This window comes from Streptomyces hyaluromycini (assembly GCF_002217755.1).
GTDB classification, from domain to species: Bacteria; Actinomycetota; Actinomycetes; order Streptomycetales; family Streptomycetaceae; genus Streptomyces; species Streptomyces hyaluromycini.
Window position 1 is genome coordinate 510,756 of record NZ_BCFL01000020.1, and the last position, 45,018, is coordinate 555,773.

Below are 45,018 nucleotides of genomic sequence, written 5' to 3' on the forward strand. Positions count from 1 at the left end.
GCTACCGCAAATGCGGACGCATCTGGAGCGGTCAGCCGAACGAGTTGCTGGTCCGCGAAGCGGCCAATCTGGCACCGGGAAGTGCACTGGAGCTGGGCTGCGGCGAGGGCGCGGACGCCTTGTGGCTGGCGTCCTGGGGCTGGCAGGTGACCGCTGTCGACATCTCCACCACAGCCTTGCGACGGGCCGCCGCCCAGGCGATGGAGCTGGGCCTGTCCGGGCAGGTCACCTTTCAGCACCACGACCTCGGGCAGACGTTTCCCGGCGGCAGCTTCGACCTCGTCGCCGCACAGTACCTGCAGTCACCGGTCGCCTTGGACCAGACGGCCATCCTGCGGCTGGCGGCACGGGCCGTCGCACCAGGCGGCACATTGATCATCGTCATGCACGCCGGATGGCCGACCTGGAGCACAGCCGCGCAGCAGCCCGCCCATGTCGTCTTCCCCACCCTGGAGGGCCTGCTGACCACCCTTGCCCTGCCTCCCACCTGGAAGGTGAACACCCTCACCAGCATCCAGCGGCCCGCCCCCTCACCCGACGGACGCCCCGGCACCCGCACCGACCATGTGTGGCGCCTGACCCGCACCGCCTGAACCGCCCCGCCCCCCTGCACCCGCAGCCCCTGCCGCCCGACCCAACGAAGAAGAGAGCCATGCCCACCACGCCGACCAACGACCAGTTCATACACGACACAGAAGCCGTGCTCGGCTCGGTCGGACCCCGTCTGCGCGACGCCCGCCAAACGCGCCGCATGACGCTCTCGGAGGTCGCCGAACGTACCGGCATATCCATCAGCACCCTCTCCCGCCTGGAGAGCGGTCAGCGCCGCCCCAACCTGGACCTCCTGCTGCCACTGGCCCACGTGTACCAGGTCGCCCTGGACGACCTGATCGGCGCCCCGCCCACCGGTGACCCCCGCGTCCACGTCAAGCCGATCCGTAACAACGGCACCACCTTCGTCCCCCTCACCCGCGGCGGAGCGCCCGTGGAGGCGTTCAAGATGGTCCTCCCGCCCCAGCGCATCGCCCCCAAGCCCTCGCTGCGCAGGCACGGCGGCTACGAATGGCTGTACGTCCTGACCGGTGCCATCGACCTCACCCTCGGCATCGGCACCGCTACCACCCGCGTGCGTGCCGGCGAAGCCGCCGAATTCGACACCCGCACACCACACGCCCTGACCAGCGCCGACCAGGACAAAGCAGCCGAAGTCCTGGCCCTCTTCTCCCCCAGCGGCACACACCTCCACGTCCGCCAATGCTGATCAGGGACACGTCCTGTGTAGGGGGCAGAGGCAGCGCCCCGGCTGCGCCAGTGGTGGCCGCCCGTCGACCTCCGCCCGTCGACCTCCCGCCTCGGGCTATCGCTGCAGTCCGTTTTGCGGATACGGCAACGTCATTTGTTCGTTGACTGGGTTGGCGCTGACCATGGACGGGCGATTGACGCACTTTGCACCCGGAAAGGAAAAACCACATGGCGATCCAGCGTCACACCGAAACCCCTGACTGCATCAGCATGGGCGGCACGGCCAACCTCTTCACCCTGACCGAAAAGTCTGGCATCGGCGCCATGACAGGCACGATCGACGGTGCAGCCTACGGAGAGACCACCAGCGACCTGAACAGCGTCGGCAATGGCAGGTTCGAGTACACGATGTGCCACGTCTTTCTCGACAAGACCGGCTCCAGGCTGCGCACGCAAGACCAGGCCGTCCTGCAGACGTCCACGAAGGACGGAGTCAGCATCTTGGAGGTGGAGTACACCGTGGTGGAGGCCACGGGGAGGTTCGCGGGTTACGGCGGTACCTTTCGGAGTCGCGGCTGGCTCAGCACGCCGGAAGCCGAAGACGGGATAGACCAGCAAGCTGCCGGCGTCGTCCGCTTCGAGGGCAAGATTTGCCGCAATTAGCCTCGCGCTTTCACGAGGCGGGGCGTCCGAGGCTTGATCAAATATACGGAGAGTGCTCCTGAACTGCAACGATGGGAGTTGTCTAGGGTTCTGTCGGCTGCAGGGGAAGAAGCACTCTCCCCCCGTCGGGTCCTGTTGCCCTGGGTCTGAGGCGTCTTGCTGCTCGCTGCGCAGCTCACGCAGACGGGCGAGCAGGTCTTGCAGGGTGGGAAGTGGCAGCATTTGAACGTAAGCAGAAAGATCGCGGTCGCCGATGTAGGTCGGTACCTCGAATGCGGCCAATTCCCGCACGATGCGGATCATCGCAACGTTGTCCTGCCCCAGCAGTTCCACTTCATGGCTGAGCTCAAGGCTGACTTGTCGTGCCTGAGTCGAGGCAAGGTACGCCTCAACCTGGTCGTGCAACGTGGCAGGGTGCTCGGGTGCCCCCTCGCCGTGGTTCGTCTGGGATTCGTGGGTCGCCGGTTGGAGGGGCCGCGACGAACCGTCTGGTGTTAGGAAGCTGCACGGTCGCGTGTCTCTGCGCGACTGGCGGCGAGTGAGAACCCGGGTCAGACCGCCTCGTGGTTCGTCGGGCAGAGGCTGGAAGACACGGGCTCGGCGAGAGATTACGGCGATGACCTGCCCGAGCAGGATGTCGGCGCGCACGATTCAGAGCCCTCCCTGCTCTTCGCGTGATGGTGCGGTTGGGGGCGATTCCGCTGCGGGGCCTGCCTGCAGGAGTTCCGTCTGTGGGTCTGGTTCGACCATTGGCATTCCGGTCAGGCTGATTGCCGGTCCTGGACCGGTCAACGGCTGGCCGGGAGAACCGGTCGCTGTTCGCGGGCTTGTTTCCAGGAGTGCGCGCGCGGTGAGCGGTACGAGGATGAGCAGTTTCTCCAAAATGGTGGGGCGGCTGCCCCTAGCCCCAGGGCCCACCAAGGCGACATCGGAGTGGCCCCGGTGCGGGCAGCGGCGCAGGCAAGGCCAGCACCGATGGCGATGCGGAGGACAACGGCGATGGGTGCGGTTCCTTTCAAGTGACGGCCGCGATCAAGTTGTGGGGTCATAGTTCCGCTGGTGAGTGAGGTTTTCTCCATGGATAGCCCGGTGATCAGCACTGCCACAGGAATGAGCCCTCGCCGCATGGCGAGCATGCGAAGGCGTATCCGCAGCCGCCTCCGCCGAAGTTCATCGTCGTCTGGTGGTCTCGTCCCTCTTCGAGCTGGGCCACGAAGTTCATCGGCTGCCCGCACGCCGGGCACGTCGGAGTCTCGTCATGCTGCAGCCACGACGGAACGCCGCCCAGCTGGCCGAGGACGTCCCGCACGGGACTTCCATGAGCCTGAGCCCAGAGGATGCGCGCCTCGGAGTAGGCGGCCGCGTCGATCACCGTGCAATCAATGCCGCAGGTCTCCGGCAGTAGGGTCTCGCCTTCCGCCGGCACCGGGGCCACAGTGAGTCCGACGCCGGGGAACAGCAGCGCCCGGTTGCCACCTGCGCCTGGGTCCCACTCGTCGCACAGCCCTGGATCGTTCTGGCACATGAAGACGGACAGCACCCCGGCCGACGCCTCTGGCACGGATCCTTGGGCGCTAAGGTCGCTCACCAGCAGTCGGGCAAGAAACTGCATCGGCCCGGAGCACGCGGCGCACTGCGGCCATTCGAACCCGGCCGGTACCAACGGCACGCCGCCGATACGGGGCATCGGCGCGTGATCATCTACCGGACCGGCGTACGTCATCAAGGTAATCGTCATGGCCGGGAAGCCTAGATCAGCCATGCGACAGCCTCCGCGGACCCGGCTGTGGGGAAGACGACCCCCTGCTGGTAGGACAGGGCCTTTCCCGTCCGGTCGTCTGCCGAACCTGAGGCTTCACAGTGGTCACCTACGCTGCCACGCTCGACGTTCCGCGCCCTGTTGTGGAGTACCTGTCACGCCTGCTGGCCGCGCACCGGCGGCGGATTGGCACGCCACGCGGTAGTCGCGCGCTGGGCCCGTTCCGCCAGGCCGTGTTGGTGTTGCGCTGGTTTCGCGAGCGTGGTTGTGTCCACTGTCTGGCCCGCGACGCGGGCGTCTCCCAAGCCACCGGCTACCGCTACCTACACGAAGGAATCGACATCCTCGCCGCTCAGGCCCCGGACCTGCGCGAGGTCCTGAATCGTTGTCGACGCCAGGGCATGACCCACGTGATCCTCGACGGCACGCTGATCGAATCAGACCGTATCGCCGGTGTCCGCGACAACGGTAATGACCTGTGGTTCAGCCAGAAGCACAAGGCGTTCGGCGGCAACGTGCAGTTCCTGTCCGCCCCGGACGGCACTCCGTTGTGGGTCTCCGATGTCGAGCCCGGCTCCACGCCCGACATCATCGCCGCCCGCATCCACGCTCTCCCCGCGCTGTACAAGGCGGCGGCTGGCGGACTGCCGACACTCGCGGACAAGGGCTACATCGGCGCAGGCATCGGCATCATCGTGCCGGTCCGCCGCCCAAAAGGCCGCTCCGAGCAGGCCCTGCATACGAACACCCGAACCACGAACAGCCTGATCAGAGGTGTCCGGGCCCTGGCTGAACGCGCCGCAGCCGAGCTCAAGCAGCGCTGGCGCACCCTGCAGCACATCACAATCAGTCCCAGCCGGATCGGCGACATCGCCCGCGCCGCCCTCGTCCTCAACGGAATCTGGAAGTGATCACCGTTGAGAAAACGTCACTGGCTGAGCGAGTTTGCGATGTCAGCTTGTTTTGATGCCACCAGGGGGCTTGCGGCGTTCGCCTCCCGCCTGCGTGACCGCTCTCGGGCCGTCTGTCCCGGCTGCCGTCCCTGGGCCATACGGGCCATCGAGTGCCGCCATTCGATGGATACGGTGGTCGGGCCCGATGCGGCTGTCGTCCGGCTGGGACACCTTCCGTGCGGGCGTACCGGTGGATACGCCCCGGCCCGAAGAGGAACCCAGTGTCGTGCGGGTTCCGAACCGCTTGCCCGTCGTTCACCTGAGTGGTTGCAGGAAGGACCCTCGACGTGTCTGATCCCGTCGTCCTCATCACGGGCGCGCTCACCGGCATCGGCCGCGCCACCGCCTTGGCTTACGCACGTCAAGGCGCGAACCTTGTGGTCTCCGGCCGCCACGAGGACGTGGGTGAGCAGTTTGCCGGGGAGCTGGCCGGCCTCGGCGCCCCGGCGGAGTTCGTGCGTGCCGACGTCCGTTTCGACGCCGATGTGAAGGACCTCGTCGACCGCGCGGTCGCGCGGTTCGGGCGGATCGATATCGCCTTCAACAACGCCGGCACCGAGGGAACACCCGGCCCTGTCACCGAGGTGACCGACGAGGCTTACCAGGCCACCTTCGACACCAATGTCAAGGGAACGCTGCTGTGCTTGAAGCACGAGTTCCGGGTCATGAGGGAACAGGGCGGCGGCAGCATCGTCAACGTCAGCTCCACCTTGGGCCTGATGGGTTACCCCGGGGTGACCTTGTACGTCGGCAGCAAGCACGCCGTCGTCGGCATCACCAAGGCGGCCGCACTCGAAGGCGCCGCCCACAGTATCCGGGTCAATGCGGTCGCGCCCGGCTACACCCGGACCGCTATGTACGAGCGGTTCACCGGCGACGACACGGCGCGTAACGCGGTCGATTCGGTGCTGCCTATGCACCGGGCAGGCACCCCGGAGGAGATCGCCGAGGCTGTCCAGTACCTGGGTTCGGACAAGGCGAGCTACGTCACCGGGCACATTCTCGTGGTCGACGGCGGCCTCATGGCGGGCGGGCCCCTGTTCCCGAGCACGTGAATCGCAGGTCGGCGCAGGCCGTGTCGGCCTCGGCGGCGCGCTGCCCGCCCAACGGGATATTCCGGTTGTCATCGCGACCAAGCGGGCGACCCCACAGCACACGAGCGACACCAAAAGCCACTGACGTTGATCACGCCGCTCCCCGAGAATCGACTCCCGAAGTCACGACGAAACGACTCCCTCAGAAACTGACACAGCCACCGGGCAGACCCGCCTCGCTGGCACCAGCCACGTCGCGGGGTGGGGAACGAGAGCAGGTCTGGAGAACGAGCCGAGCACGGGTGGGGAATTTCAGGGTTGTGGCCGCGATTCCGTGAACGCCCAGGTCAGAGTCTGAATGCAGGAACGTTCGCTCAGGGCAGTTCTCGATCATGGGGGCCTCCTTGACCGAAGACGTGCTGTTCCCCGGGATCGATGTCCGGTTGGATGGCGTGAGTGTCACCGCCGCGGTGTTGTTCGTCGATGCCGCGGCCTGCGGACGACCACCGTGTTGCCCAGGCTGCCGATGGCGCGGACGCAGAGTGCACTCGACCTACCGCCGCAACCTGTCCGAACGACCCTTGGGCGGACAGAAGTTGGTCGTGCGTCTGCTGGTGCGGCGCTTCTTCTGCGACCGAAAGTCGTGCGCCCGCAGGACGTTCGTCGAGCAGGTCGATCGGCTGACAGAGCATCGCTGCCGCTCCAGCCTCGGGTTGAAGGAGTGGCTGACGACGGTGGCCGTCGAGCTCGGCGGCCGACCCGGCGAGCGGCTGTGTCGCAAGCTGAACCTGGCGGCAGGCCGGACTCGCCTGCTGGCGTTGCTGGAGGAGCCGCCAGCGCCGGAGCGGGCACCACGGGTCCTGGGCGTGGATGAGTTCGCCTTCCGCCGCGGGCGACGGTACGGCACCATCCTGGTCGACGTTGAGACCGACCGTGTGGTCGACGTCCTGCCCGACCGCACCTCGGAAACCTTCGCCACCTGGCTGACCGCCCACCCCGGAGCGGAAATCATCTGCCGCGACCGAGCCAGCACCTACACCAAGGCAATCAAGGAAGCCGCCCCAGCCGCCCTGGAGATCGCAGACCGCTGGCACCTGCTCCAGGTGCGCCGTGAGGCGCTGATTGATCGAGCGGAGGTGGGAGACCTTCGCCTCCGTCCTGTCGCAGCAGGGCGGTGAAGCTGGGGGCAGCCTGATCCGGGAGGTGCCGGGGAGGGTGGCAAGCGGCCCCGACGAAGCCGGGACGTGTCAGAACCGTCAGATGGTGCGGGTCCGGCAAGCGAGACGGAGAGGTATACGTGAGGAACCGGTGTTTGAAGCCTCCTAAGGTGACATCAGCTCGAACCTGGCGGATCTGGGCTGGTTGCGGTGCATGCTCGCCTCTCTGTAGAAGGCAGCAACTCCCGGGCTGTATCTGCCAGTCGGCCCGGGAGGCCACGGTGAAGTGCTGCGGGGTAGCCGTGGCGAGGCCGCGGGGGTATAGCCGGGTGCCTACTCCGACGATCGATCCATCAGTGAACACGGGAACCTCCCCGGTCTCGCCCGTCGTCCGAGCCACCAGCTCGGGAGAGTTGGGCTGGGCACACCGTCTGTCGAACAGACCGTGGGAGGGGCGGAGCCGCCGTAGTACTCCGAGCCGGGGAGAGCCCGGCACATGGGGAAGGGCGGCAGCGAGATCGCAAGGGAGGTACTGCAATGTCCGGAGAATCCGGGGTGGATGCCCCGGTCGCGTGGCCGGTGGCCGATGTCGCTGAGCTACGGGTACGGAGAATGCAGATCAAGCTGCACCGTTGGGCGGTAGCCGATCACGGCTTCCGGTTCGACGATGTGTTCAACTTCGTCTGCGACCCAGCCGTCCTGGTGATGGCGTTCGAACGGGTCGCGGGCAACACCGGAGCCCGGACGCCGGGCGTGGACGGCGTGCGCGCCGATCACGTACGCGCGGCCGGGGTGGAAGCGTATCTGGACCACATCCGCATGCAGCTGAGGGCAGGGGTCTTCCGGCCCGTGCCGGAGCGTGAGCGGATGATCCCCAAGTCAGGTGGCAAACTTCGCCGGCTGGGGATTCCGACCATCGCGGACCGGGTGGTGCAGGCGGCGCTGAAGCTGGTCCTGGAACCGATCTTCGAGGCGGACTTCCGTCCGTGCTCGTACGGTTTCCGGCCCAACCGGCGTGCGCACGACGCGATCGCCGAGATTCACCTGTTCGGTTCCCAGGGCTATCGCTGGGTGCTGGACGCGGATATTGAGGCGTGCTTCGACCGCATCGAGCACACGGCCCTGATGGACCGTGTCCGAGCGCGGGTGAAGGACAAGCGGGTGCTGGCGCTGGTGAAGGCGTTCCTGAAAGCCGGGATCATGACCGAGCTGGGCGAACGGAACGAGACCACCTCCGGGACTCCGCAAGGAGGCATCCTGTCACCCCTGTTGGCCAACATCGCACTGTCTGTGCTCGACGACTTTGCCGCCGCGCAGTGGGCAACCGCGATGGCCAGTCGGCAGGATCGCGAACGACGACGGCACCGGGGCCTGCCGACCTGGCGACTGGTCCGCTACGCGGACGACTTCGTCATCATGGTCCACGGCACCAAGGAGCACGTCGAAGACCTTCGCGAACAGGTGAGTTCGGTTCTGGCGCCGATGGGCCTCGTGCTGTCACCGGCCAAGACCCGGATCGTCCACCTTACGGACGGGTTCGACTTCCTGGGCTTCCGCATCGTCTGGATGCGGAAGCGCGGAACGGACAAGTGGCACGTCTACACGTTCATCGCCGACAAGCCAGTCGCGACGCTGAAGCGGAAGATCAAGCAACTGACCCAGAAGCTGTCACATCTCGACTACAAGATCGCGCTGATCCAGATCAACCGGATCCTGCGCGGCTGGGCCAACTACTTCCGACACGCGGTCGCCAAGCACACCATGCAGACCCTGCACACCTTCGTGTGGTGGCGGGTCATCCGCTGGGTGATGCACCGGCACCGCACGAACTGGAAGTCCATCCGGCGATGGTTCCGGACTCCGCAAGGACAATGGGAAGACATCGAGTTGGAGGGGATCAGACTGTTCCACCTCGGCAAAGTGCCGATCACTCGGTATCGCTACCGGGGCAACAGCATCCCCACCCCTTGGCCAGATGCGCTGACCGGCCCGACACCAACGGCATGATTTCGTGGAGAGCCCGGTGCTCGGAGACGGGCACGCCGGGTTCGGCGGGCGGGCCGGGGAAACCCACCGGGAGCAATCCCGGCAGGGCGCCCCGGTCCGACCCATCAACCTCTCCGACGCCATTGAGAAGACCTGCCATCAGCACCGGCCGTGCCTGAAGAAGCACGCGGAACGGGGAGGTGACCGCCCCATCAAGATGCCGCTCGTGGACGCACTGCCGCCCACCCGCATCGTGCAGCGCGTTCTCCACCACCATGCCGAAATCACGCGCATGGTCGCCGCCGGCCACCCGCTCAGTGACATCGCCCGCCGCCTCGGCCTTGACCGCAAGACAGTCCGCCGCTACCGCGACACCAACCTCGACAACCTGCTCAACAGCGCCCGAGACCGTCGTCCTGAGAGGGCGTTTATGCAGGTCAGGCCGTATATGTGGCTCTCATACCTGCCCCGCTCTGAGGGTTTTCATCCCGTAGGCGGCGAATGGCCTTCGCTGGAACGGAGAATCGGTCGTCCATCTCGTTCGCTTCCGTACCCGGAAGTCCGTCTGGTTTGAAGATGCCACGGAATCGCCTGATGGACAGCGGAACCGAGCCTTCCGGCTCGCCCGTGATCACGCTACCTCGTGAGCGAGCGCAAGCCGTACCCCAGCGACCTGTCCGACGCCCGATGGGCCCTGATCGAGCCGACGCTGACGACCTGGAGAAAGGCACGGCTCGACCGCAGACCAACCGGGCAGCCGGCCAAGGTCGATTTACGCGACGTCTTCAACGCGATCCTCTACGTGAACCGCACGGGAATCCCCTGGAAATACCTCCCGCACGACTTCCCGAGCCATGGCACTGTCTATGCCTACTACGCCGCGTGGCGCGACGAAGGGATCTTCGTCCAGCTCAATTACGACCTGACGGGACTGGCCCGGGTGAAGGAGGGGCGCAAGCCCGAGCCGACCGCCTCCGTGATCGATACCCAAAGCGTGAAGACCTCCAGCAACGTGCCCCTGACCAGCCAGGGAACGGATGCGGACAAGAAGATCGTCGGGAGGAAGCGCGGCATCCTCACCGACACGATCGGCCTCATCCTCGCCGTCACTGTCACCGCCGCCAGCCTGTCGGAGAACACTCTGGGAATGCGCCTCCTCGACCAGGCGAAGGAGAAGTACCCGACCATCTCCAAGAGTTGGGTCGACACCGGATTCAAGAACGCCGTCGTCGAACACGGTGCCCGACTCGGAATCGATGTCGAAGTCGTCAACAGAAAACCGGATACCCGTGGGTTTCACGTTGTGAAGAGGCGCTGGGTGGTCGAGCGGAGTATCGGTTGGATCATGATGCACCGCCGCCTCGCCCGCGACTACGAGACCCTCACCGCCAGCTCTGAAGCCATGATCCACATCGCCTCGGTCGACAACCTCGCCCGGCGCATAACGGACGAGACCACCCTCACCTGGCGAGGAACTTACTAGGGCATCAAGGGCAATCTGCCTACTTCAAACGCCCTCTTGACGCCGTTTATTTTGGTGGCTGCACGACGAGCGGGGCTGCCACAGTGATCGGTATGGAGCTGCCTCCCGACACCGTGCTCATATTCGATCGCGACGAGGACCTGCTCGTCTTCGAGTCCTACATTCACGCTGCGAACTGGATTGAGGCGATTGACGTAGATGAGGGTGAGTACAGAGCGGCGTACTCACCGGACGGTGGCGTGTGACGCTCACTGCCCCCGAAGGGCCGGAAGGGGCGGTCGTTCTGTCCAGGACCGGCAACGTTGACCTGGGCGATCTGGAGCGGAGGGTGGCCATCTACTGGCACCGCCACCAAACGGGCCAGCCCCCGCGTGACCCGCTGCAGACAGCGCGCTTCTTGATTGGCAGGGACAACCAGCCCCGCAGAGGGTGGCTAGGCCGGGTCACCGACTTGCTGCGACGCGACCGTGCTGGGGACGAGTAGGCGTTATGAGGCGCTGCTTCATCTGATGAGTCGGCGGTAGCCGATGAGGGCTGAGGCTATGCCGACGAAGGCGAGGAAGTGCTCGGCCTTGCGTTCGTAGCGACGATGCAGGCGGCGGCATCCGGCGAGCCAGGAGACCGTCCTCTCCACGACCCAGCGGTGGCGGCCCAGCCCTGTGGAGGACTCGATGCCCTTACGGGCGATACGGTGGCGGATTCCGCGCTTTCGTAGCCAGCGGCGCAGGTGGTCGTAGTCATATCCCTTGTCGGCATGGAGCTTGGCCGGACGTCGGCGGCGTGGTCCGCGTCGGGAGCGGATGGGCGGGATCCCGCGCACCAGCGGTTCCAGGCCGAGGCTGTCGTGCATGTTGGCGCCGGAGATGCCCAGCGACAGGGGCAGCCCGTTCCGGTCCGTGATCAGGTGGATTTTCGATCCGCTCTTGCCGCGGTCGGTCGGATTCGGTCCGGTCAGTGGCCCCCTTTTGCCGCCCGGACGCTGACGGAGTCGATCGCGCACCGCGACCAGTCCAACTCACCGCGGGCCCCGAGTTCGTCGAGCACGACCCGATGGAGCCTGGCCCAGACCCTGGCCCGGCTCCACTGGGCGAAGCGCCGGTAGACCGTGGGCCAGGCCGGCCCGAACACGGGCGGCAGTTGCCGCCAGGTGCAGCCCGAGGTGGCCACGAAGATGACCGCCGCGAGGGTCTCGCGGTCACCGGCCCGCCGCCGGCCCCCGCCCTGCGGACGCTTCACCTCCGTCGGTGGTACCACCCGCCGGAACAGCGCCCACAACTCGTCCGGCACCAGCCGCTCAACCAGATCCGCCATGCACAGTTCAACGAACAATCACGCCAAAAGAAACGACGCCTTATCCCTTGACCGCGGCATCGAAGAGCATGGCGGCCGCTGCGCGCGCGGTCGTCGCCGCAGAGGGGTCGTGGTCCATGCGCGCCGACACCCCAGCACCGTCGTAGAGCAGGTGCAGTTGCCTGGCCAGACCTTCGGCGTCGGCGACGCCGGCCTCCTTCGCCAAGTCCGTGAACATCATCCTCACCCACTGGCGGAACCGCTCCGCGGCACACTCGGTGGGGCTGCCGGGCCGAGCCTCCGCGCTCGCCGACATGTGCGCGCAGCCATTGAAGTCGGGCTCGGTGAACAGCTGGCCCTGGGCGTCGAAGACCCCCAGGAGGCGCTCACGGGGTGTACGGAACCGGGTCAGAGCGCGTTCAACCTGCTCACGGGTCGCCGCGTGGCGGGCGTCCAGGTAAGCCTGGACCAGTTCCTCTTTGCTGCCGAACAGGTTGTAGAGGGACGCCTTGGCAACGCCGGCCTTCTGCACGATGCGGTCGATGCCGACTGTCTGTACGCCTTCGCGGTAGAAGAGGTCGTCGGCGGCTGCCAGCAGGCGTTCACGTGCAGACGGCGTCACGGCGGTGGTGGCCTTGCTCGGCATGAATTTTTCCTTCTTCCAGACTGGCGGTCCAGTCTACTGCTCCGCTCTGGGGCCTATTCGGCCCCTCATCCCATGAAACAAGCCTAGACCGATCTGTCTTCCCGATGACCGCCCCCTGCCCTGCGGGTCCGACTAGCCGGCCGTGGTGTCCTGGCGGTCGAGGAAGAGCTTGGTGTGGGTGACGAACCGGCCGGGGTACTGGAAGTGCGCCCCGTGGTTGGCATCCGGGTAGATGACCAGCTCAGCGTTCGGCAGGAACTGCTGAAGGATGTACGAGTTGATCGTCGCGATGATGGTGTCGTCGGTGCCGTTGACCACCAGAACCGGGACCTTGATGTTTTTCAGGAGCGCGTAGGCAGGGTCCTTGGTGGTGCCGTAGGTGTGGATGGCGGTTCCCTGGCCGGCGTAGACCTGTTCGCCGAAGGGGGAGGCGTCGCGGTCCTTGCGGGCCACGATCCGCTCCACGTACTCACGGCCCAGCTTCTGGCTGGTCTCGGTCGGTGCGAACAGGATCGGCAGCCACATGTCTTCCTGGCGGGGGAGCTTGACGCCGAACAGTGCGGCGGTCTCCGCCGGCATCTCACCGATGCCCACGCCGCCGCGCGGGCCGGTGCCGACCAGAACCAGTCGACGGACCAGTTCGGGCCGCTGGATGGCGACCTGCTGGGCGACCAGGCCGCCCATCGAGTGGCCGACCAGGTCCACGACTGTCAGGCCCAGGGCGTCGAGAAATGTCCCGGCATCGGTGGCCATCTGCTCGATGGTGTCCGGGACGACGCCGCTGGTGGAGGCGACTCCCGTGTTGTTGAACAGGATGACCTCGCGGTCGGCGGCGAACCCGTCGCTGATCGCCGGGTCGTGGTCGTCGAGGTTGCCGATGAAGTGCTGGAAGAACACGACCGGGGTCCGGCCTGCGGCCATGTTGCCGAAACGGCGATATGCGAAGCGGATACCACCCGTCTCGACGAACTGGGTCGGGGCGGTGTCATGGGTGTAGTTGTTCACTGTGGCACTTCTCCTTGCATCGGCGTGTTGGTTCGCGCTGGTGGGCCGGGCGGCGGTGCGACAACCCCGCGCCCGGCAGGCCGGGCGCGGGGAGAGTCCCGCGCCCGAGCCGGATCAGTTGGCGGTGTGGCCGCCGTCGACGTTGAGGATGTGGCCGGTGATGTACGAGGCTTCATCCGAGCCGATGAAGACGATCGCGGCGGCGAGCTCCTCGGAGAGGCCGAGGCGAGCCATCGGAACCTCCGTCACCAGGGCGGCCTTGTTCTCGGGCGTGCCGGTGAAGCGCGTCAGCATGCCGGTGTCCGTGGGGCCGGGCGCCACGCCGTTCACGCGGATTCCCGAAGCGGCGACCTCCAGTGCCACCGACTTAGTGATGCCTTCGACGGCGTGCTTGCTGCCGACGTAGACCGAGGCCCCCGCCGCGCCCTCGTGCCCGTAGGTCGAGGAGATGTTGATGATGCTGCCGCTGCCCTGTTCCTGCATGACGCGCACCTGGTGCTTCATGCTCAGGATCACGCCGAGGACGTTGGTGTCGAACGTGGCGTTGTAGGTCTCCGCGGTCTGGTCGGTGATCGGGCTGGGCCGGCCTTCAGTGCCGGCGTTGTTCACCGCGACATCGAGACGGCCGAACCGTGCGACGGTCTGATCGACCATGGCTCGGACGTCGTCCTCGTTGCGGACGTCGGCGTTGATGAACTCCGCCTCGGATCCAAGGGCGCGCAGTTCCTCGGCGAGTGCCTTGCCGACCTCGTCGCGTCGTCCGGTGACGACGACGTCCGCCCCCTTCTGGGCGAAGGCGACGGCGGCGGCTCGGCCGATGCCGGTCAGGGCGCCGGTGACCAAGATGACGGGCTTGTTCATTGCTTTGGCTCTGTTCTGTAGGTGTGGTGTGTGTCAGACGGCGGTGCGTCCGCCGTCGACGGGGATGACGGCGCCGGTGATGTAGCCGGCGGCCGGTGAGGCCAGGAAGGCGATGACGTCGCCGATTTCCTCTGCCTCCGCCGTGCGGGACAGGAGTGTGGTCTTGCCCAGGGCGGTGAGGTTTTCCCTCGACGAGCCGCCGGTGTAGGCCGGTCCGGGGGCGATGGTGTTGATCCGTACGCCCCGCGGGCTGTACTCGGCGGCCCAGGAACGGGTCAGTGAGGTGAGTGCGGCCTTGGTGGCGCTGTAGGCGGCGCCGCCCGCCAGGCCGATCTGCCCTGCCATGCTGCCCAGGTTGATCACGGTCCCCTGGCCGCGTTCGGCCATCTTCGGTGCGATGGCGGCCGTCAGGAAGTACGCCGAGCGCACGTTGGCCGCGAACAGCGCATCGAAGGTGTCGGACTCCAGGTCCGTCGTGGGGCCGAACCAGGAGAACCCGGCGTTGTTGACCAGGACGTGGACGTCCCCGGCCGCTTCCGCCAGCTGCCTGATGGCGGAGACATCGGTGAGATCGGCGGCGAGGAACCGGGCGCTGCCGCCGACGCTCTCGATCTCCTTGACGACCTCGGCTCCGCGCGCGGCGTCGCGGCCGTGAACGAGGACCTTGAATCCGTCCCGGGCGAGCTTGAGTGCTGCAGCCCGGCCGATACCGGACGTCGCACCGGTCACCAGGGCTGTGCGCATGTCGGACATGGTTGCGCCTCCCTTTGAGTAGTTAGACTGGTCTGTCTAACTTCCTCATCCAGCTAAACAGGTCAATCCAGTCTCGTCAACCCGAGATGGCAGTACTGTCTTTTGAACTTTTGATTTGACTTGAATCAAGGCCATGCCTACGGTTGCCTCACGGAATAGACAGACTGGTCTGGCTATCCAACCTAGGCAGGAGTGAATAGATGAAGTCGACCTTCTTTGGCGCATCGTTCGACGCCGCTGACGCCGCACGCGCCGCCCAGTTCTGGGCCGCAGTCCTGGATCGCAAGGTCGCCGACGGTGCCGACGAGCACGACGCCGTCGTGGAGGCCGGCGATCCCGGCAGCGGCCCGCGGCTCGCCTTCCACCAGGTCCCCGAGGCCAAGAGCGTCAAGAACCGGTTCCACCCGGACCTGATCACCAGCGACTACGAGGGCGAGACCGCGCGTCTGCTCGCGCTCGGGGCGACGAAGATCAACGAATTCCAGCGAAACGGCGCCCGATGGACCACGTTCGCCGACATCGAGGGCAACGAGTTCGACCTCATCGCCGGCTGAGCCACCCGCACGAGAACGAGGAGAGAACCATGACGGCACGGGAACCCAAGATCCCCGGACCCGACCACCCGATCACCATCGAGACCACCGGCGTGCGCGTGGTGGCCAGCGTCGGCCCGCACATCGTCGCCGACACCACCAGGGCCCTGACCCTGCGCGAGGCCGGCTACCCGCCCGTCCAGTACATCCCGCTCGACGACGTCGCCCAGACGCTCCTCGCACCCAGTGCCACCCAGACGTACTGCCCCTACAAGGGCAACGCGTCCTACTACAACATCGCCCTCGCCGAGGGCGGCCCGGCCGACGCGGTGTGGTACTACTCCGAGCCCTACGCAGCGGTCGCGGACATCGCCGGCCACGTTGCCTTCTACACCGACCGGGTGGAAGTCGTCGTCGGGACCTAGCAGCCAAGGGGACCACAGGCCGCCTCTCTCCAGCCTGCTCACGCCAATGAATCTCGGAGGCGGAACCGCACCTGCTTCGGGGCGGCCCTCTCACGGCCCTGCGCCACCAGCCCGTCGGCCATGTGCCCACCAGGCCCTGTGGGTGGTACTGGCGTCACCACTTTTAGCGCTCCGAACTGCGAAAACGCCGCCTACGGTTGACCGAGTAGGGGCCAGAGCAAATCTGAGGAGCTGCAAATGTTCGAATACTTCCCGAAGAACTACATGTGGTCGGGAGCGGTCACACTGTCGATCATGGCCGGTGGAGAGCTGGGACAGATCCACCGCGCGATGGCTCCACTACGCGACACCGAACCGGACGCGGACGCGTGGGCGAATGCCTGGGACGGCGCAGGCGCGTTGCAGGCCGAGCTCGGTGAGACGGAGCTGCAGCTCGGACTGCGCCGCGCGGCAATCGCCCGGTTCCTACGCGCGTCCACCTACCACCTGACCGGTGAGCGGCAGACCCCGCCGGGGCCGGTGAAGACGAACAGCTACCAGCGCGGTCTCGCGGCGTTCACGAAGGCTGCCGCACTCATGGACCGTCCCCTGGAGCGGGTGGAGGTGGAGTCGCCGGACGGGATCCTGCCCGGTTACCTCATCCCCGCCCGCGATGTCGACGGCCCCGCGCCGGTGGTGATCTTCTACAACGGCTTCGACGTCACCAAGGAGCTGCTGTACGGGTTCATCCGCGATGAGTTCGCCGACCGGGGCATCGCCTGTCTCGTGATCGACACGCCCGGTACAGGGGAGCCGCTGCGGCTGCGCGGTGTGCCGTCCCGACCCGACTACGAGGTGCCTACTTCTGCGATCGTGGACTACCTCGTCACGCGCCCGGACGTCGACCCCGAGCGGATCGGCCTGCTGGGCATCAGCCTGGGCGGCTATTACGCGCCGCGCGGCGCCAGCTTCGAGCCCCGTGTCAAGGCGGTGGCTGCGTGGGGCGGGGTGTGGGACTACGGCGCGGTATGGCAGCGCCGCTGGGAGACGGCGTCGAAGAACACCTCGGTGCCGTTCTGGCAGCTGCCGTGGGTGATGGGCACCGAGACGATGGAGCAGGCACTGGAGCGGGTCCGGGAGTTCAGGCTCGCCGACGCGATCCCCCGCCTGACCCAGCCGCTGCTGATCGTGCACGGCGCGGACGACAAGGCGATCCCGCTGTCCGACGGGCAGCAGGCATTCGAGGCCGCAGGTTCGAGCGACAAGCAGCTGATCGTGCTCGACGGCGTGAACGGCGGCGCGGAGCACTGCAACACCGACGACCCCGATCCCGCGCGTCAGGCGATTGCCGATTGGTTCGCTGACCGGCTGTGACTGCCCAGCACTCGACTCCCGTGGCACGGGGCTGGCGGCAAGCCGCCGATTGCCGCCAGCCCCGCTCAGGCAGCCGATGCAGGCCAGGGCATCGTGCCCAACCGTAGGATCGAAGCTGTGGCGGCTTCGACGAACGAGTTCGGCGCGACGCTGCGCGGGTGGCGGGACCGGGCGGCCCCTGAGGAGTTTGGGCTGCCCACTGCCACGCACAGGCGGGCCCGCGGCCTTCGCCGCGGGGAACTCGCGCGCCTGGCCGGCGTGTCGACCGACTACCTCGTCCAGCTTGAACAGGGCCGGGCGAGCGCGCCGTCGGTCCAGGTCCTGACCGCGCTGGCCCGCGCCCTTCGCCTGACCGACGCCGAACGCGAACACCTGTTCCGGCTCGCTGGACACTTGGTCCCCGAAGACAAGCCCATCGCCGGCGTGCTGCCACCCAGCACGCGCCGGCTGGTGGAGCAACTTTCCGGAAGCCCCGCAGCCGTCTACGACGCGCGGTGGAACCCGGTCGCGTGGAACGCGATGTGGGCCGCAGCGATAGGCGACCCGCTGGAGCGCCCCGAACCCGAACGCAACATGGCGTGGCGACAGTTCATGGAGCTGCCCACACACGTGGTGCGCACACCCGACCAGCAGCACGAGTACGAAGAAGCCATCGTCGCGGACCTGCGGTCGAGCTCCGGCAAGTACCCGGCAGACCAGCGCCTGGCGCAGCTGATCAGCGACCTGCGCGAGGCCAGCCCGAAGTTCCACAGCCTATGGGACCTGCGCCGCGTCGGTCTCTACGAACAGGAACACAAGACCATCGACCACCCACGGCTGGGGGTGCTGCACGTGGACTGCGACATCCTCACCACACACCGCAACGACCTCCGGGTGGTCGTCTACACCGCGGCTCCCGGAAGCCCGTCCGCCAAGGCCCTGGAGGAGCTCAGCGCCAGCCGCGCCGACAACCTGCGCCTGATAGACCTCCCCCCAAGAACAAGCGCGGGATGAGGCCGATCTGCGCCAGGAGCACTGCACGGCACTAAAGGGCGCGGCTCCCGGCCCCGGCGGTCGTGATCGGTGACGGCCGGATGGCCGCTGTGAGCCTGGCGGCCTTGCCCTGCTCGCCGCGGCGCCGGAACCTGCCGAAGCGGCATCTCCCAGCACGCCCGGTCAGTCGCTCGGGAAGCAACGCCTCGGTGCAGTTCCGGCTGCTCGGAGGCGGCCGAACCGGACGTGCCTGCCGGTGTGAGAGCCCCGTGTAGCGCGCGATCTGGCCGTCCGCGCCGTGCTCCAGGCACGGCGGCGTCGCGCCTGCCCGAACACCACCGCGCTACAGACCGAGAACCAGAACCCGGAGGAGACCATGGCCAGCCCACACCACGCTGCCGCCACCCGATGGAACACCACCCGGAGCCGCTGGGAGACCACCGCGCGAGGCCGCGAAGTCCTTGCCGACCCGTGCATCAACAAGGGCACGGCCTTCACCGAGGCCGAACGCGAGGCACTCGACCTGGTCGGGCTGATCCCTCCGCGCGTGCTGACACGTGACCCGCGCGCGTACGCGGAATGCTTGGCCCAGGCAAGCCACGAGTACCGCCGACCGCGCGGGGTCTACCTGGATTGCGACCGGCCCGAGGATATCGAACGCTCGCTGGCCCTCTGGGCACGGCCCGTCAACCGGCGCCGCCACCGCGGGCATACCCGTCAGGCCATCACAGACCGCGGTTCGAGGAAGCCCTCAAGACCGTAGGTGCCATATTCCCGCCCGATGCCCGACTGCTTGAATCCCCCGAACGGGGACAGCGGCTCATAGCCACCGTTGATCGCCACCCGGCCCGCCTGGAGCCGCGACGCGATGCGATGGGCTCGGGCGGGATCTGACGAGAACACGTAGGCGTGCAGGCCGTAGTCCGTGTCGTTGGCGATCTCGACGGCGTGGTCCTCGTCACGGTAGGTGATGATCGACAGCACCGGCCCGAAGATCTCCTCGCGCGCGATCGTCATGTCGTTGGTGACGTCCGCGAACAGGGTCGGTCGCACGAAGTATCCGTCCGCGAGGCCCTCCGGGCGGCCGGGTCCGCCGACGACGATCCGGGCACCTTCCTCGGCACCACGACGGATGTAGCCCTGGACCCGCTCCCACTGCCGTTCGCTCACCATCGGACCGATGGCGGTCGCCTGGTCGCCCGGGTCACCGGCGGGGAAGTCGGCCATCTTCGCCGTGGCGACGGCGAGCATCTCGTCCAGCCGGTTCTCCGGGACGAGGATGCGGGTGCCGGCGACACACGCCTGGCCGCTGTTGGCGAACCCGGCCATGAGCGCGCCCGTGACGGCTTCCTCGAGATCGGCGTCGTCGAGGATGATCGACGGAGACTTCCCGCCGAGTTCGAGCGTCAGGCTCTTCATCGTCTCGGCCGCCTCACGGAAGATGATCTTGCCGACCGCGGTCGAGCCGGTGAAGGAGATCTTGGCGACGTCAGGGTGACGGGTGATCGCGGACCCGACGACATCGCCGCGCCCCGTCACGATGTTGAAGACACCTCGGGGCAATCCGGCCTCGTGGAGTGCCTGGGTCACGACATGGGTCTGCGTCGCGCTCATCTCGCTCGGCTTGATGACGACGGTGCAGCCGGCCGCCAGCGCGGTCGCAAGCTTGTCGCAGATGATGAACGGATCCGAATTCCACGGTGTGATCAGGCCTGCGACGCCGATCGGTGCCATTTCCACCGTCGCTTTGCCGACACGCCGGGTGAAGTCGAAGCCCTCCAAGGTCGTGATCATGTCGGCGATCGCACCGGGGGCCGAATCGACCATCCACGCGTTGCGCACCGGCGCGCCGTACTCCAAGAGGACGGCATCCGCGATGTCGCTCCTCCGCGCGGCGACCGCGGCCTGCAGCCGGCGCAGCGCGTCGAGACGCTCTTCCCTCGATGTCGCGGACCAAGCCGGCAGCGCACGCTTCGCCGCCGCGACGGCCTCCGCGGTATCCACCTCGTCGGCGAGCCGGACCTGGCCGATCACTTTCCCGGTGGTGGGATTGAACAGGTCGGCGAGTTCCGTGCCGTGCGGGGTGACGAACTCACCGTCTATGTAGATCTTGTCGATCACGTTCTCGTGCATGGTGCTCTCCTGGACTTGTTCGCCGCCGAGACCCACGGAGTGGGCGACGGTTGTCTGATCAGCGGCCGCCGCGCCCGGTTGGGCGCACGTCACGGCCCGAGCCCGCACAGCAGGGTTGGCTGCGCCCGGCGTCCCTGATCACTGATGGTTCGTGCTATCCGGCTGGTGTTGAGGACGCTGTCCGCAACTGCTCGTCGTCGAAGACGATCTCGACCAGTGGGCTGCCCGCGAACCACTCGTCGAAGTGCTGGCGCCGGCGGACCCGTGCCGCCATCTCGGGCCGGTTCTGCAGGTCGAGGACCGCGGTGATCACCAGCCGCCGTGTCGGCTCGTCGACCGGTGCCGCGGTCGCGGGCAGGTCGGCCGTGACCCCGTGTTTGAGATGCACGACGAACCGCGGATCAGCCCGCAGGTTCGCGTACCAGTTGCGAGGTCCGGGCATGCCGGTCAGGTACCAGCGGCCGTCGACGCGGTGGAACCAGATCTCGATGCGCCGCGCGATGCCGCTGCGTGCGCCCAGCGTCGTGATGTCGATCGTGTGCGCGGTCGCCGATGAGTCCGGTCCGATGGCAAGGGCGCGGTAGACGGCGTCGTCCACGGTCACAGCCCGGTTCGCCGATCCTCGTCGAGAGGCGCGTCCCGGTCCTCGATTCGGGACCGGCCCGGCGTGCGGCACTTCATGGTTCTCTCCCTCGGAGGTGGTCGGAGGGCATTCGGTAAGTGGTCAGCGACCTTCATTACCCGCCTCCTGCTACGTCCCGAAATTCATGGAACGTTCCGGTACCTCCATGGAAACAATGGAGCGGGCGCCGAGCCAGCAAGATCCTCTCGCGTGGTTGCACAATCCTCTTCGCCCAGGCGGCTCTTACGGGAGCACCGCGGCATGCGGACCGGATCCGCCACGCAGGCGCATCGCATCAACGCTGGGCGGGGCACCGAACTGGCGCCGGTATTCCCGGCTGAACTGGGCCGGACTGTCGTATCCGACACGGTGACCGACGCCGGTGATGTCGTTCGGATGGTTCGCCAGCAGCAATCTCGCGGCCTGCAGCCGGATGTGTTTCTGGAACTGGATCGGGGTCATCGCCGTTACCGCCTGGAAGTTCCGGTGGAAAGCGGAGACGCTCATCCCCGAAAGCTGTGCCACTTCCTCGACCCGGAACGGCTGGGTGTAGTTCTCCCGGATCCACCGCACCGCACGTCCGATGTGGCTCAGGCTGCTGTCGGCCAGGCCGAGCTGGCGCACGGCGTCACCTTGTTCCCCGGTCATCAGCCGCCAGAGGATCTCACGCTTGACCAGCGGGACCAGTGCCTTCCGGTCCCGCGGCCGGTCAAGCAGGCGCAGCAGCCGCACGACGGCGTCGAGCAATTCGTCCGGGGCGTCACTGACCGCGATGCCCGGGTGTGCGGTGCCGGGGGACCTCGACAGATCCCCCGGCTCGAACTGCAACAGCATCTCCGCGATGGCGGCGGGTTCCAGAGTCATCCCGAAACCGAGCGTGGGGCGGCCCGGGGCGGCCTCGATGAAATGCCCCGTCACCGGGAGGTCGACCGAGGCGACGAGGTACTGACCGGCGCCGTACTCGTAGACGCGGTCTCCCAGTGCCAGACGCTTGCGGCCCTGAGCGATGACCGCCAGGACCGTGCCGGACATCGCGGACTCGGGCGGCACGGCGTGGTCGGCCTTGCAGATCCGGACGCCGTCGATGGCAGTGGTCAAATCGGGACGCACATGCCGTTCCAGCAGGTCGCGAAGTTCACCCAGAGACATGTTCCGATTCCAGCACAGGACCTGCGGCGACTCCCGCCGGCAAGAGGAATGTGCAAGAACTCGCGAGTTTCGTCGTAGCGTCCTTCACAGGTATTCCGGACAGTCCGCAGCAGGCGCCTGCCCTCCGCATCGGCCGGCTCGCGCACGCGCACCGGCTCGGCCACGCCGAACACTCTGCCCCGAGCACGCCGGTCCGCGTTGTGGGCAGCCTCTCCGCGAGGGCACTGAGTATCCTCTCCACCGCTACTCGGTATCGGCCCGGCCGCGCTCGGTCAGCAGGCTTTCGATGCGTTGGACGATCTGCCGCATCGCGGTTGGTGGTCCTCTGGCCACGACCGCGAGCGTCTCACCGGTCTCACCCCAGGTGCGGTGCACGGGGTCAAGCGCGTGGTCCACGGCGGACCCGGCCCCCCGGAGCCGGACCTGCCCGATGATCTACGCCATGGTCATCGGCCGCCGACCGGCACGAATACCCAACTCGCCATTCATACCAGACCCGTGACCTGCGAATTCACGATGCACACCGCTCACTGGACCATTCAGAAGCGCGATCTCCGAGTACTTGCGGGGACTTACACCGAAGACTGCGCGGACGGCCTACTGGTCGTTTCGTCGAGAAGGAACTGGACGGCGGCTTCCCCGATCATCACCGTCGGCGCGTTCGTGTTGGCCGAGGTGATGGACGGCATGGCCGAGGCGTCGGCGATGCGCAGGCCGTCGACGCCTCGTACCCGTAGCCGGGCATCAAGGACGGCTTCCGGACCCGTTCCCATGGCACACGTGCCAGCTGAATGGAAATACGGAAGGCATGAGTCCCGCAGAAAAGTTCTGCTCTGTTCCTGGGTCATACCGTCAAGGGGGGCGACCTGGCGTCCGATAACTTCCCGATAGGCTGGCTGGGAGACGATGTCCAGACCGAGTTCAACACTTGCTGCCAGTGCGTCGACATCAGCCTGTTCTGTCAGGAAGTTCGGCTGGATTTCCAGCGCGCCTTCTGGACTGTTGTCCAGAAGCCTGAGATATCCGCGGCTTGCGACTCGCATCAGGCCTGGGATGATACAGAAGGAATTTGAGGGCGGAGGAAACACGGCCGACACTTCTGGTGAAAGATAGGGAATTTGCACAGAGACGAACGCCAGATCCGGTACTGCGAGGTTCGACGCGCTCTTCCAGAAGAACATGCTTCCCTCTAGGTTATTGTTGGCGGGAGGCAATGTCTTCTTTGCCTGGAAGCACAGTCCAGCAAGTAGAGGGTGTTCCTGAAGATTCTGTCCGACTCCGGGTAGATCGGTGACAGTCTTGATGCCGAGTCTCTTCAGTTCCTCAGCCGGCCCGACCCCAGACAGCATCAGAATCCGGGGGCTGTCTATCGCGCCGGCGGAAAGGATCACCTCGGTAGTGGCATAGGCTTGGTGCACACGCCCTCCTTCGAGGAACTCCACACCGGTGCAGCGGCTCCCGGAGAAGACCAGCCTCTGGACGCGGGCCTGCGTGAGGAGAGTGAGCCGCGGGTTGCCGAGGAGGGGCTTGAGGTAGCCGTGCCAGGAACTGAGTCGCTGCCCGTCACGGACATTCATGTTCACTGGCCCCGCTCCGAGGGGTTCGGGCACATTGGCGTCGTCCAGGTAGGGCATTCCATAGGAAAGGGCGCTATCGATCAGGGCTTGAGCGACAGGGTGCAGATTCTTGGCTCGTTCGACTCTTATAGGCCCGTCGGCCGCTCGATAGGCATTCGAGCCATCCTCCCAGTCCTCGGCCCGTTTGAAGTATGGGAGGACGGACTCATAGTCCCAGCCGGGGTTACCGGCAGCCGCCCAGCCGTCGTAGTCGGCCCGGTTCCCGCGGGCCCACACCAGTGCATTAATGCCGCCAGAGCCGCCTACCACCTTTCCGCGCGACAGAGGTATGGTGCGGTTTCCGGTGTGCGGGTTGGGGGCGTACTCGTAATTCCAGTCGTACTCAGAGCCGATGTTCTCGACCCAATGGGAGGGGTTTGTGAGACTTGCGGCATCATCACGGATTCCCCCGGCCTCGAGCACGAGAACCTTAGCGTCCGTGTTTTGCAGAAGCCGCCCGGCAACGACGCAGCCCGCCGAGCCGGCACCTACGACGATGTAATCGTATTCCCGTGCTCCGCTGGCGTGAGTTTCGAGGAGACTCATTGGTCCACCCATTCTGAAATTTGATGGTGCTGTGCTCGGAGGGTCGGCGTGCTGAATGCGTGCGCGGCGAGTTGCCGCGCGAGGGGTGTCAGGGCTCGTTGGGGAACGCGGTTCCGTACATGGGTAGACCGCTGGCGGAGTTGGTGCGGGAGGCTTCGTCCTCGATGACGTCCCAGTGCTCCTTGAGCAGGCCGTCTTCGATGCGGACGAAGTCGACGGCGATCCAGGGCCTGGGCTGGCCATGGCCGCTGAACCGGCCGCGGACCATGACCATGTCGTCCTCGGCCATGGTGAAGTCGATCTCGTGCCTGAAGTGCGCGGGCAGGCTTTTGATCAGGTCGAACAGCCCGTCGCGTCCGGGGCCGATGTGGGCGCTGTGCTGGATGTAGTCGGGGGACCAGTAGCGTTCGGCGGCGCTGTAGTCGCGCCGGTTGAACAGGGTGTCGAACGCTGCAACGACAAGGGCCCGGTTCTGCTCGGGTGTGGTGGTGGTCACGGGTTCTTCTCTCTCCAGGTGGGTGTGCCGGTACGAAGGGTGTGGTGGAAGCGCCCGTCCTCCGGGTCGGCGCAGGCACTTGAGGTGTCGGCCGGCTCCGGGCGGCTTCACCCGCCGGCTCGACCATGGGCACCGGGATCTCAGGTCGGCCTACGGCCCGGTCCGTCGCGTGGTCGGCGTCGCGCATGTCGGTGGTCTTCTGCCACCTGCCTTGTTCCGTGGGGTGATCTCGTCCGCCCGGCGCAGGACCGGGTGGCCTCCAACTCGGCGGACACAGCGACGCTGCCCCGGCCGGCGGTGCACTGCAGCACCGGCCGGTGCCGGCAGCGTCACGCCCTGCGCGGGCCCGCCCGCCCCTGCGTCCGCCGCGCGGGCTGTGTGGGAACCAGCAGGACTCCCTGCTGTAACTCCATCGGACCGTAGAACTCAGGGCCGGGACACTAGACCGGGTATGACACACCGGTCACCCGCTCCGATTCCGCCCACAGGCCGTGTTGCAGGACTGCGTCATGGGATTTTTTGCTTGACTTCACCCGCACGGGGCGGCCTCTGCCCTCGAGGAACCCGTCCGGGCCGTAGAACTCCCCGCCCTGCACGTCCGGATCGGTCGCCGCGCGCAGTGTGGGCAGCGCGCCGCGGTCCGCGCTCTGCAACAGCCACGGACGGATCACGGCGGCCAGGGCGCGGACGGGCAGAGGTGAGTTGCGCATCAGTTCTGTGTCGGCGATGCCCGGGTGGGAGGCGATGGCGATGGTCGAGCCCTTGCCGGCGAGCCGGCGCTGGAGTTCGTAGGTGAACAGCAGGTTTGCCAGCTTCGACTGACCGTAGGCACCTCCCCGGCTGTAGGTCCGCCGTTCCCACTGGAGGTCCTTCAGGTCGACGTCGGCCTGGACACGGTGGACGATGCTGCTGACAGTCACCACCCGGGAGCCGGCGACCGGCAGCATCCGCTCCAGCAGCAGCCCGGTCAGCGCGAAGTGGCCGAGATGGTTGGTGCCCAGCTGCATCTCGAAGCCGTCGCGGGTGGTGCTCTTGGGCGTGTACATCACCCCGGCGTTGTTGATCAGCAGGTCGATCGTGGGGTATGTGGCCTGCAGCGCGTCAGCGGCGGTGCGAACGGATTCGAGTGAGGTCAGGTCGAGGGGCTGCACGGTGACGTCTGCCCCGGGAGCGGCTGCGGAGATCCGGTCGGCGGCTTGTCTGCCCTTGCCCGCATCCCGCACCGCGAGCACCACCGTCGCGCCATGCGCGGCGAGGACCCGGGCGGTGTCGAATCCGATGCCGGTGTTGGAGCCGGTGACCACGGCGACACGGCCGGACTGGCCGGGAACGTCTCTGGCGGTCCATTTGTCGTTCACGATTCCTCCAAGGGCCTGGCCGGGCGCCGGCCGGGGCGGTTGATCGGTGGCCTGTGGCCTGCTGCTGGCGGATCGAAGGAGGGCCGTGCCGTCGCCCGGTTGCGCCGCAGCCTCCCCAGTGCTCGCCGTCCTCGCCGGGCGGCCGGCGAGGACGGCTCGTGGTCAGCCGGCCAGTTCTCCGGCGAGGCTCCAGGTGCGCTCCCGGTCCGTCTCTCCCGCCAATTCGGTGTGGTAGAGCGTGATCTCGGTGGCACCCGCATCGAGATAGCGGCGCAGCCCGGCGGCCACCGTGTCCTCGTCGCCCGCCACGACCAGCTCCGCGGCCCTGTCCACCCCTTCCCAGGCCAGCACCCGCTGGTGGGAGGGGATCGTCTCGTAGAAGGCCAGCTGCTCGGTCGCCGAAGCCATCACCTGCTCGACCTTGCCGGTGACCACAGCAGGGACGGTGACGATGATCCGGGGTGACGGGCGGCCCGCGTCGGCAGCCGCCTGTGTGAGCGCGGGGACGATGTGCTGCTCCAGTGCTCTGGGACCGGCCAGGAACGTCACGGTGCCGTCCGCGAGTTCGCCGGCGACGCGCAGCGCCTGCGGTCCCATCGCGGCCACCACCACCGCGATGGCCTGCTCGGCGCCGGGCACCGCGGTGGGGCCGAACGGCTGCGAGGTCACTGTGGCACCGTTGAATCCGGTGTCCGTTCCCGCGAGCAGCGGCCGTAGCGCGCTGAGGTACTCGCGCAGGTGGGTGATCGGCGGCGGATAGGGCAGGCCGTAGGCGGGCTCCAGCACATGCTTGGCGCCCAGCCCGATGCCCAGGTGGAACCGGCCGCCGGTGGCCGCTTGGGCGGTCTTGGCCGCGGACGCGAGGAGCTGCGGATGCCGGGGGAAGATCGGAACGACCGCGGGGCCGACGCGGATCCGGGTGACGGCCCGGCCCACCGCGGAGGCCATCGCGATCGCGTCGTAGCCGCCCAGCTGCGGGAACCACACCGAGTCGAGGCCGAGCCGTTCGGCTTGGGAGCCGAGCTCGATGGCGCGGTCGACGACGTTGCCGGTGGCCGCGGCTGCATGGAGGGCGGACAGCGTGACGCCGATGTTCACGAGGTTCCTCCGTGGAGACCCTCGCGCTGGGCTGCCGGTGCGGGCCGGCTGGCGAAGTAGTGGCCCTCGCCGAGGTCGTCGATGAGCCCGGGGCGGGTGGGCTGCCAGCCCAGGAGGTCGCGGGTCAGCGCACTGGAGGCGGGATTGTCGACGGCCAGGAAGGGGGCCAGCGGGCCGAAGTGTTCGGTGGCGTCGCCGGCGGGGACGGAGAGCACCGGGAGTTCGAGGTGCCGCCCGATCACCTCGGCGATGGCGCGGGTCGGCACGCCCTCGTCCGCGACGGCGTGCAGCCTCGATCCCGCCGGGGCGTTCTCCAGAGCCAGGAGGAACGCGTGGGCAGCGTCGAGCCGGTGCACGGCCGGCCAGCGGTTGGAGCCGTCGCCGATGAACCCGGAAACTCCCCTGGCCCGGGCGATGGCGATCTGGGCCGCGAGGAATCCGTGGTCCCCGTCGCCGTAGACCGTCGTGGGAAGGCGCACGGCCGACGAGCGGACGCCGCGCGAAGCGAACGACAGTGCGGCCTGCTCCGGGGCCGATCGGACCCGCAGCCCGACAGCAGGTTCGGGACTGGGCGCGTCGGCTTCGGTGCCCACCCGCCCCGGTTCGAGCACGAGGGTCACGGAGGCCATGACCAACGGCCGGCCGGAGCCGGTGAGGGCCTCGCCCAGCGCCCCGACGGCGCGTAGGTCCGCGTCGACCGCGCCCTGGAAATCCCCGGAGAGAGCGAGGCCGACGTTGAAGGCGAGGTGGATCACGCCGTCCGATGCCTGGGCCGCGCTGCGCAGCGCGTCGAGATCGTCGAGATCGCCACGGTGTACTAGGGCCCCGGCCTTGGTGAGGGCTGCGGCCGAGGCGTCCGAGCGGGCGAGAGCGGTGACCTTGTGGCCCGCGCTGATGAGCTCGGGGATGAGGGCGGAGCCGATCCAACCGGACGCGCCGGTGACAAAAACGCGCGTGCTCACTGCTGTCAGCCTACTTCCAGGGGGAGTTCGGGGTTGTTGGTCCACTGCTCGAGCGAGCCGTCGTAGACCGCCACATCGGATTCGCCCAACAGCGTCAGGGCGAGCGCGTCGCTGGTCGCCGCGATCCCGACGCCGCAGTAGGTGACCTTGCGGCCGGGTCGGGACAAGACGTCGGCGAACATCCCGCGGAGTTCGCCGGGCAGCTTGAACGTGCCGGTGGCCGGGTCGAGCAACGCGGCCATGAACACGTTGACGCTGCCGGGGATGTGGCCGGGACGGGCGAAGTTGTCGGTCTGCGCTGCGTGGTGGTCCTGCGGTGAGAGGCTGTTGATCAGGCACGCACCGGCACCTGCGTCGACCACCCGCTTGACCTCGTCGAGCTCGGCGAACAATTCCGGACGCGGCTCGCCGGCGAACTCGGCCGCCGGGTAGCTCTCCAGGCCGGTCGCGGTCGGCCGCCCCTCGGCGGTCCACTTGCCCAGTCCACCGTCGAGCACCGCGGCGTTGTCGAAGCCGCCTGCGCGCAGCAGCCACCAGACCCGGGTGGCCCAGTGCGGCTCGCGCGCGTAGACCACCACACGGCTGTCTCGACCGACGCCCAGCCGGCCGGCCGCCGCGGCGAACCGCGCCGGGGAGGGCTTGGTGAGTGTGCCCCCATCCGGCTCGGACAGGTCGTTGATGATGTCGGCGAACGCCGCGCCCGGGATGTGCGCGGCAAGGTAGTCGTCGTGCCCGGGGCGCAGACTCCACCCGGTGTGGCCGGGCTCGGGCCCGACCAGCTGGGTGGTCGCGTCCAGTACCCGCAGATCCGGGTCGCCGAGGTGCTGTGCGAGCCAGTCGGTGGAGACCAGCGGGCGGGGCAGGACTGGCCGATTCGTCACCACGTCACTCCTTCCATGGGATAGATCGTTCACCGGGCAGCAGGGCTGTCCTGTCTGCCCGGCGGACGGGTTCGGTGCGGGAACCGTTGCCGGTGCCCAGGCCGGTAGACCGGTGGCCGCGAGCCGTCGGTCGGATGTGGCCGCCCGCAGCCGCTAGAGGCTGCGGCGCCAAAGGCTCACAGGGCGTAGCCGCCGTCGACGTTCCAGGACGCGCCGGTCACGAAACCGGCCTCGGCTCGGGCCAAGAACGCCACGGCATCGGCGATGTCGCGGGGTTGGGCGTAGTGTCCGACCGCGGTCATCGCCCGGATGGCGTCGGCGAACTCCCCGGAGTCGGGGTTCAGGTCGGTCTCCACCGGACCGGGCTGGACGGTGTTGACCGTGATGCCACGGGGACCGAGTTCACGCGCCAGGCTGCGGGACAGCCCGGCCACCCCGGCTTTCGTGAGCGAGTAGACGCTGACACCGCCGATCGGGGCCCGGTCGGCCAGCACACTGCCGATGCTGACGATCCGCCCGCTCGCACCCAGATACGGCAGGGCGGCCTGGATCGCCACGAACACCGCCCGGACGTTGACGGCCACCAGCCGGTCGAAGTCGGCCAGCGAGAACTCCTCCACCGGCGCCACATGAGAGACGCCCGCATTGTTGACCAGGACATCGAGGCCGTCGAACCGCTCGACGGCTCCGGCGACCGCCATGCGGACCGCCTCGGGCTCCGCGCTGTCGGCCTGGATTGCCCAGGCCTGGCCGCCGGAGCCGGTGATTTCCTGCTCGAGGCTGTCCGCCGCGCCCTTGGCTTCCCGGTACGTGAATGCCACGGCGGCACCGTCGGCCGCGAGCCTGCGGACAATGCCGGCGCCGATCCCCCGGGAGCCCCCGGTGACCAGCGCCCGCCGGCCTGCGAGCGGGGCGACGGCGATGTCGTCAAGCCGCGCCGGCCCAGTCATGACGCCCCCTGTGTGACGGCCTCGAGGGCCGGGTAGTCGCTGTAGCCGCGCGCACCGCTGCCGTAGACGGTCTCCCAGTCGATCTCGGCCAGCGGGGCGCCTGCGGCGAGGCGCGCGGGCAGGTCAGGGTTGGCGATGAAGGGCCTGCCGAACGCGATCAGGTCGGCGTCGCCGGAGGCGATCAGCGCGTTGGCGCGCGCGACGTCGAAGTCGACGTTCGCGATGAGCGTGCCGCCGTACAGGCGGCGGAAGTGGCGGAACATCCCGTCACCGGCCAGGGCATCAAGCGGCGTACCGGTCAGGTCGCGGGTGCCGCCCATCATCAGCAGGTGGGACAGGCCGTAGTCGTTCAGGCGGCTGACGGCGTACTCGGAGACGGGCAGCGTCTCGTCGTTGGCCTCGAACGGGCCGGTCTCGTGCATCGGGCCCATCTTGACGCCGGTCCGCTCGGGGCCGACGGCCTCGGCGACGGACTCCACGACCTCCAGGAGCAGGCGGGCCCGGTTCTCCACGGATCCGCCGTACTCGTCGGTGCGCAGGTTGGTCGAGCGGTTGAGGAACTGGGCGATCAGGTACAGGTAGGCGGCCAGGATCTCCACGCCGTCGAACCCGGCGTCGTGCGCGTTGCGCGCCGCGGTTGCGTAGTCCGCGACGGTCTGCCGGATCTCGGCCCGGGTCATGGCGCGCGGGACGACGGTCGGCACGCGCCCGGCCGCGGTGACGCTCTCCTGGAGCGGGTTCACGGCGGAGGCCGACAGCGGCGTGCGCCCTCGCAGCAGGTCCGGGTGCGAGATCGACCCCAGGTGCCACAGCTGCGCGATGATCCGCCCGCCCGCGGCGTGCACGGCGTCGGTCACCTGGCGCCAGCCGGCGACCTGCTCCGCGCTCCACAGGCCGGGGCTGCCCGCCCAGCCGAAGCCGTCCGGGCTGATCGCGGTGGCCTCGGCGACGATGAGGCCGGCGCCGGCGCGCTGGGCGTAGTGCTCGGCGAGCAGCCCGGTCGGCGCGTGCTGGGCGTTGTCGGCCCGCATCCGGGTGAGCGGAGCCATGACCAGGCGGTTGGGCAGCTCGAGCGGGCCCATCCGGTAGGGCTCGAACAGCCGCTGCCGGCCCGTCCGGGAGTGCGGAATGGGGGACATAGCACGCTCCTCGCAAAGACAATGTCGTTCGACATCGTTCTACGCTCAAGCCCTCCTCATGTCAATGTCGACCGACATTGTCCTATTGATCCCATCGGGCTAAAGTCGAGGTGACGCAGGGGGTCGGGGCGAGATGGGATGGGTCCGTGGGTGTGACACGAGAGAAGGCTGCGGAGAACCGGGAGGCGATCATCGCCGCCGCCGAGGGGCTCTTTCGTGAGCGCGGCGTGGACGCGGTCGGTCTCGTCGAGCTGATGAAAGGCGCGGGGCTGACCCGGGGCGGGTTCTACAACCACTTCGCCTCGAAGGGTGCGCTCGTGGACGAGGTGATCACCCGCGCCATGGCGCGCGGGCTCACCGACATCGACTGCGCCGCCACCGCTTCGGCGCAGCGGGGCACCGACGCGCTCACCGACCAGGTCGACTACTACCTGTCGCCAGACCATCGAGCGGACATAGCGCACGGCTGCCCGAACGCCGGCTTCGCCGGCGACGCGCGCCGCTTCGACCCGGCCGCCATGTGCGACTACGCCAAAGGCCTGGCTGCGAACCTCGAGCGTTTCGAGCAGATCGTGCGGGACGCGACCCGGATCGAGGAGCCGCAGAGGGTACGCGCCCTGACACTGGCGACGTTCAGCCAGATGGTCGGTGCCCTGCTGCTCTCACGGGCCGTCGCCGAGTCCGCCCCCGGCCTCTCCGACGAGATCCTGGACGCGGCCCGGGGCGACCTTCGTCAGCGCATCGCGCGATAGCCGGCCATGGACCAGTTCGGCTGCATGAGTGCAGGGCTGGGCCCGGAGCCGTTCCCAGGGTGTGCCCAGGAGGTCTTCGCCGCCGCGCTCAGCAGCGCCGGGATCGGCGAAGACCGTCGCTGGAATGCGCTCGCTACGACCCTCGACATCGCCAGGGTCAACCCGACGCGAGTGCCTTGGCCGGACTTCCCGCTGCACCCCGTCCAGTGCGGCGCGGCGTCGAGGACCCCGTTGAACTCTCGCTTCCGTAACGTCAACAGCCGCATCGTTCTCCGGATCCGATGGCGGTGCCGGGCATTTCAGTCACGTGCTCGGCCAGGCCGCCAGCGCGAGGTCGACCATCCGGAACAGTGCCGCCCGTCCGCTCCCGCCGCTGGCCTGGACTGCGATGCCGTTACTCAAAGCGACGATGTAACCGGCCAGGGCCTGGGTATCGACATCGGCAGGCATATCGCCGTCCAGTTGCGCACGGTCGAATCGCTCACGGAAGGCGTCCACCCCAGCCTCCCGCCGGCCCGCAAGGTCGGTACGGAGGGCTGCTCCGGCATCGCTGCAGGCCAGCACGGACTGGACCGCCATGCACCCGGCCGGACAATCCGATGACGTGAACGCCTCCACGGACCCTCGAAGGAAGGACTCGGCCACCTCCCGGGCGGTCGGGAGTGCCAGCGCCTTTCCCGCAAACGCTCCGGGGCCGGCCAGGTAGCGCTCCAGCGCCGCAGTGAACAGCGCCTCCTTGTTGCCGAACGCGGCGTAGATGCTGCGGCGGTTGATGCCCATCGCCTCGGTGAGGTCGCTCATCGACGTACCGTCGAAACCGTGCTCCCAGAACAGCCGCATCGCGATGTCGAGGACCTCATCCTCGTCGAATGCGCGTGGCCTGCCTCGTTGCGTCATCCCCAATCCGCCTCCTTGCGGGAACCCGTGAACTCCTCATATGGTAACCGAACGATTCGGTAATGGATACCCTGGCGGCTCGCGGCCGGGGCCGGGGCCGGGCCAGTGATGCCCGGGTTGCCCCTGGGCGCCAGGCGTAGTGCTGCCCCATTAAGTAAACGAACTGTTCGATACTCAAGGAGCATCATGACCGAACACAGTGGAGCAGCCCCGGCATCCGGGGCTGCCGACATTTCCCCGCGGCGGGCCTGGACGCTGGTGCTCGCCTCGCTCGGGGTGTTCATGACGGCGCTGGACACGCTGGTGGTGACCACCGCGCTGCCGGAACTGCGGGTGTCGTTGCACGGCAGCCTGTCCGACCTGGAATGGACGGTGAATGCGTACAACTTGTGCTTCGCCTGCTGCCTGTTGACGGGGGCGGCGCTCGGTGACCGCTTCGGGCGGCGCCGGATGTTCAGTGTCGGCTTGGGGGTGTTCACCGCCGCCTCGGCTGCTGCGGCACTGTCCCCGACGGTCGGCGCGCTGATCGCGGCACGCGCGGTGCAGGGGGCGGGGGCCGCGATGGTGATGCCGCTGACGCTCACTTTGATCAGCACGGCCTTCCCCGCGGAGAAGCGGGGCATGGCTGTCGGGATCTGGGGCGGCATCACCGGTCTCGCCGTGGCCTCGGGCCCGGTGGTGGGCGGAGCGGTCGTCCAGGGGATCAGCTGGCACTGGATCTTCTGGCTGAACGTGCCGATCGGCGTGCTGCTGATCCCGCTGGTCGCCTCCCGGCTGCGCGAGAGCTACGGACCCAGCCCCCGCCTGGACGTCATCGGGCTGGCCCTGGCCGGCGCCGGGTTCTTCGGCGTGACCTGGGGCCTGGTACGGGCCAACGCGGCGGGCTGGAGCAGCGGCGAGGTCATCGGCGCACTGGTCGCCGGGGCCGCGCTGGTGGGCCTCTTCCTGCGCTGGCAGACGCGCGCGCTCGCGCCCATGATTTCGCTGGCGATGTTCCGCAGGCGCGGCTTCGCCGCCGCGAACGGGGTCAGCTTCTTCCTCTACGCCGGGCTGTTCGGCGCGTTGTTCCTGATGGCCCAGTTCTTCCAGTACGCGCAAGGGCTCACCCCTCTCCAGGCCGGGTTGCGGCTGCTGGCCTGGACGGCGGCGCCGATCGTCGTCACGCCTTTGGCCGGGCAGTTGACCGACCGGTTGGGCAACCGGCCCTTCCTGATCGCCGGGATGCTGCTGCAGACCGCAGGGCTGGCCTGGGTGGCGACCATTGCCAAGGTGCACACCGGCTTCACCGAGATGGGTATCGCGCTGGCCGTCGCCGGGGTCGGCACCTCGCTGGTCTTCGCCACGGTCTCCAACCAGGTGATGGACTCCGTGCCCAGTGACGACGTCGGCATTGCGTCCGGCACCAACAGCGCCATCCGGGAGATCGGCGGGGTCTTCGGCGTCGCGATCCTGGCCTCGGTCTTCGCTCGTCCCGGCGCCTTCACTTCCACCGCGGTCTTCCTGGACGGCTTCCGCCCCGCGCTCGCGGTCGCCGCCGGCTTCTCCGGTCTGGGCGCCCTGATCGCCCTGGCCGTGCCCCGCAAGGCCATCGGTAGTCCGCTCGCCTCGTCGCAGGATCATCTCGGGGTGGTCCACGGCGGGGCCGTATCCGTCGAAACGTGAGGTCACCGCGGCACCAGCCGCCGCGAAGCGGCCGAACCGAAGGCCGACCAGCTGGTGCGCTGGTCACCAACGTCGCCGAGGTGGATATGACGCGGCGGTTGATGCTCGCGGTGCCGGGTTTGTAGGCCTCATCCTCAACGGCAATGTGATCGCCGTTGAGGATGAGGTCGTTGCGAGGTTCGGCGTTGAGGGTCATCAGGTCATCTGGGCCGGTTCCTCCTGGGCTGGGGTGGGCGGCGGCGTCCACTGGCGTCGGAGCCTAGCCAGCCGAGACTTCCCCGCCCAACCGATTACTCACCGTGCACGCTCTATGGAACTTGTGCCAGACCCTTGAAGTGGCTCCGGCTGTCGGCGCGAGGTGGCCCCACAGTCGTCTCCTGGTGGCATGATCACGGCATGACTGCAGTCATGCTGCGGACGATCCGGGCCGCCGCGGACTGGTCATCGTGGATGCCCTGACCAACCAGTGGGGCTACGCCAGGACCCATTCCGGCGGAAAGATCGTCTGGGCGCGCATCGCCGCCCCTCACCCCTGACACCTCGTCCGTGGCGCTCTGCGAGCGCGGCTGCTCCGCGGGGTCGACGGCCAGCTGGTACCGGATGGACGACAGCACTCACGCCACAGGGAACCCATGCTGGTTCCCGTCTTCCGGGCAGTCAGCGCAAGGATCCGGGTGGCCGGACCGGCCACGGACGGTCGGTGGCACGAGCTGCGGCAGGACAATGCCCCGGAAACGGACCGGGCGGCACAAGCCCTGCTCGACTCCCCGCTTCTTCGACGTCGTGCACGCCACAGCCCGGCTCGCCCCGGGCCTCGCCGCCACCGTGGTCGGCAGACGGACCGTTCCTGCTCTCCAGCACTGGCGCAGCGCGTACCGGAGTTGAGGACATACTTCTCGGCCAGCACACCGGACACACGCCGTCCACGCCGTCTGTCGCTCGCCCCGTCGGCCCGCAGCTGCATGCGTGACGCGAGCGAGGTGTGGGTACGTCTGCCCAGACCCATCGCTGCTTCAGCATGCCCGCAGCATGCACGGCGCACCATGCGGCAATGGAGAGGTGCATGGTCGATCCTGTACGCCCCGTCCCTCCGTACATCGCCGTGGTCGGGCCCGGCACAGCCACCGCTCATGAGGCATCTCTGGCCCGGCACGTGGGGGCCCTGCTGGCACAGCACGACGCCGTCGTCGTCTGCGGCGGGCTCGGCGGCGTGATGGAGGCCTGCGCCGAAGGCGCCAGTGCCGCCGGCGGGACCGTCGTGGGCGTCCTTCCCGGCTGTGACCGCACCGTAGGGAACCGGTACCTCACGCAGGTCCTGGCCACCGGGCTGGGTGAACTGCGCAACGGAGTCCTGGTCAACAGCTGCGACGCCCTCGTCGCCGTGGGCGGCAGCTGGGGCACCCTCAGCGAGATAGCCCTGGCCCTGCACGCAGGAAAGCCGGTCGCCTCGCTGCACGGCTGGGGTCTTCCCTCACAATCCGTCGCATCGCCCGAAGCCCGCTTGTTCGTCGAGGTGTCCACGGCCGCAGAAGCCGTCCAAGCAGTCCTGCCGCCTGTCCCGCAGGGCGATGCCGGATGACGGCGCCCGAACCGGTCCCCCCGCCTGCTGCCCCGCCGCTTCCCGAGTTATGGAAGGCCTACGAACTCGCCCAGCAGCACTACGACGCCGACCTGGAACTGCACTCCAGCCGCATGAACCTCTTCCTGGTCGTCCAAAGCGCCCTGGTGGCCTTCGTCGCAGGCCAGCGCGGCGCCGTCGACCGGCACTGGCTGGCCTTCTTCGGTATGACCCTGTGCGTGGGCTGGCTCCTGGTAGCCCTCAGTTCCTATCAGTGGATCAAGACATGGCGCACCCACATGTCCACCCTCGGGCAGCAGATCAAAGACACCAGCGGCGTGGCTCCCTCGAGCCTGCTGTTCGACCACACCCACCGCCACAACGCCGTCGCAGCAACCGGAGTCTTCTCACGCTGTCTGGAATGGTTCTCCTGGCACGTCCGTCCCACCCTGATCACCTGCTGCCTCCCTGCCCTGTTCCTGGGCGGCTGGATCTACCTCAGCTGCACCACCTGAACCCGCGTGCCTCCGCACCCGCGCCAACAGACAACTCCGCGTCGGGCTTTCCCCACACGGTCGGCCAGTCTCGTCGCGCAGAGACCTCCGGCTGTCTCCCTGCGGATGTCCGCTGCCGAGCTTCTCCGCAGTGCTCCTCGAGCGCCTCCGGCAGGAACGGCAGGTGACACTCGGAGGGGAGCTTGTTGGTGTACGGAGTAGTGGCTGGTCTGGTGTGTTGCTGATGTGCTGAGAGGCGGGGTGAGTGGATTGAGTGGGGGAAGCTGGGGCGCGTGAGCTGGGGTTATTTGTTCTGTGTAGAGACCAGCGACCACCTCGAAGCGGCTGAGTTCGTCACCGGTCTCTACAAAGAGCTCGGCTTCGACGCAGTCGACGCGAGTCCGCTCAGCGCGTCGTGGCCGCTTGAGCACCCCCGCCCCGCGTACCCCATCTTCCCGGTGACCAAGGAGCAGTTGTTCACCTACCTCGCGACGGCCAGGCGCGCGGCCTGAGGATCGAACCGCCGGCAGGTCCACTGCAGGTCCCCCGAGTCCGGGCAGACCTGCCATGACCTGACCAGTCCGGCCCGGGCCAGCCGGTCGAGCGTGTCAGGCAGTTCCGTGGGGTGCGCTCCGCAGGCGCGTGCCATCTGGTCGAGGTCGTTCAGGCCGCACCCGGTCTCGGGGTCGGCGTGTGATGCGAGGTAGACGGTGGCCAGTTGCGGCAGGGGGCCGATGCCCCCTGCCGCGGAAGGGGAGCCGGCGCGCAGCGCCCAGTCCGCGGCCTGCATGCGGTCGGGGCGGGCCGGGGCCTGGCTGAACAGCGTGGCGTCGAGCAGTTCGGCGACGACCACGCCGGCGTGTCCAGGGGTGATGCGCAGCCAATGCGCGCGTTCCAACTCGCGCCATGAACCTGGGGAGTTGAGACGAAGGCTGCGCAGGACACCCTGGGGCAGCCGGACTTGCAGGGTGGCGTTCGCTCGCAGGGCGCACTGCAGGGCGAGCAGGCGCGCGGCGGGCGAAGCACCTGGCGGAAGTGCGGCGGCCAGGTAGCTGAGCATTTCGCGTACGCGGGTCTGCTCGCCCGGGCCTCTGGGCTGCCGCTTTCGCCGCCGGGCAGTGGGCAGCCGCCGCAGCGTGCGGGCCAGGGCGGTGTCAGGCACGACGGCGGCCTGGGCAGTCGCGGCGGCGCAGGTGCTGCAGGCGTCGGCAAGTCGCCATACCCGTCCGCCGCGTTCGCAGGCGAGGAGAAGGCGGACGGGGCCGTCGCAGCCACGGTGGCGGCGGTGCCAGCGGCAGCCGCGTTCATGGCACTGGCAGATCCTCAGGTGGGGTGGGACGAGGTCGCTGCGGGCGTGGCGTGCGAGGTGGGTGAGGGCCGCCGAACGAGCGGAAGCCGCGGTGACCTCTCCGCCGGTGTGCAGGCACTGCCGGCACACGAGGACGAGCCCGCCGGGGTGCGGGCGCAGTTCCACGGTCCATGCGCGCGGCATCGCCGCACAGGGTGTGCGCAGCCTCATGGGCGCGTGCTCCTCCTGTCGTTTTCAGCGCTGGCCTCGCCTCGGCCGAGGGGCAGCCGCCCACGGTATGCCCGCCCGCCGCCGCCTGCGAAATAGGGCAGAGGTATGCACTGACAGGTCGAGGGTATGCCCCGTCGGATGGGCGGGTGACGATCTTGCCGCCCGATCCGGACCTCAACGCGCTGCGGTTGAAGCTCGCGCGTCTGCGGGCCGCGCGCGGCTGGAGCTACGACGAGCTCGCCGCCCGTAGCGGCCTGGCCAGGCGCACTCTCATTGAGATCGAGCAGGGCCGCACCATCGGCACGCTGAAGACCTGGCACGCTCTCGCGCACGCCCTGGACACCCCGTTCGACGAGCTCTTCAGCACCCTGTGCCGCGGGCACGACCTGCCCGGCCCGGCCCAGGACTGACGCCTTGCCCGGGCGGCCGCACGGATCACCCGAACCGGCGAGACCATCTCGAATGCGCGTCCGGGCGTTCGCACTTCAGTCTCATCATGTGAGGCCGGCCGGGCGAACAGACAGCACCGCTGTCGCGGATTCGGTGTGTCGGCTGACAGGTTCGCCCGCATGCGCTTCACACCCCCACGACGTCCCCCGGCCCGGTGCTGGGACGGCAGCCCGGTCGTCGCCCACCGCGAGCGCCGTACCCTGCGGATCGCCCCCGACGGCGGTAGCCGGCTGCTGCGCTGCGGCCAGAGCGACCGGTGCCGTGAGTGCGGCAACCGGATCGAGTGGTACCGCCGCAGTCATCAGCAACCCGTCCGCCTGCATCCGCACGAACTGCCGGCCGCCCGGGTACCCGCCACGTGCCAATGGCACGTCAGCTCCGGGGTCGCCTACCCTGCCGGGGACGGAAGCCGCTGGTGCCGCGTGCCGCATGCCGTTGTCTGCCCTGCGCGGGAGGCATCCCCGGTGTCCCCCGAACTGGCGGGGCTGCGCCGGTCGCTGGCCGTGAACTCCCGCCGCATGATCGACGCCGGGACCTTCGCCCCTCTTCCCGTCCCGCCGGCGGGCAGCCCGGCAACCCGGCACGCCGCATGCCGACCGGCCCGGCCCATCGTGCAACTGCTGTACGTCCGCTACCTCGCCGCCCGGCCCGTGGATGAGATCCAGTGCGTCGCCCAGACCCGGCGCCACCAGCGCTGCACCAACCCACTGCTCTCCCCCGGCACCGCCCCGGCCGGGGCCTGGGTCCTGGTGCCGGCCACGGCAGCCAGCGGCCAGCTGGCCCCGCCCGCCCAGGTCATGGTGGTCTACGACCTCAGCGGCACTCCGTACGCCGAACGGCTGCGCTGGCGCGCGCAGCGCTGCCCGCAGCACGCTGCCACGCCCACGGCCGCCGAGCTGGCGGTGGCCGACTGGGAGCCCTTCGACCCGCTGCGCCACGACGAGCACGTCCGCACCCGTCTGCCCACCGGTACACAACGCCCCGGACCTGCGGACCGCGCACGGCAGGCGACCCGACGGTGACAGCGCACCACGCCGTCGAAATCCTGTTGCTCCGGCCCGCCGCTCCCGGTGAACTCCGGCAGGCGCGCTGCGGCGTGGCCCTGGCCGCGAGCGCGGACCGCACCCGGCTGATGGCGGTCTGCAGCGCCCCCAGTCCCGGCGGCGCCCTGCACGCGCTGCGGCGCCGGCTGGACGCACGCCTGCCGGTCGACGTCCTGACCACGCACTACCCCGACCGGCACGGCCAGGTCCTGCTCAACGTCACCCTGGACCACGCCGCCGAGGGGGCCCTGCGCCAGGCCGCGGCCGCCCTGGGGCAACGCCCCCAGGAGCTACTGCGGCGGCGGGTGACCGCAGTCCTGGCCTGGGACGAGCAGGAACGCGCCCAGCGCCTGGAGGCCCGGCTCGCGAACCTGCTCGCCGACCACCCGCCCGAAGAAGTCCTGGCCTGCGTGGCCGGCCTCCTGCTCAGCCGCCGGCACCCTCCCGCCCGCACAACGCCGTAACTCCGTCTGCCCTGCCGCCCCTGACGCGACGGCTGCAGGCACCCTTTGATCCTCTTCATCTTCCGCGGAGCCCTTGTTGCACACACCCACCGACGAACAGGCCCACGCCGTCGACGCTTTCCGGGCCGGTCACCATCTCGTCCTGCAGGCCGGCGCCGGAACGGGAAAGACCAGCACGCTCACCCAGCTCGCCGCCAGCACCCTCAGCCGCGGCCGCTATCTCGCCTTCAACAAGGACATCGCACGCGATGCCGCCGCCCGCTTCCCCCGCACCGTACAGTGCAAGACCGCCCACGCCACCGCCTACGCCGCCCTCGGCCACCGCTACACACACCGGCTCAACAGCCCCCGCCAGCCGGCCTGGAAGACCGGCCAGGCACTCGGCATCACCCGCCCGCTGCGCATCGGCGACCACGAGATCAGCCCCCGGACGCTCTCCCACACCGTGCTGCGCACCGTCACCCGCTACTGCTACTCCGCCGACCACACCCTGTCCCGCCACCATGTGCCGCAGCTGCGCGGCCTGAACACGGACGGCGAACACGCCCAACTCGCCCACGACGTCATGCCGTTCGCCCTCAAAGCCTGGGCCGATCTGCACAACCCAGAGACAGGTGTGGTCCGCTTCGAGCACGACCACTACCTGAAGATGTGGGCCCTGACCGAGCCGAGGATCGAAGCCGACTTCCTCCTCCTCGACGAGGCTCAGGACACCAATCCCGTCCTGGAGGAGGTGTTCGCCGCCCAGCGCCGCCATGCCCAACTCGTCATGGTCGGCGACTCGGCCCAGGCCATCTACGGCTGGCGCGGCGCCCGGGACGTGATGACCGGTTTCGACGCCACTCCCCTCACCCTCACCCGTTCCTTCCGCTTCGGCCCCTTGATCGCCGAGGAGGCCAACCGGTGGCTCACCCTCGCCGACGCTCCCATCCGCCTGACCGGCTCCCAGGCCGTTCCCACCGGCGTCGGCGCCCTTGACCGTCCCGACGCGGTGCTGTGCCGCACCAACATCGGCGCCATGGCCGAGGTCATGCGCCTGCTCGCAGCCGGCCGCCGTGTCGCGCTCACCCGCGGCGGCCAGCAACTGGCCGCACTCGCCATCGCGGCCCGCGATCTGAAAGACGGCCGCCGCACCTCCCACCCCGAACTCGTCCTCTTCTCCTCCTGGGGCGAACTGCAGGACTACGCCGCGCACGACCCCGCCGGACGCGATCTGCAGCCCTTCGTGGACCTCGTCGACACCCACGGCCCGGAAGCCATCCTCACGGCGGTCGTCCAGCTCACCGATGAGAAGTACGCCGACGTGACCGTCTCCACCGCCCACACCGCGAAGGGCCGCGAATGGCCCACCGTCCAGATCGGCGACGACTTCCCGCCGCCCAAGGACACCGACCAGCACGACGACCAGGGACGCCCCGTGCCCGAGCCCATCAGTGACACCGACGCCCGCCTCGCCTACGTCGCCGTCACCCGCGCCCGCCACCACCTCGACCTGGGCGGCCTGAGCTGGGTCAACGACCTTCCCGCCGCATAGAGACAGAGCGCGGCCGAGGTCTTCCTGCTTGAGCATCCAGTCTTGAGGGAGGCGGTGGGGACGCTGGATGCGGCGTACGTGCCGGGCACCAGGTGCGCGCAAGGCGGTTCAGCAACTCGTGCAGGGCTCTCTCATCCCCATGCCCCTCGCCGATCGAGGCGATGACCGGGTAGGGGCACTCATCGCTGTTCGCCCTCCTCCTACTGCTCCTGTCCTGGAGCGGCTGCGGGACGCATCTCCCCTCTGCGCAGGAGTTCCGGCAGCGTCAGGACGCCGTCGGCCAGGAGGCGGCGCCCGGAGTCGTCGATCGGCCCGATGACGGTGCCGCTTCCGTCGTCGCGGACGGCCAGCAGATGGGCGGGGTCGGCGGCCGCGTTGTCCAGGAGATCTGCGCTCTGTGTGATCACGACCACCTGTGTGTTGCGGGAGGCAGCCACGAGGGCGTCGTAGAGGGCACCGAGCATCGGGGGTGCAGAGAGATCTCTGGTTCTTCGATGCCGAGGAGTGGGATGTCGCCCTCCAGTACCAACGGCTGGAACAGCGCGGCCAGTACTGCGGTGAGGCGGAGGGTTCCCTCCGACAGCGACCGGCGATCGACCCTGGCTTCGTGTCCGTCCGCCCGGAGGAAGCGGCCGGCGACATAAGCGAGGCTGGCTTCGGACACCTCTACGCCGTCCACCGCGACGGCATTGTCGATCATGGTGGAGAGGTAACCGTCCAGGGCTTCCTTTGCCCAGGGGTACTGCTTACTCAGCTGGGTGAGCACTCGGGCCAGGCGGCTTCCGCGCTCGCCGAGCATTTGCCCGCTCGCGCTCCTCGAGGTGTCGTCGACATCCCGCAGGACCGGCGTCAGGAACTCGTAGAAGCGCATACGGCCCAGAGACCGGACGAGTGCGCGCACCTCATGGTTTGCGCGATGGACACGGGCCGGCAGAAGAAAGTCGTCCCCGAAGACAGGCTCGTCCCCGGCCAGGTTCGGGGCGGACGGTTCGCCTACTGGGGCTCCGTCGATGAGGAGTTCGTCCTTGTGCACCACCGGTAGGGAGGAGTCACCATGCATGGCCCCGATTTCCACTGTGTAGGCAGCATCGAAGCGGGCGAGGCCGTCGTGCGCGCCGACTTCCATATGGATACGGAAGGAGTGCGCCCGTCGGCCGACTGCGTCACGGTGCAGGACCTCATCGAGGCCGCCGCGTGATTCGAGTGCGCGGGCAGGCGAGGTCCGCACAGCATCGCGGACGAACCGGAGAGCGTCGAGGAAGTTCGACTTGCCTGCGGCGTTCGGGCCGGCCAGGACGGTCAGCGGGCCAAGGTGTACGTCGCAGTAGCCGATGGAGCGGTAGTTCTCGACCCGCAGCCGGGTGAGGAACACGGAGGTCTGCAGGCGCTCGACGGTCATGGCAGTGCCCTCGTTGGGACAGGCTGCTGCATCCAGCGCGGAACAGCATCGGGCAGGGACGCCCTTACGGTGTCTGCGGCAGGAATCTGCCCCTGGCACCCTGGGCCGGTACTGCTCGTCACAGCAGGCTCCGGCCGCCTGGTACCGCAGCCCGGGCGCTGGAGACTGTCGGGGGCACTGCTTGGGCGACGCATGTGAGGTACACGCTCGCCATACCTTGCCTGCTGTGAACCACAATCCGTCACCCTATCCAGATTGACCAGGGCCGTTCCGGACCAACAGCCCGGCCGGCCGCTGGCGGCGCGCACCGGGGCGGGCTGAGCACTGCCCGTATTCGCGCTGCGGGTGGCAGAGGTTGCGTCGCCGCCTGGCTGCCTGCGCATCAGGAAGATGCCGCCATACGTCCTGGCAGCCATGTGACGTGGCGCGTACGGCGGTCCCGGTCGCAGTGTCTCCTGGAGGAGCTCGCCAACCACAGCGCCGGCCGGTGCTGCGAATCCCGAATGCGGCAGGCGTTCACATGCCCTGCGGCCGTGTGGAGGCGCCGGATTACTCCCTCGGGGTGGATATCGCGGCTCGCTTGTCGGTGCTGATCATTTCTTCGGACGGGCGGCGCATTGGAGCGCGCAGGGCGCATCCCTGGACGTGAGGACCTGACCTGCAGAAACAGTCCACCGCCTATTACTCCAGCCGTAGATCGTGATCTTGCGGGTCCGAGCCGGTCCGGGAGCGAGTGCGGCCACCGTTGATCATCAGTGTGTGAAGACAGAAGATCAGTCGATGGCCGCAGGCCACAGCATAGATCCTGCCCGTTGGCAGGACATGTTCGAGGCCCTGATGGGCCGCATCGCGGGACGGTTCGGGCGGGTGGAACCGCGGCGCCGGGCACGGGAGTTCGTCCTTGGCTTGTTGTCGGACCTACCACGCAAGAACTGCTGGACGCTCGCCGAGCATGCCGGGGATGCGACACCGGACGGCTTGCAGCATCTGCTGTCCAGGGCGAGGTGGGACGCCGACGCGGTCCGTGACGACCTCCGCGGCTTCGTCATCGAGCAACTTCAGGACGACGACGCGGTGTTGGTCGTCGATGAGACCGGCGATCTCAAGAAGGGCACCGCCACGGTCGGAGTCCAGCGCCAGTACACCGGCACCGCCGGACGCATCGAGAACAGCCAGGTCGCCGTCTACCTCGCCTACTCCACCCCGCGCGGCCATGCGGCGATCGACCGGGAACTCTATGTCCCGCGCTCCTGGACCCAGGACGCGTCCCGCTGCCAGGCCGCCGGGATACCCGAAACCGTGCGCTTCGCCACGAAACCCCCACTCGCCGCCCGCATGATCGGCCGCGCCATGGATGCCGGCATCCTCGTGTCCTGGGTGGCCGGCGACGAGGTCTACGGAAGCAACCCGCACCTGCGGGCCGCGCTGGAGCAACGGCAGCTCGGCTACGTCCTGGCCGTCGCCTGCGACCACCAGATCACTACCCGCGCAGGCAAAATCCGCGCCGACGCACTGGCCAAGATGCTCCCGAAACGGGCCTGGCAGAAGCTTTCCGCCGGGGCCGGAGCCAAGGGGCATCGCTACTACGACTGGGCCCTGGCCGATACCGCCGACGAGGGGTCCGGCCACTACCATCTGCTCGTCCGCCGCAACCGCAGGAGCGGTGAACTCGCCTTCTACCGCTGCTACTCGGCGGCCCAAGTGCCCCTGTCCACCTTGGTGAAGGTGGCCGGACGCAGATGGACGGTCGAAGAGACCTTCCAGTCCAGCAAGGGCCTGGCCGGACTGGACGAGCACCAGGTCAGACGCTGGACGTCCTGGCACCGATGGGTCACCCTCGCGATGCTCGCCCATGCTTTTCTCGCCGCAGCCACCGCCCACGAACGCGCTGACACACCGGCTCCGGACGGCCTGGTCCCGTTGACCTGCAACGAGATCCAGCACCTGTTCAGCACACTCGTCACCCGGCCCATCCACGCAGCCGCACACAGGCTTCGCTGGTCCGCATGGCGACGACGCCACCAGGCCCGATCCCGGGCCAGCCACTACCGGCGGCGAACGGTTGTGAGGTGACGATCACGATCTGCTGCACGGGCGGCTGGGGACGCCGTGGAGTTGGCTGTCATGGTTGCCGATCCTAGGCTCGGCAACCATGACAGTTCTGATCACGGTGTGGGGAGC

The 45,018-nt window shown here is 68.3% G+C and carries 47 protein-coding genes (1 of these 47 cut by a window edge); 25 read left to right on the forward strand and 22 right to left on the reverse strand.

All coding sequences use genetic code 11. The annotated features are described in order from the left end of the window. From SSP29_RS24070 to SSP29_RS24080, 3 genes are all read left to right on the forward strand, one after another. Nucleotides 1-593: the 3' portion of a class I SAM-dependent methyltransferase gene (locus SSP29_RS24070; protein ID WP_089102827.1), read on the forward strand. The gene continues 46 nt to the left of window position 1, outside the view; the window shows 593 of its 639 coding nt (coding positions 47-639); its start codon lies beyond the left edge, outside the window; the stop codon is at nucleotides 591-593. A 59-nt stretch (nucleotides 594-652) separates the two neighbouring features. Continuing rightward, nucleotides 653-1,261: a helix-turn-helix domain-containing protein gene (locus tag SSP29_RS24075; RefSeq protein WP_089102828.1), complete on the forward strand. Its 609-nt coding sequence runs from the start codon at nucleotides 653-655 to the stop codon at nucleotides 1,259-1,261. A 209-nt stretch (nucleotides 1,262-1,470) separates the two neighbouring features. Then, on the forward strand, nucleotides 1,471-1,905 hold the full coding sequence (locus tag SSP29_RS24080) for a hypothetical protein (protein WP_089102829.1): 435 nt from the start codon (nucleotides 1,471-1,473) through the stop codon (nucleotides 1,903-1,905). A gap of 1,093 nt (nucleotides 1,906-2,998) precedes the next feature. Here the strand turns inward: SSP29_RS24080 and SSP29_RS24090 are convergent. After that, nucleotides 2,999-3,643 (reverse strand): DUF1963 domain-containing protein, encoded by a 645-nt coding sequence (locus SSP29_RS24090; RefSeq protein ID WP_167449991.1) that lies wholly within the window; start codon nucleotides 3,641-3,643, stop codon nucleotides 2,999-3,001. Nucleotides 3,644-3,765: 122 nt separating this feature from the next. Here SSP29_RS24090 and SSP29_RS24095 point away from each other — a divergent pair, with 122 nt between their 5' ends. The 7 genes from SSP29_RS24095 to SSP29_RS58595 all read left to right on the forward strand — a co-directional run bounded on the left by SSP29_RS24095 (nucleotide 3,766) and on the right by SSP29_RS58595 (nucleotide 10,522). Further along, complete coding sequence (locus SSP29_RS24095; protein WP_089102831.1) at nucleotides 3,766-4,575, forward strand: transposase family protein; 810 nt, start codon at nucleotides 3,766-3,768, stop codon at nucleotides 4,573-4,575. Between the two features lie 329 nt (nucleotides 4,576-4,904). Further along, complete coding sequence (locus tag SSP29_RS24100; protein ID WP_089102832.1) at nucleotides 4,905-5,672, forward strand: SDR family NAD(P)-dependent oxidoreductase; 768 nt, start codon at nucleotides 4,905-4,907, stop codon at nucleotides 5,670-5,672. A 383-nt stretch (nucleotides 5,673-6,055) separates the two neighbouring features. Next, nucleotides 6,056-6,829, forward strand: a complete 774-nt coding sequence (locus tag SSP29_RS24105) for an ISL3 family transposase (protein ID WP_145968948.1) — start codon at nucleotides 6,056-6,058, stop codon at nucleotides 6,827-6,829. A 516-nt stretch (nucleotides 6,830-7,345) separates the two neighbouring features. Continuing rightward, nucleotides 7,346-8,815 (forward strand): group II intron reverse transcriptase/maturase, encoded by a 1,470-nt coding sequence (gene ltrA, locus SSP29_RS24110; RefSeq protein ID WP_150134803.1) that lies wholly within the window; start codon nucleotides 7,346-7,348, stop codon nucleotides 8,813-8,815. A gap of 4 nt (nucleotides 8,816-8,819) precedes the next feature. Then, the gene (locus tag SSP29_RS24115; protein WP_145968949.1) at nucleotides 8,820-9,368 is read left to right on the forward strand and encodes a helix-turn-helix domain-containing protein; all 549 of its coding nucleotides are present in this window, start codon (nucleotides 8,820-8,822) and stop codon (nucleotides 9,366-9,368) included. A 69-nt stretch (nucleotides 9,369-9,437) separates the two neighbouring features. Further along, nucleotides 9,438-10,277, forward strand: a complete 840-nt coding sequence (locus SSP29_RS24120; protein ID WP_089102836.1) for an IS5 family transposase — start codon at nucleotides 9,438-9,440, stop codon at nucleotides 10,275-10,277. 92 nt (nucleotides 10,278-10,369) lie between these two features. Continuing rightward, nucleotides 10,370-10,522, forward strand: a complete 153-nt coding sequence (locus SSP29_RS58595) for a hypothetical protein (RefSeq protein ID WP_167449992.1) — start codon at nucleotides 10,370-10,372, stop codon at nucleotides 10,520-10,522. Nucleotides 10,523-10,779: 257 nt separating this feature from the next. On the opposite strand, the gene SSP29_RS56205 is transcribed toward SSP29_RS58595, so the two are convergent. From SSP29_RS56205 to SSP29_RS24150, 5 genes are all read right to left on the reverse strand, one after another. Then, nucleotides 10,780-11,588, reverse strand: a protein-coding gene (locus SSP29_RS56205) for an IS5 family transposase (RefSeq protein ID WP_218036916.1) whose coding sequence is annotated in 2 segments (ribosomal slippage) — nucleotides 10,780-11,238 and nucleotides 11,241-11,588 — 807 coding nt in all. Because the reading frame shifts where the segments join, the coding sequence is not laid out codon by codon here. A 40-nt stretch (nucleotides 11,589-11,628) separates the two neighbouring features. Continuing rightward, a complete protein-coding gene (locus tag SSP29_RS24135) occupies nucleotides 11,629-12,213 on the reverse strand; it encodes a TetR/AcrR family transcriptional regulator (protein ID WP_089102839.1) in 585 nt (194 codons plus the stop codon). 132 nt (nucleotides 12,214-12,345) lie between these two features. Then, on the reverse strand, nucleotides 12,346-13,218 hold the full coding sequence (locus tag SSP29_RS24140; protein WP_089102840.1) for an alpha/beta fold hydrolase: 873 nt from the start codon (nucleotides 13,216-13,218) through the stop codon (nucleotides 12,346-12,348). Nucleotides 13,219-13,332: 114 nt separating this feature from the next. After that, nucleotides 13,333-14,079 carry an SDR family NAD(P)-dependent oxidoreductase gene (locus SSP29_RS24145; protein ID WP_089102841.1) on the reverse strand — a complete coding sequence of 249 codons (747 nt, stop codon included), beginning with the start codon at nucleotides 14,077-14,079 and terminating at the stop codon, nucleotides 13,333-13,335. A gap of 33 nt (nucleotides 14,080-14,112) precedes the next feature. Next, nucleotides 14,113-14,832, reverse strand: coding sequence for an SDR family NAD(P)-dependent oxidoreductase (locus SSP29_RS24150; protein ID WP_089102842.1), 720 nt, complete (start codon nucleotides 14,830-14,832; stop codon nucleotides 14,113-14,115). Between the two features lie 200 nt (nucleotides 14,833-15,032). Here SSP29_RS24150 and SSP29_RS24155 point away from each other — a divergent pair, with 200 nt between their 5' ends. The 5 genes from SSP29_RS24155 to SSP29_RS61265 all read left to right on the forward strand — a co-directional run bounded on the left by SSP29_RS24155 (nucleotide 15,033) and on the right by SSP29_RS61265 (nucleotide 18,878). Continuing rightward, nucleotides 15,033-15,386: a VOC family protein gene (locus SSP29_RS24155; protein ID WP_089102843.1), complete on the forward strand. Its 354-nt coding sequence runs from the start codon at nucleotides 15,033-15,035 to the stop codon at nucleotides 15,384-15,386. Nucleotides 15,387-15,415: 29 nt separating this feature from the next. Next, the gene (locus SSP29_RS24160; RefSeq protein ID WP_089102844.1) at nucleotides 15,416-15,790 is read left to right on the forward strand and encodes a DUF427 domain-containing protein; all 375 of its coding nucleotides are present in this window, start codon (nucleotides 15,416-15,418) and stop codon (nucleotides 15,788-15,790) included. A 237-nt stretch (nucleotides 15,791-16,027) separates the two neighbouring features. Continuing rightward, nucleotides 16,028-17,143: an alpha/beta hydrolase gene (locus SSP29_RS24165; protein ID WP_089102845.1), complete on the forward strand. Its 1,116-nt coding sequence runs from the start codon at nucleotides 16,028-16,030 to the stop codon at nucleotides 17,141-17,143. 117 nt (nucleotides 17,144-17,260) lie between these two features. Next, the gene (locus tag SSP29_RS24170) at nucleotides 17,261-18,136 is read left to right on the forward strand and encodes a helix-turn-helix transcriptional regulator (RefSeq protein WP_245883181.1); all 876 of its coding nucleotides are present in this window, start codon (nucleotides 17,261-17,263) and stop codon (nucleotides 18,134-18,136) included. A 277-nt stretch (nucleotides 18,137-18,413) separates the two neighbouring features. Then, nucleotides 18,414-18,878 (forward strand): hypothetical protein, encoded by a 465-nt coding sequence (locus SSP29_RS61265; protein WP_150134808.1) that lies wholly within the window; start codon nucleotides 18,414-18,416, stop codon nucleotides 18,876-18,878. Here the strand turns inward: SSP29_RS61265 and SSP29_RS24180 are convergent. The 12 genes from SSP29_RS24180 to SSP29_RS24230 form a co-directional block, all read right to left on the reverse strand. Then, a complete protein-coding gene (locus SSP29_RS24180) occupies nucleotides 18,833-20,149 on the reverse strand; it encodes an aldehyde dehydrogenase family protein (protein ID WP_245883182.1) in 1,317 nt (438 codons plus the stop codon). The genes SSP29_RS61265 and SSP29_RS24180 overlap by 46 nt on opposite strands. A 253-nt stretch (nucleotides 20,150-20,402) precedes the next feature. Continuing rightward, nucleotides 20,403-20,852 carry a nitroreductase/quinone reductase family protein gene (locus tag SSP29_RS24185; RefSeq protein ID WP_245883184.1) on the reverse strand — a complete coding sequence of 150 codons (450 nt, stop codon included), beginning with the start codon at nucleotides 20,850-20,852 and terminating at the stop codon, nucleotides 20,403-20,405. Between the two features lie 261 nt (nucleotides 20,853-21,113). Further along, nucleotides 21,114-22,019, reverse strand: coding sequence for an AraC family transcriptional regulator (locus SSP29_RS24190; RefSeq protein WP_089102847.1), 906 nt, complete (start codon nucleotides 22,017-22,019; stop codon nucleotides 21,114-21,116). A gap of 243 nt (nucleotides 22,020-22,262) precedes the next feature. After that, entirely contained in the window at nucleotides 22,263-22,415 is a 153-nt protein-coding gene (locus SSP29_RS58600) for a hypothetical protein (RefSeq protein WP_167449993.1), read from the reverse strand. A gap of 176 nt (nucleotides 22,416-22,591) precedes the next feature. Beyond that, nucleotides 22,592-24,181 carry a GMC family oxidoreductase gene (locus SSP29_RS24195; RefSeq protein WP_089102848.1) on the reverse strand — a complete coding sequence of 530 codons (1,590 nt, stop codon included), beginning with the start codon at nucleotides 24,179-24,181 and terminating at the stop codon, nucleotides 22,592-22,594. A gap of 88 nt (nucleotides 24,182-24,269) precedes the next feature. Beyond that, nucleotides 24,270-24,677, reverse strand: a complete 408-nt coding sequence (locus tag SSP29_RS24200; RefSeq protein WP_089102849.1) for a nuclear transport factor 2 family protein — start codon at nucleotides 24,675-24,677, stop codon at nucleotides 24,270-24,272. Nucleotides 24,678-25,117: 440 nt separating this feature from the next. Further along, nucleotides 25,118-26,035 carry an SDR family NAD(P)-dependent oxidoreductase gene (locus SSP29_RS24205; protein WP_218036917.1) on the reverse strand — a complete coding sequence of 306 codons (918 nt, stop codon included), beginning with the start codon at nucleotides 26,033-26,035 and terminating at the stop codon, nucleotides 25,118-25,120. Nucleotides 26,036-26,197: 162 nt separating this feature from the next. Next, complete coding sequence (locus SSP29_RS56215) at nucleotides 26,198-27,133, reverse strand: TIGR03564 family F420-dependent LLM class oxidoreductase (protein ID WP_089102851.1); 936 nt, start codon at nucleotides 27,131-27,133, stop codon at nucleotides 26,198-26,200. Then, nucleotides 27,130-28,095, reverse strand: a complete 966-nt coding sequence (locus tag SSP29_RS56220) for an SDR family oxidoreductase (protein ID WP_089102852.1) — start codon at nucleotides 28,093-28,095, stop codon at nucleotides 27,130-27,132. Before SSP29_RS56220 ends, SSP29_RS56215 begins: the two co-directional genes overlap by 4 nt. Nucleotides 28,096-28,100: 5 nt before the next feature. Then, nucleotides 28,101-28,976, reverse strand: a complete 876-nt coding sequence (locus SSP29_RS24220; protein ID WP_089102853.1) for a sulfurtransferase — start codon at nucleotides 28,974-28,976, stop codon at nucleotides 28,101-28,103. A gap of 176 nt (nucleotides 28,977-29,152) precedes the next feature. Next, nucleotides 29,153-29,926: a 3-oxoacyl-ACP reductase family protein gene (locus SSP29_RS24225; RefSeq protein WP_089102854.1), complete on the reverse strand. Its 774-nt coding sequence runs from the start codon at nucleotides 29,924-29,926 to the stop codon at nucleotides 29,153-29,155. After that, on the reverse strand, nucleotides 29,923-31,065 hold the full coding sequence (locus SSP29_RS24230) for an alkene reductase (RefSeq protein WP_089102855.1): 1,143 nt from the start codon (nucleotides 31,063-31,065) through the stop codon (nucleotides 29,923-29,925). Before SSP29_RS24230 ends, SSP29_RS24225 begins: the two co-directional genes overlap by 4 nt. A gap of 146 nt (nucleotides 31,066-31,211) precedes the next feature. Between SSP29_RS24230 and SSP29_RS24235 the strand changes: the two genes are divergently transcribed. Further along, entirely contained in the window at nucleotides 31,212-31,817 is a 606-nt protein-coding gene (locus SSP29_RS24235) for a TetR/AcrR family transcriptional regulator (RefSeq protein WP_089102856.1), read from the forward strand. 303 nt (nucleotides 31,818-32,120) lie between these two features. Here SSP29_RS24235 and SSP29_RS24245 read toward each other — a convergent pair whose 3' ends face one another. Next, nucleotides 32,121-32,714: a TetR/AcrR family transcriptional regulator gene (locus tag SSP29_RS24245; protein WP_089102858.1), complete on the reverse strand. Its 594-nt coding sequence runs from the start codon at nucleotides 32,712-32,714 to the stop codon at nucleotides 32,121-32,123. Between the two features lie 186 nt (nucleotides 32,715-32,900). On the opposite strand from SSP29_RS24245, the gene SSP29_RS24250 reads away from it, so the two are divergent. The 4 genes from SSP29_RS24250 (at nucleotide 32,901) to SSP29_RS24270 (ending at nucleotide 36,940) form a co-directional block, all read left to right on the forward strand. Continuing rightward, on the forward strand, nucleotides 32,901-34,376 hold the full coding sequence (locus SSP29_RS24250; protein ID WP_089102859.1) for an MFS transporter: 1,476 nt from the start codon (nucleotides 32,901-32,903) through the stop codon (nucleotides 34,374-34,376). 1,063 nt (nucleotides 34,377-35,439) lie between these two features. Further along, nucleotides 35,440-35,955 (forward strand): TIGR00725 family protein, encoded by a 516-nt coding sequence (locus SSP29_RS24260; protein ID WP_089102861.1) that lies wholly within the window; start codon nucleotides 35,440-35,442, stop codon nucleotides 35,953-35,955. Next, nucleotides 35,952-36,449, forward strand: a complete 498-nt coding sequence (locus tag SSP29_RS24265; RefSeq protein WP_089102862.1) for a RipA family octameric membrane protein — start codon at nucleotides 35,952-35,954, stop codon at nucleotides 36,447-36,449. Before SSP29_RS24260 ends, SSP29_RS24265 begins: the two co-directional genes overlap by 4 nt. A 272-nt stretch (nucleotides 36,450-36,721) precedes the next feature. Beyond that, complete coding sequence (locus SSP29_RS24270) at nucleotides 36,722-36,940, forward strand: hypothetical protein (RefSeq protein WP_089102863.1); 219 nt, start codon at nucleotides 36,722-36,724, stop codon at nucleotides 36,938-36,940. Here the strand turns inward: SSP29_RS24270 and SSP29_RS24275 are convergent. After that, a complete protein-coding gene (locus tag SSP29_RS24275; RefSeq protein ID WP_089102864.1) occupies nucleotides 36,910-37,947 on the reverse strand; it encodes a hypothetical protein in 1,038 nt (345 codons plus the stop codon). The two genes, SSP29_RS24270 and SSP29_RS24275, sit on opposite strands and share 31 nt — an antisense overlap. Nucleotides 37,948-38,093: 146 nt before the next feature. Between SSP29_RS24275 and SSP29_RS56225 the strand changes: the two genes are divergently transcribed. The 4 genes from SSP29_RS56225 to SSP29_RS24295 all read left to right on the forward strand — a co-directional run bounded on the left by SSP29_RS56225 (nucleotide 38,094) and on the right by SSP29_RS24295 (nucleotide 41,438). After that, nucleotides 38,094-38,357 (forward strand): helix-turn-helix transcriptional regulator, encoded by a 264-nt coding sequence (locus tag SSP29_RS56225; protein ID WP_089102865.1) that lies wholly within the window; start codon nucleotides 38,094-38,096, stop codon nucleotides 38,355-38,357. 159 nt (nucleotides 38,358-38,516) lie between these two features. Beyond that, on the forward strand, nucleotides 38,517-39,419 hold the full coding sequence (locus tag SSP29_RS24285; RefSeq protein ID WP_089102866.1) for a DUF6083 domain-containing protein: 903 nt from the start codon (nucleotides 38,517-38,519) through the stop codon (nucleotides 39,417-39,419). Continuing rightward, a complete protein-coding gene (locus tag SSP29_RS60955) occupies nucleotides 39,416-39,904 on the forward strand; it encodes a hypothetical protein (protein WP_089102867.1) in 489 nt (162 codons plus the stop codon). The genes SSP29_RS24285 and SSP29_RS60955 overlap by 4 nt, the downstream gene beginning before the upstream one ends. A 76-nt stretch (nucleotides 39,905-39,980) precedes the next feature. After that, on the forward strand, nucleotides 39,981-41,438 hold the full coding sequence (locus SSP29_RS24295) for a UvrD-helicase domain-containing protein (protein WP_089102868.1): 1,458 nt from the start codon (nucleotides 39,981-39,983) through the stop codon (nucleotides 41,436-41,438). Between the two features lie 200 nt (nucleotides 41,439-41,638). Here the strand turns inward: SSP29_RS24295 and SSP29_RS24300 are convergent, their stop codons facing one another. Beyond that, nucleotides 41,639-41,845 carry a hypothetical protein gene (locus tag SSP29_RS24300; RefSeq protein WP_145968950.1) on the reverse strand — a complete coding sequence of 69 codons (207 nt, stop codon included), beginning with the start codon at nucleotides 41,843-41,845 and terminating at the stop codon, nucleotides 41,639-41,641. Next, nucleotides 41,842-42,837 (reverse strand): AAA family ATPase, encoded by a 996-nt coding sequence (locus SSP29_RS24305; protein ID WP_089102870.1) that lies wholly within the window; start codon nucleotides 42,835-42,837, stop codon nucleotides 41,842-41,844. The genes SSP29_RS24300 and SSP29_RS24305 overlap by 4 nt, the downstream gene beginning before the upstream one ends. 780 nt (nucleotides 42,838-43,617) lie before the next feature. On the opposite strand from SSP29_RS24305, the gene SSP29_RS24310 reads away from it, so the two are divergent. Continuing rightward, the gene (locus SSP29_RS24310) at nucleotides 43,618-44,910 is read left to right on the forward strand and encodes an IS701 family transposase (RefSeq protein WP_438363807.1); all 1,293 of its coding nucleotides are present in this window, start codon (nucleotides 43,618-43,620) and stop codon (nucleotides 44,908-44,910) included. Nucleotides 44,911-45,018 lie beyond the last annotated feature (108 nt).

Excerpts from the sequence above, each read along its gene's own strand:
- SSP29_RS24080 (WP_089102829.1), top strand. The coding sequence starts at position 1,471 with ATGGCGATCCAGCGTCACACCGAAACCCCTGACTGCATCAGCATGGGC.
- SSP29_RS24150 (WP_089102842.1), bottom strand. The coding sequence starts at position 14,832 with ATGTCCGACATGCGCACAGCCCTGGTGACCGGTGCGACGTCCGGTATC.
- SSP29_RS24145 (WP_089102841.1), bottom strand. The coding sequence starts at position 14,079 with ATGAACAAGCCCGTCATCTTGGTCACCGGCGCCCTGACCGGCATCGGC.
- SSP29_RS24285 (WP_089102866.1), top strand. The coding sequence starts at position 38,517 with ATGCGCTTCACACCCCCACGACGTCCCCCGGCCCGGTGCTGGGACGGC.
- SSP29_RS24230 (WP_089102855.1), bottom strand. The coding sequence starts at position 31,065 with ATGTCCCCCATTCCGCACTCCCGGACGGGCCGGCAGCGGCTGTTCGAG.
- SSP29_RS24225 (WP_089102854.1), bottom strand. The coding sequence starts at position 29,926 with ATGACTGGGCCGGCGCGGCTTGACGACATCGCCGTCGCCCCGCTCGCA.
- SSP29_RS24195 (WP_089102848.1), bottom strand. The coding sequence starts at position 24,181 with ATGAGTCTCCTCGAAACTCACGCCAGCGGAGCACGGGAATACGATTAC.
- SSP29_RS24265 (WP_089102862.1), top strand. The coding sequence starts at position 35,952 with ATGACGGCGCCCGAACCGGTCCCCCCGCCTGCTGCCCCGCCGCTTCCC.
- SSP29_RS24305 (WP_089102870.1), bottom strand. The coding sequence starts at position 42,837 with ATGACCGTCGAGCGCCTGCAGACCTCCGTGTTCCTCACCCGGCTGCGG.
- SSP29_RS24250 (WP_089102859.1), top strand. The coding sequence starts at position 32,901 with ATGACCGAACACAGTGGAGCAGCCCCGGCATCCGGGGCTGCCGACATT.
- SSP29_RS24165 (WP_089102845.1), top strand. The coding sequence starts at position 16,028 with ATGTTCGAATACTTCCCGAAGAACTACATGTGGTCGGGAGCGGTCACA.
- SSP29_RS24075 (WP_089102828.1), top strand. The coding sequence starts at position 653 with ATGCCCACCACGCCGACCAACGACCAGTTCATACACGACACAGAAGCC.
- SSP29_RS24310 (WP_438363807.1), top strand. The coding sequence starts at position 43,618 with ATGGCCGCAGGCCACAGCATAGATCCTGCCCGTTGGCAGGACATGTTC.
- SSP29_RS24260 (WP_089102861.1), top strand. The coding sequence starts at position 35,440 with ATGGTCGATCCTGTACGCCCCGTCCCTCCGTACATCGCCGTGGTCGGG.
- SSP29_RS24190 (WP_089102847.1), bottom strand. The coding sequence starts at position 22,019 with ATGTCTCTGGGTGAACTTCGCGACCTGCTGGAACGGCATGTGCGTCCC.
- SSP29_RS24160 (WP_089102844.1), top strand. The coding sequence starts at position 15,416 with ATGACGGCACGGGAACCCAAGATCCCCGGACCCGACCACCCGATCACC.
- ltrA (WP_150134803.1), top strand. The coding sequence starts at position 7,346 with ATGTCCGGAGAATCCGGGGTGGATGCCCCGGTCGCGTGGCCGGTGGCC.
- SSP29_RS24090 (WP_167449991.1), bottom strand. The coding sequence starts at position 3,643 with ATGACGATTACCTTGATGACGTACGCCGGTCCGGTAGATGATCACGCG.
- SSP29_RS58595 (WP_167449992.1), top strand. The coding sequence starts at position 10,370 with ATGGAGCTGCCTCCCGACACCGTGCTCATATTCGATCGCGACGAGGAC.
- SSP29_RS24135 (WP_089102839.1), bottom strand. The coding sequence starts at position 12,213 with ATGCCGAGCAAGGCCACCACCGCCGTGACGCCGTCTGCACGTGAACGC.
- SSP29_RS24245 (WP_089102858.1), bottom strand. The coding sequence starts at position 32,714 with ATGACGCAACGAGGCAGGCCACGCGCATTCGACGAGGATGAGGTCCTC.
- SSP29_RS24155 (WP_089102843.1), top strand. The coding sequence starts at position 15,033 with ATGAAGTCGACCTTCTTTGGCGCATCGTTCGACGCCGCTGACGCCGCA.
- SSP29_RS24275 (WP_089102864.1), bottom strand. The coding sequence starts at position 37,947 with ATGAGGCTGCGCACACCCTGTGCGGCGATGCCGCGCGCATGGACCGTG.